General features: G+C 71.7%; 51 protein-coding genes and 5 tRNA genes (2 of these 56 cut by a window edge). 19 read left to right on the top strand and 37 right to left on the bottom strand.

Going from position 1 to position 56,237, the window contains the following annotated elements:
• The 3 genes from OG452_RS29700 to OG452_RS29690 form a co-directional block, all read right to left on the bottom strand.
• Positions 1-584, bottom strand: the 5' portion of a protein-coding gene (locus OG452_RS29700) for a GNAT family N-acetyltransferase (RefSeq protein ID WP_327298629.1). The gene continues 256 nt to the left of window position 1, outside the view; the window shows 584 of its 840 coding nt (coding positions 1-584); the start codon lies at positions 582-584; its stop codon lies beyond the left edge, outside the window.
• Positions 585-653: 69 nt separating this feature from the next.
• Positions 654-1,475 (bottom strand): aminotransferase class IV, encoded by an 822-nt coding sequence (locus tag OG452_RS29695; RefSeq protein WP_327298628.1) that lies wholly within the window; start codon positions 1,473-1,475, stop codon positions 654-656.
• On the bottom strand, positions 1,472-2,530 hold the full coding sequence (locus tag OG452_RS29690) for a chorismate-binding protein (protein WP_327298627.1): 1,059 nt from the start codon (positions 2,528-2,530) through the stop codon (positions 1,472-1,474). The genes OG452_RS29695 and OG452_RS29690 overlap by 4 nt, the downstream gene beginning before the upstream one ends.
• Before the next feature lie 146 nt (positions 2,531-2,676).
• Here OG452_RS29690 and OG452_RS29685 point away from each other — a divergent pair.
• The 5 genes from OG452_RS29685 (at position 2,677) to OG452_RS29665 (ending at position 3,171) form a co-directional block, all read left to right on the top strand.
• Positions 2,677-2,749 (top strand) — tRNA-Gly (locus OG452_RS29685).
• Between the two features lie 38 nt (positions 2,750-2,787).
• Positions 2,788-2,861, top strand: a tRNA-Cys gene (locus OG452_RS29680).
• Position 2,862: 1 nt separating this feature from the next.
• Positions 2,863-2,934, top strand: a tRNA-Val gene (locus tag OG452_RS29675).
• A gap of 32 nt (positions 2,935-2,966) precedes the next feature.
• A tRNA-Val gene (locus tag OG452_RS29670) sits at positions 2,967-3,038 on the top strand.
• Positions 3,039-3,099: 61 nt separating this feature from the next.
• Positions 3,100-3,171 (top strand) — tRNA-Val (locus OG452_RS29665).
• Between the two features lie 69 nt (positions 3,172-3,240).
• On the opposite strand, the gene OG452_RS29660 is transcribed toward OG452_RS29665, so the two are convergent.
• The 3 genes from OG452_RS29660 to OG452_RS29650 all read right to left on the bottom strand — a co-directional run bounded on the left by OG452_RS29660 (position 3,241) and on the right by OG452_RS29650 (position 4,965).
• Positions 3,241-3,534, bottom strand: a complete 294-nt coding sequence (locus OG452_RS29660; RefSeq protein WP_327298626.1) for a TFIIB-type zinc ribbon-containing protein — start codon at positions 3,532-3,534, stop codon at positions 3,241-3,243.
• 38 nt (positions 3,535-3,572) lie between these two features.
• A complete protein-coding gene (locus OG452_RS29655; RefSeq protein ID WP_327298625.1) occupies positions 3,573-4,547 on the bottom strand; it encodes a phosphotransferase family protein in 975 nt (324 codons plus the stop codon).
• A 211-nt stretch (positions 4,548-4,758) separates the two neighbouring features.
• Positions 4,759-4,965: a hypothetical protein gene (locus OG452_RS29650; RefSeq protein WP_327298624.1), complete on the bottom strand. Its 207-nt coding sequence runs from the start codon at positions 4,963-4,965 to the stop codon at positions 4,759-4,761.
• Positions 4,966-5,621: 656 nt separating this feature from the next.
• Between OG452_RS29650 and OG452_RS29645 the strand changes: the two genes are divergently transcribed.
• The gene (locus OG452_RS29645; protein WP_327299826.1) at positions 5,622-6,830 is read left to right on the top strand and encodes a serine/threonine-protein kinase; all 1,209 of its coding nucleotides are present in this window, start codon (positions 5,622-5,624) and stop codon (positions 6,828-6,830) included.
• A 52-nt stretch (positions 6,831-6,882) separates the two neighbouring features.
• Here the strand turns inward: OG452_RS29645 and OG452_RS29640 are convergent, their stop codons facing one another.
• The 8 genes from OG452_RS29640 to OG452_RS29605 all read right to left on the bottom strand — a co-directional run bounded on the left by OG452_RS29640 (position 6,883) and on the right by OG452_RS29605 (position 17,891).
• Positions 6,883-7,701 carry a TrmH family RNA methyltransferase gene (locus OG452_RS29640; protein WP_327298623.1) on the bottom strand — a complete coding sequence of 273 codons (819 nt, stop codon included), beginning with the start codon at positions 7,699-7,701 and terminating at the stop codon, positions 6,883-6,885.
• A 54-nt stretch (positions 7,702-7,755) separates the two neighbouring features.
• Positions 7,756-8,994 carry a uroporphyrinogen-III C-methyltransferase gene (gene cobA, locus OG452_RS29635; protein ID WP_327298622.1) on the bottom strand — a complete coding sequence of 413 codons (1,239 nt, stop codon included), beginning with the start codon at positions 8,992-8,994 and terminating at the stop codon, positions 7,756-7,758.
• Between the two features lie 168 nt (positions 8,995-9,162).
• On the bottom strand, positions 9,163-12,807 hold the full coding sequence (cobT, locus tag OG452_RS29630; protein ID WP_327298621.1) for a nicotinate-nucleotide--dimethylbenzimidazole phosphoribosyltransferase: 3,645 nt from the start codon (positions 12,805-12,807) through the stop codon (positions 9,163-9,165).
• A gap of 309 nt (positions 12,808-13,116) precedes the next feature.
• Entirely contained in the window at positions 13,117-14,292 is a 1,176-nt protein-coding gene (gene cbiE, locus OG452_RS29625; protein ID WP_327298620.1) for a precorrin-6y C5,15-methyltransferase (decarboxylating) subunit CbiE, read from the bottom strand.
• Positions 14,293-14,460: 168 nt separating this feature from the next.
• Complete coding sequence (locus OG452_RS29620) at positions 14,461-15,108, bottom strand: GNAT family N-acetyltransferase (RefSeq protein ID WP_327298619.1); 648 nt, start codon at positions 15,106-15,108, stop codon at positions 14,461-14,463.
• A 143-nt stretch (positions 15,109-15,251) separates the two neighbouring features.
• A complete protein-coding gene (locus OG452_RS29615) occupies positions 15,252-16,112 on the bottom strand; it encodes a MetQ/NlpA family ABC transporter substrate-binding protein (RefSeq protein WP_327298618.1) in 861 nt (286 codons plus the stop codon).
• 73 nt (positions 16,113-16,185) lie between these two features.
• Positions 16,186-16,857 carry a methionine ABC transporter permease gene (locus tag OG452_RS29610; protein WP_327298617.1) on the bottom strand — a complete coding sequence of 224 codons (672 nt, stop codon included), beginning with the start codon at positions 16,855-16,857 and terminating at the stop codon, positions 16,186-16,188.
• Positions 16,854-17,891 carry a methionine ABC transporter ATP-binding protein gene (locus OG452_RS29605; protein WP_327298616.1) on the bottom strand — a complete coding sequence of 346 codons (1,038 nt, stop codon included), beginning with the start codon at positions 17,889-17,891 and terminating at the stop codon, positions 16,854-16,856. The genes OG452_RS29610 and OG452_RS29605 overlap by 4 nt, the downstream gene beginning before the upstream one ends.
• A gap of 596 nt (positions 17,892-18,487) precedes the next feature.
• Here OG452_RS29605 and OG452_RS29600 point away from each other — a divergent pair.
• Positions 18,488-18,847 carry a hypothetical protein gene (locus OG452_RS29600; protein WP_327298615.1) on the top strand — a complete coding sequence of 120 codons (360 nt, stop codon included), beginning with the start codon at positions 18,488-18,490 and terminating at the stop codon, positions 18,845-18,847.
• A 2-nt stretch (positions 18,848-18,849) separates the two neighbouring features.
• The gene (locus OG452_RS29595; RefSeq protein WP_327298614.1) at positions 18,850-19,263 is read left to right on the top strand and encodes a hypothetical protein; all 414 of its coding nucleotides are present in this window, start codon (positions 18,850-18,852) and stop codon (positions 19,261-19,263) included.
• Between the two features lie 24 nt (positions 19,264-19,287).
• Here OG452_RS29595 and OG452_RS29590 read toward each other — a convergent pair whose 3' ends face one another.
• The 3 genes from OG452_RS29590 to OG452_RS29580 form a co-directional block, all read right to left on the bottom strand.
• The gene (locus tag OG452_RS29590) at positions 19,288-19,788 is read right to left on the bottom strand and encodes a GNAT family N-acetyltransferase (protein ID WP_327299825.1); all 501 of its coding nucleotides are present in this window, start codon (positions 19,786-19,788) and stop codon (positions 19,288-19,290) included.
• Positions 19,789-19,824: 36 nt separating this feature from the next.
• Positions 19,825-20,319 carry a sigma-70 family RNA polymerase sigma factor gene (locus OG452_RS29585; protein WP_327298613.1) on the bottom strand — a complete coding sequence of 165 codons (495 nt, stop codon included), beginning with the start codon at positions 20,317-20,319 and terminating at the stop codon, positions 19,825-19,827.
• 75 nt (positions 20,320-20,394) lie between these two features.
• Positions 20,395-21,543, bottom strand: a complete 1,149-nt coding sequence (locus OG452_RS29580; protein WP_327298612.1) for a glycerophosphodiester phosphodiesterase — start codon at positions 21,541-21,543, stop codon at positions 20,395-20,397.
• Positions 21,544-21,768: 225 nt separating this feature from the next.
• On the opposite strand from OG452_RS29580, the gene OG452_RS29575 reads away from it, so the two are divergent.
• The gene (locus OG452_RS29575) at positions 21,769-22,443 is read left to right on the top strand and encodes a lysophospholipid acyltransferase family protein (protein ID WP_327298611.1); all 675 of its coding nucleotides are present in this window, start codon (positions 21,769-21,771) and stop codon (positions 22,441-22,443) included.
• 132 nt (positions 22,444-22,575) lie between these two features.
• Here the strand turns inward: OG452_RS29575 and OG452_RS29570 are convergent, their stop codons facing one another.
• Positions 22,576-24,105: an MFS transporter gene (locus tag OG452_RS29570; protein WP_327298610.1), complete on the bottom strand. Its 1,530-nt coding sequence runs from the start codon at positions 24,103-24,105 to the stop codon at positions 22,576-22,578.
• Positions 24,102-24,653 (bottom strand): TetR/AcrR family transcriptional regulator, encoded by a 552-nt coding sequence (locus OG452_RS29565; protein ID WP_327298609.1) that lies wholly within the window; start codon positions 24,651-24,653, stop codon positions 24,102-24,104. Before OG452_RS29565 ends, OG452_RS29570 begins: the two co-directional genes overlap by 4 nt.
• A gap of 162 nt (positions 24,654-24,815) precedes the next feature.
• Here OG452_RS29565 and OG452_RS29560 point away from each other — a divergent pair, with 162 nt between their 5' ends.
• On the top strand, positions 24,816-25,760 hold the full coding sequence (locus tag OG452_RS29560; protein ID WP_327298608.1) for a ribose-phosphate diphosphokinase: 945 nt from the start codon (positions 24,816-24,818) through the stop codon (positions 25,758-25,760).
• 30 nt (positions 25,761-25,790) lie between these two features.
• Here OG452_RS29560 and OG452_RS29555 read toward each other — a convergent pair whose 3' ends face one another.
• The 3 genes from OG452_RS29555 to OG452_RS29545 all read right to left on the bottom strand — a co-directional run bounded on the left by OG452_RS29555 (position 25,791) and on the right by OG452_RS29545 (position 29,633).
• Complete coding sequence (locus tag OG452_RS29555; RefSeq protein WP_327298607.1) at positions 25,791-26,762, bottom strand: aldo/keto reductase; 972 nt, start codon at positions 26,760-26,762, stop codon at positions 25,791-25,793.
• Between the two features lie 126 nt (positions 26,763-26,888).
• Positions 26,889-28,316 carry an argininosuccinate lyase gene (gene argH / locus OG452_RS29550; protein ID WP_327298606.1) on the bottom strand — a complete coding sequence of 476 codons (1,428 nt, stop codon included), beginning with the start codon at positions 28,314-28,316 and terminating at the stop codon, positions 26,889-26,891.
• Positions 28,317-28,439: 123 nt separating this feature from the next.
• Positions 28,440-29,633, bottom strand: a complete 1,194-nt coding sequence (locus OG452_RS29545) for an argininosuccinate synthase (RefSeq protein WP_327298605.1) — start codon at positions 29,631-29,633, stop codon at positions 28,440-28,442.
• Positions 29,634-29,801: 168 nt separating this feature from the next.
• Between OG452_RS29545 and OG452_RS29540 the strand changes: the two genes are divergently transcribed.
• From OG452_RS29540 to OG452_RS29515, 6 genes are all read left to right on the top strand, one after another.
• The gene (locus OG452_RS29540) at positions 29,802-30,524 is read left to right on the top strand and encodes a GntR family transcriptional regulator (RefSeq protein WP_327298604.1); all 723 of its coding nucleotides are present in this window, start codon (positions 29,802-29,804) and stop codon (positions 30,522-30,524) included.
• Positions 30,521-31,519 carry an ADP-ribosylglycohydrolase family protein gene (locus OG452_RS29535; RefSeq protein WP_327298603.1) on the top strand — a complete coding sequence of 333 codons (999 nt, stop codon included), beginning with the start codon at positions 30,521-30,523 and terminating at the stop codon, positions 31,517-31,519. The genes OG452_RS29540 and OG452_RS29535 overlap by 4 nt, the downstream gene beginning before the upstream one ends.
• A gap of 79 nt (positions 31,520-31,598) precedes the next feature.
• The gene (locus OG452_RS29530; RefSeq protein WP_327298602.1) at positions 31,599-33,062 is read left to right on the top strand and encodes a purine-cytosine permease family protein; all 1,464 of its coding nucleotides are present in this window, start codon (positions 31,599-31,601) and stop codon (positions 33,060-33,062) included.
• A complete protein-coding gene (locus OG452_RS29525) occupies positions 33,059-34,033 on the top strand; it encodes a PfkB family carbohydrate kinase (RefSeq protein ID WP_327298601.1) in 975 nt (324 codons plus the stop codon). The genes OG452_RS29530 and OG452_RS29525 overlap by 4 nt, the downstream gene beginning before the upstream one ends.
• 244 nt (positions 34,034-34,277) lie before the next feature.
• Positions 34,278-35,165, top strand: coding sequence for a bile acid:sodium symporter family protein (locus tag OG452_RS29520; RefSeq protein ID WP_327299824.1), 888 nt, complete (start codon positions 34,278-34,280; stop codon positions 35,163-35,165).
• Between the two features lie 111 nt (positions 35,166-35,276).
• A complete protein-coding gene (locus OG452_RS29515; RefSeq protein WP_327298600.1) occupies positions 35,277-35,978 on the top strand; it encodes a L,D-transpeptidase family protein in 702 nt (233 codons plus the stop codon).
• 70 nt (positions 35,979-36,048) lie between these two features.
• Here the strand turns inward: OG452_RS29515 and OG452_RS29510 are convergent, their stop codons facing one another.
• The 8 genes from OG452_RS29510 to OG452_RS29475 form a co-directional block, all read right to left on the bottom strand.
• A complete protein-coding gene (locus OG452_RS29510; protein ID WP_327298599.1) occupies positions 36,049-36,606 on the bottom strand; it encodes an arginine repressor in 558 nt (185 codons plus the stop codon).
• A 19-nt stretch (positions 36,607-36,625) separates the two neighbouring features.
• On the bottom strand, positions 36,626-37,810 hold the full coding sequence (locus OG452_RS29505; RefSeq protein WP_327298598.1) for an acetylornithine transaminase: 1,185 nt from the start codon (positions 37,808-37,810) through the stop codon (positions 36,626-36,628).
• Positions 37,807-38,730 (bottom strand): acetylglutamate kinase, encoded by a 924-nt coding sequence (gene argB, locus OG452_RS29500; protein WP_327298597.1) that lies wholly within the window; start codon positions 38,728-38,730, stop codon positions 37,807-37,809. Before argB ends, OG452_RS29505 begins: the two co-directional genes overlap by 4 nt.
• Complete coding sequence (gene argJ / locus OG452_RS29495; protein ID WP_327298596.1) at positions 38,727-39,878, bottom strand: bifunctional glutamate N-acetyltransferase/amino-acid acetyltransferase ArgJ; 1,152 nt, start codon at positions 39,876-39,878, stop codon at positions 38,727-38,729. Before argJ ends, argB begins: the two co-directional genes overlap by 4 nt.
• Positions 39,875-40,009, bottom strand: a complete 135-nt coding sequence (locus OG452_RS29490) for a hypothetical protein (protein ID WP_327298595.1) — start codon at positions 40,007-40,009, stop codon at positions 39,875-39,877. The genes argJ and OG452_RS29490 overlap by 4 nt, the downstream gene beginning before the upstream one ends.
• Entirely contained in the window at positions 40,006-41,034 is a 1,029-nt protein-coding gene (gene argC / locus OG452_RS29485; protein ID WP_327298594.1) for an N-acetyl-gamma-glutamyl-phosphate reductase, read from the bottom strand. The genes OG452_RS29490 and argC overlap by 4 nt, the downstream gene beginning before the upstream one ends.
• A gap of 304 nt (positions 41,035-41,338) precedes the next feature.
• Positions 41,339-43,720 carry an excinuclease ABC subunit UvrA gene (locus OG452_RS29480; protein WP_327298593.1) on the bottom strand — a complete coding sequence of 794 codons (2,382 nt, stop codon included), beginning with the start codon at positions 43,718-43,720 and terminating at the stop codon, positions 41,339-41,341.
• Between the two features lie 137 nt (positions 43,721-43,857).
• Positions 43,858-44,214 (bottom strand): VOC family protein, encoded by a 357-nt coding sequence (locus OG452_RS29475; protein ID WP_327298592.1) that lies wholly within the window; start codon positions 44,212-44,214, stop codon positions 43,858-43,860.
• 279 nt (positions 44,215-44,493) lie between these two features.
• Here OG452_RS29475 and OG452_RS29470 point away from each other — a divergent pair, with 279 nt between their 5' ends.
• Positions 44,494-44,967 (top strand): SRPBCC family protein, encoded by a 474-nt coding sequence (locus tag OG452_RS29470; protein WP_327298591.1) that lies wholly within the window; start codon positions 44,494-44,496, stop codon positions 44,965-44,967.
• A gap of 206 nt (positions 44,968-45,173) precedes the next feature.
• Here the strand turns inward: OG452_RS29470 and OG452_RS29465 are convergent, their stop codons facing one another.
• A complete protein-coding gene (locus tag OG452_RS29465; RefSeq protein WP_327298590.1) occupies positions 45,174-45,749 on the bottom strand; it encodes a histidine phosphatase family protein in 576 nt (191 codons plus the stop codon).
• Between the two features lie 116 nt (positions 45,750-45,865).
• Positions 45,866-47,302, bottom strand: a complete 1,437-nt coding sequence (locus OG452_RS29460) for an aminotransferase-like domain-containing protein (protein WP_327298589.1) — start codon at positions 47,300-47,302, stop codon at positions 45,866-45,868.
• Here OG452_RS29460 and OG452_RS29455 point away from each other — a divergent pair.
• Together OG452_RS29455 and OG452_RS29450 are read left to right on the top strand one after the other, a co-directional pair.
• Positions 47,301-48,248 carry a DMT family transporter gene (locus tag OG452_RS29455; RefSeq protein WP_327298588.1) on the top strand — a complete coding sequence of 316 codons (948 nt, stop codon included), beginning with the start codon at positions 47,301-47,303 and terminating at the stop codon, positions 48,246-48,248. The genes OG452_RS29460 and OG452_RS29455 overlap by 2 nt on opposite strands.
• Positions 48,249-48,390: 142 nt before the next feature.
• A complete protein-coding gene (locus OG452_RS29450) occupies positions 48,391-49,251 on the top strand; it encodes a 3-hydroxybutyryl-CoA dehydrogenase (protein ID WP_327298587.1) in 861 nt (286 codons plus the stop codon).
• Positions 49,252-49,338: 87 nt separating this feature from the next.
• Here the strand turns inward: OG452_RS29450 and OG452_RS29445 are convergent, their stop codons facing one another.
• From OG452_RS29445 to pheS, 5 genes are all read right to left on the bottom strand, one after another.
• Complete coding sequence (locus OG452_RS29445) at positions 49,339-49,869, bottom strand: NUDIX domain-containing protein (RefSeq protein ID WP_327298586.1); 531 nt, start codon at positions 49,867-49,869, stop codon at positions 49,339-49,341.
• A gap of 51 nt (positions 49,870-49,920) precedes the next feature.
• Positions 49,921-51,261 carry a transcriptional regulator gene (locus tag OG452_RS29440; protein ID WP_327298585.1) on the bottom strand — a complete coding sequence of 447 codons (1,341 nt, stop codon included), beginning with the start codon at positions 51,259-51,261 and terminating at the stop codon, positions 49,921-49,923.
• 320 nt (positions 51,262-51,581) lie between these two features.
• Positions 51,582-52,637 (bottom strand): PP2C family protein-serine/threonine phosphatase, encoded by a 1,056-nt coding sequence (locus OG452_RS29435; RefSeq protein WP_327298584.1) that lies wholly within the window; start codon positions 52,635-52,637, stop codon positions 51,582-51,584.
• Between the two features lie 184 nt (positions 52,638-52,821).
• Complete coding sequence (gene pheT, locus OG452_RS29430; protein WP_327298583.1) at positions 52,822-55,347, bottom strand: phenylalanine--tRNA ligase subunit beta; 2,526 nt, start codon at positions 55,345-55,347, stop codon at positions 52,822-52,824.
• On the bottom strand, positions 55,347-56,237 hold the 3' portion of the coding sequence (pheS, locus tag OG452_RS29425) for a phenylalanine--tRNA ligase subunit alpha (RefSeq protein ID WP_164266676.1). Its footprint extends 237 nt past the window's final position; the window shows 891 of its 1,128 coding nt (coding positions 238-1,128); the start codon falls outside the window, past its right edge; the stop codon is at positions 55,347-55,349. Before pheS ends, pheT begins: the two co-directional genes overlap by 1 nt.

Below are 56,237 nucleotides of genomic sequence, written 5' to 3'. Positions count from 1 at the left end.
CCGACCACCCGGCCGCCCTCGACCAGCACATCGATGGCGACGCCGGCGGTCGCCAGGCCGTCTGGAAGGTTCTCCCGGTGTTCGGCCTCGGACTTGGCGCGTGCCCGGGCCTCCGGCATTCCCCGGTCGGTCCAGGACCGGGCGTAGCCGTCGACGGCCCTGGTCAGCCAAGCCGGGAACTCGTCCTCGCGCATCCGGCGGCCCTCCACCCCGGCGGGCAGTTCCGGCGGCTGCTGGGGCAGTTCCTTCAGCAGGTGGCTGTTGAGCAGGGTGTAGCCGAGCGCGTCGGCCAGCCGCAGCGCGGCCGTGGCGTCGGCAGGTACGCCGATCCGCACCCGGTCGCACCCCCAGCCGCGCAGCACCTCCTCGGCGGCGAGGGCGGCCACGGCGCCCCGGCCGCGCCCCCGGTCGGGCTCGTCGATCCGCAGCCCGTCGATCACGCCGCCTGCGGGCCCGAACGCGGGGTCCGTACGCAGGTCGACGGCGCCCACCGGGCGGCTGTTCACGCAGACCTCGTAGGAGCGTGCCCTGGCGCCTTCGGCGCCCTGCTGAAGCGGCCCGGTCGGCCGCAGAGTGGTGGTCATCAGGGGAGTTGTACCCGCCCTGCGGCCCCACGTCATCACAGTTCGCGGATGTACGGCCCGACGTACGGCTCAGGGATCCAGCCGCTCCGCCGTGCGCTCGTCCCAGATCCGCATGGCCTTCGAGGTCACCGGGCCCGGCGCGTCGGCCAGTTGGCGTCCGTCGATCCGGTGGACGGCCTGCACATCACGGAGCGTCGAGGTCAGGAAGATCTCGTCGGCCCGCTCCAGGACGTCCAGCGGCAGCTCGCTCTCCCGGGCTCCGGTCCACTCGACGGCCAGCGCACGCGTGATGCCTGCCAGACAGCCGGAGGTGAGCGGCGGCGTGTGCAGTTCGCCGTCGACCACGACGAAGACATTGGAGCCGGTCCCCTCGCACAGCGCGCCCGTGGTGTTGGCGAACAGCGCCTCGGTGGCGCCCTGTTCATGGGCCCGCGCGAGCGCGACGACGTTCTCCGCGTACGAGGTGGTCTTCAGCCCGGCCACCGCACTGCGTTCGTTGCGTGTCCAGGGGACGGTGACCGCGGCGGTGGTGTCGGGGCGGCGCTTGGTCCCGCCGAGTGCGACGACCAGGGTCGGGCCCGCGTCGCCGCGGTCGGAACCGAGCGGCGAGAGCCCTCCGGTGTACGTGATCCGCAGCCGGCCCAGGGGCATCGGGTTGGCGTCGAGCACGGCCGTACAGGCGCGGCGCACCTCGTCCTGATCGGGATCGGGCAGGCCGAGTCCGCGGGCGGAGCGGGTCAGCCGGTCCAGGTGCCGGGTGAGCGCGAACGTGCGGCCCCCGGTCGCCTTCACCGTTTCGAAGATGCCGTCGCCCACGGTCAGCCCGTGGTCGAGGACGGAGACCAGCGCGGTGTCCGCGTCCCGCAGCCCGCCGTTGACCCAGATCTTCATGGAGTGGTCCTTCCGATCGTCTCGTTCGTCCCGGACGCTATCGCGAGCAGCCGGCCGGCCTTGAGTTCTGTCTCGTCCCACTCGCCTTCCGGGTCCGAGCCCCAGGTGATTCCGGCGCCGGTGCCGAAGCGCAGCACGGGGGCGGGCCCGCCGCTGCGGTCGATCCAGAACGTCCGGATGCCGACCGCCAGCTCGGCCGTGCCGCGGTCGGCGTCGACCCAGCCGATGCCTCCGCAGTACGGTCCGCGCGGCGCGCTCTCCAGCGCCTCGATGATCCGCAGCGCACTCGACTTTGGCGCCCCGGTCACCGAGCCCGGCGGGAAGGTGCCCGCCAGCAGGCGGCTCCAGCCGGTCCCTTCGGCCAGTTCCCCGCGGACCGTGGAGACGAGATGGACGAGACCGGGATGCCGCTCGACCGCGCAGAGGCGCGGCACTCCGACCGAGCCGGTGGCGCAGACCTGGCCGAGATCGTTGCGTACCAGGTCCACGATCATCACGTTCTCCGCGTGGTCCTTCTCCAGGAGGTCGGCGGCGGTCCGCCCGGTCCCCTTGATCGGGCCCGACTCGACGGTCCGTCCCGAGCGGCGCAGATACAGCTCGGGGGACGCGGTCGCGATCTCCACCCCGTGCGCGGGCAGCCTGACCGTCCCGGCGTACGGCGCGGGATTGCCCCGGGCGAGCAGAGCGGTCAGGGCGTCGATGTCGGCGGTGTCCGGACGGGGCAGCGGCGCGGTGAGCACCCGGCAGAGATTGGCCTGGTACACCTCGCCCGCGGCGATCTGCGCACGGATGTGACGGACCCCCGCCGTGTACGCGTCGTGGTCGAGCGAGGACGTCCAGTCACCGATCGCGGGCCCCTGCCACCGCCCGGGCACGGCCGCGGGCACCGGCTCCGTACGTACGTCCCCGAAGCGGGCGCAGACCAGCCCGCCCTCGAAATCCGCGACCACCGCCCAGAAGCCGGTGGAGTCCAGGGCGGCGGGGTCGCTGGTGACATCGCGCAGGTCACAGGCGACGCGGCCGCCGAAGCGGGCAAGCGGAGGAAGGCGGTGCACACCGGCGAGTCTAGGACGGGCCGCCGGAAAGCCGCTCCGGCGCGAACGCACCGCAGCACGCTGCGGAAACGCGTTTTTGTGCTGGACCGGGAATCCGCTAGAGTTCAACATGTCGCCGGGGCGCGCAAGCGCCGCGGGAATGACAAGCGGACGTAGCTCAGTTGGTAGAGCGCAACCTTGCCAAGGTTGAGGTCGCCAGTTCGAACCTGGTCGTCCGCTCGCAGGACCGGGGGATCTTCCCGAACCCCCGTACTCCTGGTGGAGTGGCCGAGAGGCGAGGCAACGGCCTGCAAAGCCGTCTACACGGGTTCAAATCCCGTCTCCACCTCCAAGGACGATTAGCTCAGCGGGAGAGCGCTTCCCTGACACGGAAGAGGTCACTGGTTCAATCCCAGTATCGTCCACTGGATCCTTGCTTCGGCCGGGTTTCCGTCCCGCGCGATTAGCTCAGCGGGAGAGCGCTTCCCTGACACGGAAGAGGTCACTGGTTCAATCCCAGTATCGCGCACGCAGTAACGTCAGAACGTTCCCGTGATTGTTCGCGGTACGAGCACCATTCGGAATGTCCCGCGCGATTAGCTCAGCGGGAGAGCGCTTCCCTGACACGGAAGAGGTCACTGGTTCAATCCCAGTATCGCGCACCGGAACAGGAACCCCCGGCCGTCTCCACGGCCGGGGGTTCTTCTGTCGGGCCGCCTCCAGCCCCCCGGTCAGGAGGAGAAGAGCATGTGCCCGAAGCCCCTGTTGTGGTGGCCGTGACGGCCGTCGTGGCGGTCGCCGCCGTAGTGGCCGCCGTGCTGCTGCGGGGCGCCCCAGACCGGCGCCTGCGGCGGGGCCGGATAGGCCTGTGGCGGCGGCTGCTGCCCCCACTGGGATTCAAGACGGGTCAGCGATTCAAGCTCCCCGTAGTCGAGGAATATCCCACGGCACCCGCTGCACTGCTCGATCTGGACGCCATTGCGGTTGTACGTGTGCATCGGGGCATGGCACTTGGGACACTGCACCGGTTCAACTCCTCGCCGTTGGATCAGGACGGCTCAGCCTACGGTGCCGCTCCCGGCGCCAACTCCGCCGGGACACCGGCGATTCGGGCGCACGAATCGAGCATCATCCGCTCGGCCTCGTCCAGCGGTCTGTTCGCCGCCGTCGACTTGGCCAGAGCGAGAGCGGCGGTCTGAACGGTCAGCGCCCGTGCGGGTACGTCCAGTTCGGGCCAGGGGTCGCCCTCCCGGCACACGGCGGAGCCGCCCGCCGCCCGGTACGCGGCGAGAAACCGCGCCCACGCGCCGGGCGCCAGCAGCCCGGCCGCGTACCAGGCCGCGGGGCGTGCCAGGTCCCAGGCGGGGTCGCCCCGACCGAGGTCGTCCACGTCGATGAGCTGCCACGGGCCGCCGTCCGCGGGGTGCCGGACGAGCTGTCCGAGGTGCAGATCGCCGTGGCAGAGGAACGAGTCGCGGGGTGCGGGCGCCTCGTCACGGGCCCAGCCGGGCAGACCGTGCCAGGCACTCAGTACGGCCTCGGCCGCGGGCCCCGGGCCTGCCTCCCGCATCCGGGCCAGGGCGCGGGCCGCCTTGGCCGGGCCCCGCATCGGGGGCAGCGGACCGGGCAGGGCCGCGGGCGGCACCGAGTGCAGCCGGGCGAGCAGGGCGGCGGCCTCCTCCCAGGGCGCCGCGTCGGGGGCACCGGGGTCGACGGGGGTGCCGCGGGGCCACAAGGTGACGGCTCCGGCCGTGTCCGTCGCCGGGCCGGTGAGCGGCGGCAGCAGGATGCCGGCCAGAAGCGGGTGTGCGGCGACAGCCACCCGTACCGCGAGGGCGGCCGGATCCGTGTCCGGGGCGTGCGCCTTGGCCACGGCGGCGCCGTGCCGTACGACGGCGCCGTCGGGGCGGTCGGTGAGGACGGTGGCCTCGCGGCCGCAGTCGGGGCAGGGTGCGTGCGGCGGGTGTCCGTCGGCGCGGGGGTGGGCGGCGCGTTCGGCGGCGGCGCCGAGCGCGCGTATCCGGGCGGTTGGGGTCACGGTCTCCCCCGTCGGTGGTTCGGTGTGCGCCGGGAGCCTACGCGGCGCTCCGCGGCGTGACGGGACCGGTAAGACCCCGGACAGCGCGATGTCCGGCCAGCTCCCCAGCTGACCGGACAAACGCTGCCGTCCGCCGCACCCCCGTCCCCACGGGGTTGTTGGCCGGATGTCCCTGGCCCCGGACCGCTCTCCCGGACCCTCGGGGCGCCGCTCAGCGCCCCAGCATCACGCCCACGGACGACGCCTGTGTGACCACTGCCTGCCAGCCTCCGAAGACGAACATCAGCAGTGCGGCGAGGGGAAGGACCATGGCGGTCGCCACCAGCGGGTGGCGGGTACCGGAGCTGCGGACGCCGAGCACGGTGTGCGCCCTGCGTCCCTGCGTGCGGAGCACCGTCCGCGCTGCGGTGTCGGCCATGGTCCCCGTCCCTCTCCTGTCGGTTCGGCAAGCGGCGAGTACTGACCTCGGGGGACGAGTGCTGCACCCGCCGCTTGACCTCAAATCTAGGGGCGGAAAGGGTCCAGGTCGTCATGCCCGCGTACCGAATACCGGGCCTCCAGGAGGATGAGCCTCCGTACACCGGTCTACTCCCCTGGGTGGAGAACCCGGGAGTACGCCTGCGGGTCTTCCCCGAGGGGAGAGGCCGTCCGGACCCACCCGCGGAAGGCAGCCGCCTGGCCGCCCCGCCCGGCGAACCGGAGCGGGCGCGCCGCCAGCGGCTCCGGACTGCCCGCGGCCGGTGACTTCACTCACGTCCCGGGCCCCTCCGCGGTCCTCTGGCACCACCCTCGGGCCGCCCCCGGCGGGCGCCGCGGCATGGGTACGGGCGGTGTCCGCCGTACCCGTGCCCCGTACCGGCCGGCCAGCCGGAAGAGCCCAATCCCCGGTATGTGAGGGGCCTTTGAGATGTGGCCCGCGCCAAGGCGGCCGGATACGCCCCGAGCTGACCGGGCTTCATCACGGCCGGCCGGGCCGGGCAATCGGTACGAGCGAGAGGGCGCGGCCTATGAGCACACCGGCCCGCGGGTACGTAAGCTGTGCCTCGTCAGACGGACCGGGCAGCGGGGATGGACATGACGATGATGCGGCTCCGGCGCGAGGATCCGCGTGTCGTCGGCTCGTTCAGGCTCCACCGGCGGCTGGGTGCGGGCGGCATGGGGGTCGTCTACCTCGGCTCCGACCGGCGCGGGCAGCGGGTGGCGCTCAAGGTGATCCGGCCGGATCTGGCCGAGGACCAGGAGTTCCGGTCGCGGTTCGCCCGTGAGGTGTCGGCCGCACGGCGGATCAGGGGCGGGTGCACGGCCCGGCTGGTCGCCGCCGATCTGGAGGCGGACCGTCCGTGGTTCGCGACGCAGTACGTTCCCGGCCCCTCCCTGCACGACAAGGTGGCCGATGAGGGACCGCTGTCGGCGGCCGAGGTGGCCTCCATCGGGGCGGCGCTCTCCGAGGGTCTGGTGGCGGTCCACGAGGCGGGTGTCGTCCACCGCGACCTGAAGCCGTCGAACATCCTTCTCTCGCCGAAGGGCCCCCGGATCATCGACTTCGGTATCGCGTGGGCGACCGGGGCGAGCACCCTCACCCATGTCGGTACGGCGGTCGGGTCACCGGGCTTCCTCGCGCCCGAGCAGGTGCGTGGTGCCGCGGTCACCCCGGCGACGGATGTCTTCGCCCTGGGCGCCACGCTCGCGTACGCCGCGACGGCCGACTCACCTTTCGGACACGGCAGTTCCGAGGTGATGCTCTACCGGGTGGTGCACGAGGAGCCGCATCTGTACGACGTGCACGACGCCCTGGCGCCACTGGTGCGGGCCTGCCTCGCCAAGGACCCCGAGGACCGCCCCTCCACCCTCCAACTGTCCATGCGGCTCAAGGAGATCGCCGCCCGGGAGGCTCAGGGGCTCTCCGAGGGGCGTACCCCCGCGCAGCGCCGCGAGCAGGAGGCGGACCGGCCGACGGGGCGGCTCGCCGCACCCCAGACCGAGCAGCACGCCCCGCCGCGCCGCGCCGAGGGTGCACAGACACCCAGGCCGCAGGCGCCCAGGCCGCAGGCGTCACGCCCGTCGGCTCCGCACAGCGGCCCCCGGCCGGGGGCACCGCGCAACAGCACACGCTCGGGGGGCCGTACGAACGGCCGGCCCGGGGCCAGGCAGGGCAACGGACGTCCGACCACGGCCGGCCGCAGGACCGGACCGAGCCCGCGGATGATGCGGCAGCGTCTGATCGTCTTCGTCGTGGTGACGCTGATCGTCCTGCTCGGGATCGCGGCGGCGCAGCAGTTCTGAGCCGGGGCACGGTGGTCCGCCCAGGCCGTACGAGGCCGGGCTCCGGCTTACGTCAGCTCTGCGGACGGCCCGTCGCCACCGCGTAGAAGGCGACCGCGGCCGCCGCTCCCACGTTCAGCGAGTCCACGCCGTGCGCCATCGGGATCCGTACCCACTCGTCGGCGGCGACGAGCGCCTGCGTCGAGAGCCCCTCGCCCTCCGCGCCCAGCATCAACGCGACCCGGTCGACACGGTGCGGGGCGGCGTCGTTGATGTCCGACGCCTTCGCGTCGGGGGTGAGGGCGAGCAGCTCGAAACCCGCTTCCCGTACTGTCTCAAGGCCCTTGGGCCAGGATTCGAGTCGGGCATACGGCACGGCGAACACCGCGCCCATGGAGACCTTGACGGAGCGCCGGTAGAGCGGGTCGGCGCAGTCCGGCGAGAGCAGCACCGCGTCCATGCCGAGCGCCGCGGCGCTGCGGAAGATCGCGCCGATGTTGGTGTGGTCGTTGACCGACTCCATGACAACGATCTTGCGGGTCCTGCTGAGCAGTTCGTCGGAGCTCGGGAGCGGCTTGCGCTGCATGGAGGCGAGGGCGCCCCGGTGCACGTGGTAGCCGGTCACCTGTTCGGCGAGCTCGGGGCTGACGGCGTACACCGGGGCCGGGACCTCGTCGATGACGTCGCGCATGACGTCGACCCACTTGGCCGACAGGAGCATCGACCGCATCTCGTACCCGGCGAGCCTGGCCCGGCGGATGACCTTCTCACCCTCGGCGATGAAGAGGCCCTCGGCGGGTTCGCGCTTGCGCCGGAGCTCGACATCGGTCAGGCCCGTGTAGTCACGCAGACGCGGGTCGTCGGGGTCATCGACGGTGATGAGATCAGCCACAGGGTGATACTGCCTTCTCCTGGATGAGGTGCCAACGGCTGGGCACGGAAACGGTCAGGACCTGTCGTTCGCAGGTCCGACCCGGACGACGGGGCCGATGACGATGACAGCGGGCGGCCGTACACCCTCGGACCTGGCCTTCTCCCCCACCGTCGCTAGCGTGGCGTCAACCCGGCGCTGGGCGGCCGTGGTTCCTTCCTGGACGAGCGCCACGGGGGTGTCCGGGCTCTTTCCATGGGCGATCAGGGCCTCGGCGATGGCGCCGATCTTGTCGACCCCCATCAGCACGACGAGGGTGCCGCGCAGCGTGGCCAGGGCGGCCCAGTCGACCAGGGACCGCTCGTCGTCAGGGGCGACATGGCCGCTGACGACGGTGAACTCATGGGCGACACCGCGGTGGGTGACCGGGATCCCGGCCGCTCCCGGGACACTGATGGAGCTGGAGATGCCGGGCACCACCGTGCACGCGATGCCCGCGGCGGCGAGTGCCTCGGCCTCCTCCATGCCCCGGCCGAAGACGAACGGGTCACCGCCCTTGAGCCGTACGACGGCCTTACCCGCCCTGGCGTGCTCGATGAGCGCGTTGTTGATGGCTTCCTGCGCCATGAACCGGCCGTACGGGATCTTCGCGGCGTCGATGACCTCGACGTGCGGCGGCAGTTCGTCGAGCAGGTCGCGCGGGCCCAGCCGGTCGGCGATGACGACGTCGGCATCGGCGAGGAGTCGTCGTCCGCGCACCGTGATCAGGTCGGGGTCGCCGGGGCCGCCGCCGACCAGGGCGACGCCCGGGGCGCGGTCGCGGTCGCGGTTGCGCGGGGCGGCGAGTGTGCCGTCCCGCAGGCCCTCCACGATGGCGTCGCGGACTGCGGCCGACCGGCGCGGGTCGTGGCCGGTGAGGACGGCGACGGTCACGCCCTCGCTGCGGCCGGTGGCGGGCGTCCAGGCGGTGGCGGCCGCGGCGTCGTCGCTGCGTACGCACCAGATCCGGTGGCGCTCGGCCTCGGCGGACGCCACCTCGTTGGCGGCCGTGTCACCGGTCGCGATCAGTACGTACCAGGCCCCGGCCAGGTCACCGTCCGCGTAGGGGCGCCGCTCCCAGGTGATTTCGCCCGCCGACACCATCGCCTCGACGGAAGGGGTGGCGAACGGCGAGATGAGCAGGATGTCGCCGCCGGCCGCGATGAGCGAGGGGAGGCGGCGCTGTGCGACCTGCCCGCCGCCGATGACGACGACACGCCGGCCGGAGAGACGGAGGCCTACGGGGTAGGCGGGGTGATCGGCGTTCTCGGCCATGGCGTGGCTGGCTCCTCGCGCGGGGAGTGGGGCTGCGTACCGCTGCGACGGTGAAGCGGCTGGTGGGAGAGGGGTCGGCTCCCCGGGACACTGTACGGTCCTGGGTGGTCCTGACGGGGTTGAGGGGCCGGGATCAGCGATCCCGGCCCCTCAACCCGTTCACTGCGGCTACTTCTCGGTGACACCCGCGGAGTCGAAGGTGGCCACTTCGTGCATCGCCCTGGCCGCGCTCTGGACGACCGGCAGCGCCAGCAGCGCCCCGGTCCCCTCGCCGAGGCGGAGATCGAGATCGACCAGCGGGCGCAGGCCCAGCTTGTTGAGCGCGGCGACATGGCCGGGCTCCGCGCTGCGGTGGCCCGCGATGCAGGCGGCCAGTGCCTCGGGCGCGATGGCGCGGGCGACCAGTGCGGCGGCTCCGGCGCTCACGCCGTCCAGGATCACCGGCGTACGCAGCGAGGCGCCGCCGAGCAGGAATCCGGCCAGCGCGGCGTGTTCGAGGCCGCCTACCGCCGCGAGGACGCCGATCGGGTCGGCCGGGTCGGGCTGGTGGAGTTCAAGGCCGCGCCGGACGACATCGACCTTGCGGGCGTGCATCTCGTCGTTGATGCCGGTGCCGCGACCGGTGACCTCGCTGGGGTCCTGGCCGGTGTAGATGCAGATCAGTGCGGCGGAGACGGTGGTGTTGGCGATGCCCATCTCACCGGTGAGCAGCACCTTGTTGCCCGCTGCGACCAGATCGCGGGCCGTCTCGATGCCGACCTCGATGGCGGAGAGCACTTCCTCGCGGGTGAGCGCGGGGCCCGTGGTGAAGTCGGCGGTCCCGGCGCGGACCTTGCGCGGCAGCAGGCCCGGTGTGGCCGGGAGTTCGCCGGCCACCCCGACGTCCACGACGCAGACCTCGGCGCCGACCTGGTTGGCGAAGGCGTTGCAGACCGCGCCGCCGCCGAGGAAGTTGGCCACCATCTGGCAGGTCACTTCCTGCGGCCATGCGGTGACGCCCTGGGCGTACACCCCATGGTCCCCGGCGAAGATCGCGACCGCCGCGGGTTCGGGGATCGGCGGCGGGCACATCCGGGAGAGACCGCTGAGCTGTGCGGAGATGATCTCCAGCATCCCCAGGGCGCCGGCGGGCTTGGTCATCCGCTTCTGGCGGTCCCACGCCTCACCGAGCGCCTTGGCGTCCAGCGGCCGGATGTTGGTGATGGTGTCCTGGAGCAGGTCGTGCGGATCCTCACCGGGCAGCGCGCGGCGGCCGTACGTCTCCTCGTGGACGACCCAGGAGAGCGGGCGGCGCTTGGACCAGCCCGCCTGCATCAGCTCGGGCTCCTCGGGGAACTCGTCGACGTAGCCCACGCAGAGGTAGGCCACGACTTCGAGGTGTTCGGGCAGGCCGAGGGCGCGGACCATCTCGCGCTCGTCGAAGAAGCTGACCCAGCCGACGCCGAGGCCCTCGGCGCGGGCGGCGAGCCAGAGGTTCTCGACGGCGAGTGCGGAGGAGTACGGCGCCATCTGCGGCTGGGTGTGCCGACCGAGGGTGTGGCGGCCGCCCCGGGTCGGGTCGGCGGTGACGACGATGTTCACCGGAGTGTCGAGGATGGCCTCGATCTTCAGTTCCTTGAACTGCTTGGCGCGGCCCTTGGGGAGGGACTTGGCGTACGCCTCGCGCTGGCGCTGGGCCAGTTCGTGCATCGAACGGCGGGTCTCGGCCGAGCGGATGACGACGAAGTCCCAGGGCTGCGAGTGGCCGACGCTCGGCGCGGTGTGCGCGGCTTCGAGCACCCGTAGCAGAACCTCGTGCGGGATGGGGTCGCTGCGGAAGCCGTTGCGGATGTCGCGGCGCTCCCGCATGACCCGCAGGACGGCTTCGCGCTCGGCGTCGTCGTAACCGGGGGCGGCGGCCGTGACGGGCTGGGCCTCGGCCGGCTGCTGCTCGGCCTCGGCGGTGCCGGGGGCCTCGGCGTCCTCGGTGGGCTGCTGCTCGGCGTCGGGCTGTTCCGAGCCGGTGGCCGCGTCTGGGTGTGCGTCGACGGGTTGTCCGGCGGCGGGGTGCTCCTGGACGGGCGCCGCTGCGGCTACGGGCTGCGCCCCGGCGGGCCGTTCGGCGACGGGCGCCGCTTCGGGCTGCGCGTCGGCGGGGAACGGCTGGGCTTCGGGGGGCAGTACGGGCTCGGCGGCCGGAACCGGTGCGGTCGGCCCGGCGGCTTCGGGGGCTGCGTCGGGGGCGGTTGCGGCTTCGGCGGCGGCTTCCGTTCCGACTGCCGCCTGGGGCTCGACGGCGAGTGCCGCGGCCTCCGCGAGGGCTGCTGCCTCCGCGGGCTCTGCTGCGGCCGGAGCGACCGCGGTCGCGGAGTGGGCGAGCGGCTCGTCGGAGACGGCACCGGCCGGTGCAACGGCGGGGGTTTGCGCCTCGGCCAGTACGTCCGGTCCGGCCGGGGTCTGCGGTTCGGCCTGCCCCGCGGGGTCCGTCTGCGGCTCGGGTGCGGGCAACTGCTGCTCAGCGGCTGCGCTGTTGCGGGGGGCGGGCACCGGGGCCACGGCCGGGGTGCGGGGAAGCTGCTCCCCGGCCTCTATGGGTACGGCTTCGGCGGCTGGTACGGGCGCCACCGCGCTCCCCGGCTCCACGACGTCGGTACCGGCTGCTGCCGCCTCCGCCTCCGCAGCGGCGGCGACCGGCTCAGGCCAGGCCTGCGGTACGGGCTCCGGGGCGGGCACGGCCACGGCTTCCGGCGCCGACTCCGCCACCGGTACGGGCTCCGCCACCGGGCCGGGCGCCTGCCCAGCGGCCTGACCGGCCACCTGCTCCACCACCGGTTCGGCCGCTGCCGGGAATTCCGTCTCCGGAACCGGTACGGCCGACTCGGCCGGGGCCGCTTCCGGCTGGGGTCCGGCTGCCTCTCCGGCGTCCGGTGCCGCTTCGGCCACCGGCTGCTCCGGCCCGGCGGTCTCCGGTGCCGTCGGGACGGCGACCGGGGTCGGGGCCAGATGCGGCGCGGACGGCAGTGAACCCTCGACCGGGACGAAGCGGCCCATCGAGTCCTGCGCGGCGGCGGGCTCGGCCGGGGCCTCCGGCAGCACCGGCGCGGGAGCGGCCTGGGCCTGTGCGGCGAGCGGCTCGGGAGCGGCCGTTTCCGCTGTGTCGGCCGGGGCCGCGGGGAATTCATGGGACTGCGGCTCGGGCTGGGGTGTCTGCGCGGGCGGTCCGGGCTGCACGGCGACGGCCGGGTCCTGCGCCACCGGCTCGGGGCGCGGCGTCCACGGAGCGGCCTGCGGCGGGATCTCCCCCAACTGCGGTCCGGGCAGCACCTCGGCCTCGTCGCGCGGGAAGTCCAGATACTCGGGCCCGAGCGTCTGCGGACCGCCGTCGGAAACCGGAGCGGGCTGCGGCGGGGCCGTGGTCGGGCCGCGGTCGGCCAGCGAGCGCACCACACCACCGGTGGCGTCGGGCACGGGCGGACCCATGTGCAAAGGCCTGCGCGGCGGCGGGGTCGGCTGCGGCTCGGCCTGGGCGCGTACGGCGCCCACGTCCACGGAGCCCGAGTCGCGTCCACCCGTCTCGTGCGCACCCGGTTCGGGCAGCTGAGCTGCGGCGGCCTGCGGCTGGAACTGAGCCTGGAACTGCGGCTGCCCCTGCGGCTGGTGGGGCTCACTCCACGCGCCCTGCGCGCCGGGCATCAGCAGCAGATCGTCGTCCTCGGCGGGGCTCTCCGGGGAGTCGGGGAAGGCGTAGGCACCGGGGGTGGGGACGCCCTGCTGCTCCACCATGCCTGCGTTCCCCGGCTGTCCCTCGGCCGGGATCTGGCCGGTGTCGGTCATGCGTACCCCTTGCCCATCCATAGTGCTCCTTCAGCCCTTTACCGGGTCGCCCGTACTGAGAGAACGAGCGGGCACGCCGTGCGGTGCGAAAGGCCTGCGGACACTCAGTATTGTCACGGCCGTTCGACGCCGCGCAGGGATTCCCGCCACGGTCCGCTGTGGGCTGCGCCACGTTGCGCGTCCCCGGTGCCGCCGTACCACACCGGACCCAAAACGGTTCCTTTTTCCGGACATTGGCGAACGAAGCGCCGAACCTCCAGCTGCGGTACAACAGTCGGCCAGCCTACCCCGCGCCGTCCCGGAGCAGGGTCAGGGGCCACTGTCCGGACGGCGGCCCGACACCAGGAAGACGACCGAGCGCTCGCGCTCCGCCCAGGAGCGGGTGTCCAGGTCGACGGATTGCAGCAGGGCGCACTCCACCAGGTAGCCGCCCTCCGCCAGAGCCGCCCCGAGTGCCTCGGCCTCGTCGCGGGTGGACGCGTGGGTGACGATGCGTCCGGGTCTGCGGTCGGCGCATCCGGTGACAACTGCCACTCCCCCGCCGCCGATCCGGACCACGTCGGGCTGCGGCAGCCGCTCCAGTACCTGGGGTGCCTGCCCGTGGATGACCTGGAGCTGGACGCCGAAGCGGTGTGCGGCCGCGTCCGTACGGACACAGTTCTCGCGGTCGGCGTCGACCGCGATGACGGCGGCGCCGAACCGGGCCGCCTCGACGGCCAGCGCCCCGCTGCCCGAGCCGATGTCCCAGACCAGGTCGCCGGTGCGCGGGCCGAGCCTGGCCAGCTGGGCGGCGCGCAGTCCGGCGTGCTCACCCTCGCTGAGCCCTTCGCCGTACTCGGCGGCCGGCAGCGCCCAGCCGCGGACCGCAGGGGCGTCCGCGGGGCCGCCGCCGATGACGATGACGACGTTGGGGTCGCGCCAGGTGTGGTCGGCCGCCTTGTCGGAGGTGAGGACGGTGACCTGCTCGCGCGTGGTGCCCAGTTCCTCGCAGATGACGAAGGTGCGGTGGACCCCTTCGAGGAGCAGCGCGAGTTCTGCGGGCCCCGCGCCGGGCGAGGTGAGGACGGCGACCTTGGGGTGCGCCCGGCAGACGTTGACCGCGCGCCGCAGTGTACGCGGGTGTGCGACGACGACCTCGGCGTCGTCCCACGGCATCCCGGCGCGGGCGAAGGCCGAGGCGACGGACGAGACGGCGGGGACGACCTCGACCTCAAGGCCGTACTCCGGGGCGCGCAGGGTGCGGACGACTCCGTGGAAGCCGGGGTCGCCGTCGGCGAGCACCACGGCAGTGCCGCGGTGTCCGGCGATCCGGCGGGCGGCCAGGCTCACGCTGCCGAGCCTGATCCGCTCCGCGCCGGGCGGCACTTCGGGGAGTGCGAGGTGGTGGGCGGCTCCGGCCACCAGCGTGGCCGCGGAGAGAGCGGACCTGGCGGCTGCGGTCAGGGGCGAGCCGTCCCAGCCGATCACCGTGATCCGGTCGGCCATCGTCGTCAGTCTCCTGGTGTTGTCGCGCGGCGGGTTCAGACTTCTGCCGGTGCCCGGGCAGCAGTCCTGCCCGGAAATGTGCCGGTGGGGCAAGGGATGAACCGGGCTGCGGAGCGGAACAGCGAGCACCGCGAGGTTACCCGCTGCGGCCGGTGGCGGACGAGCGGGTCAGTTCCAGTCGTTGAAGGCGCCGTACCCGTTGGCGTCGGCCAGCTGGTCGGCGACCCCCTCCAGGTCCTCGGGGAGCAGGCTCCACACGATGAGGTCCGTGCGGATGTCGGTCCAGCCGCCGTCCGTGCCGTTCTCGGTGCGGGTGCGCGCTATCCAGGCGTTGCGCAGCACACCCTCGCTGATGCAGCCGATCTTCTGGGCGACCTGCTGCGCCGCGGTGTTGTCCGCCGGGGTGCGCAGCTCGATGCGCTCGAACCGCTGATCGCGGAAGAGCCACTGCGCGACGGCGAGCACCGACTCGGTGGCGTACCCCTCGCCGCGCGCCCAGGGGGCCGTGATGTAGCGGACCTCGGTGGCCCTCGTGCGCCAGTTGGTGGCGCGCAGATGGACGGTGCCGACCAGCCGGTGGGTGAGGAACTCCGTGACGGCGAGGACGATCCCGCGCCCGGCGGTGCGCTCAGCGGGGGCGATCCTGCGCACCCAGCGCTCACCGTCGATGTGCTGGTAGGGGTGGGGCGCCGTGGTCCAGGCCGTGACCGCCTCGTCGTTCATCATGTCGGCCAGCGGCGGGATGTCCGCCTCCTCGAAGGGGCGCAGCACCAGCCGGTCCGTGCTGATGGAGATGTCCGGGAAGGTGGTCGTCATGCGCTGCTCCATGGCCAGGGACCGACGTAAAGCCACAGCATGCAGCATGGGGACCGGGCGCCGCATGGCCGGGTGGCGGCGGGAGGCCCCGCATACCACGTGAGGGTACGCGGGGCCTCCCGCCGGCAGGAACCGTAGGAGCGTCAGGGCTTGACGGCCCCGAATGCCGGGATGACCGCGCCCTGGTACTTGTCGTCGATGAACTTCTTCACCTGCGGGGAGTTGAGGAGCTTCGCCAGCTTCTCGACGCGCGGGTCCTTCTCGCTCCCCTTCTTGACGACGAGGAGGTTGGCGTACGGGTTGCCGGCCGCCTTCTCCAGGACGAGCGCGTCCTTGGCGGGCTTGAGCTTGGCGTCGATCGCGTAGTTGCCGTTGATGACGGCGGCGTCGACGCTGTCCAGGGCGCGGGGCAGCGTGGCGGCCTCCAGCTCCTTGAACTTCAGGCCCTTGCTGTCCTTGATGTCGGCGAGGGTCGCCCCGCTGCCCACACCGCTCTTGAGGGTGATCAGCCCGTTGTCCGCGAGCAGCTTGAGCGCACGGCCCTCGTTGGTGGTGTCGTTGGGGACGGCCACGGTCTGCCCGGACTTGACGGACTTGAGGTCCTTGTCCTTCTTCGAGTACAGGCCCAGCGGCTCCAGGTGCACGCTGACGACGGGGACCAGGTCGGTGTGGTTCTTCTTGTTGAAGTCGTCGAGATACGGCTTGTGCTGGAAGAAGTTGGCATCGACCTGGCCGGTCTGGGTTGCCGTGTTGGGCAGGACGTAGTCCGTGAACTCCTTGACCTGGAGCTTGAGCCCGGCCTTGGCCGCCAGGTGGGTCTTGACGAAGTTGAGGATGTCGGCGTGCGGGACGGGCGAGGCGGCGACGACGAGCGGCTTGCTCGTGTCGGCCTTCGCTCCCTCGGGCTTGCTCGACGGGTCGGACGAGGTGCCGCAGGCGGTGAGGCCGATGGCCAGAGCGGCGACGGCGGCTGCGGACGCGGATATCTTGCGGGAGTTACGCACGAAAAGTGCCTCTTTCCAGTGGTGCGGGATGTCGCCCGGACAAGGAGTGCGGGCTGTGAGCGGAGGAGAAGGTCTATGCGGAGGTGCGCCCCCGGCGTGCCAGCAGGCGTACGGCTCCGTCGCCGATCAGCTGGATCACGGTGACGATCACCACCAGCACGATCACGGTCGCGATCATGAAGCTGTTCTCGAAGCGCTGGTATCCGTAGGTGATCGCCTTGGACCCGAGCCCCTCGCCGCCGACCGCGCCGGCCATCGCCGAGTACCCGATGAGCACGATGACGGTGGTGGTGACCGCCGAGACCAGGGACGGCAGCGCCTGCGGCAGCAACACCTTCCTGACGATGGTCGGGACACTGCCGCCCATCGACTGGACCGCCTCGACCAGGCCGTGGTCGACCTCGCGTACGGCCGTTTCGACGAGCCGGGCGAAGAAGGGGATGGCGCCGATCGCCAGCGGGACGATCATCGCGGTGGGGCCGATGAACGTGCCGACGACGAAGGTGGTGAAGGGGATCAGCGCGATCAGCAGGATGATGAAAGGAAGCGAGCGTCCGATGTTCACGATCACGCCGACGACCTTGTTCACCGGTCGGTTCTGGAGCAGCCCGCCCTTGTCGGTGAGGACGAGGAGCACCCCGAGCGGCAGTCCGACGAGGACCGTCACGAGGGTGGCCCACAGGACCATGTAGAGGGTGTCGCTGGTGCCCTGGGAGAGCAGCGGCTGCATCTCGGACCAGTTCACTTGGCGTCCTCCTTGACCAGTGCGGGGTGCTCGGCGCCTGCCACTTCGATCTGGAGGCCCTGTTCGCGGAGGAATCCGATCGGCACGACGTTCTCCTCGAAGGGGCCTGGCAGTTCGATCCGCATCCGGCCGATCTGGTTGCCGCCGACGGTGTCCATCGCTGCGCCCAGGATCGATATATCGATGTTGTACGTACGGGAGAGCTGGGAGATCACGGGGCGGCCCGCGCTCTCCCCGTGGAAGGTGACGTCGATGACCGTACGGTCGGTGCCCGGCAGCGGGCCGCCCACCGGAAACAGCTCGCGTGCGAGTTCGGAGCCGGGCGTCGCCAGGAGTTCGCTGACGGTTCCCGACTCGACGACCCGGCCGCTCTTCATCAGCGCGGCCGAGTCGCAGACGGTCTTGACGACGTCCATCTCGTGCGTGATGAGCAGCACGGTGAGACCGAGCTGCCGGTTGAGGTCGCGCAGCAGCTGCAGGATCGACCGGGTGGTCTCGGGGTCGAGTGCGGAGGTCGCCTCGTCGGAGAGCAGCACCTTGGGGTCGCCGGCCAGTGCGCGGGCGATGCCGACGCGCTGCTTCTGGCCGCCGGAGAGCTGCGCCGGGTAGGACTTCGCGCGGTCGGCGAGGCCGACGAGGTCGAGCAGTTCGAGCGCCTTGCGGGCGCGCTCGCGGCCGGTGACCCCGAGGATCTCCAGCGGCAGTTCGACGTTGGTCTGCACGGTTCGCGAGGACAGCAGGTTGAAGTGCTGGAAGACCATGCCGATCCGGCTGCGGGCCGCCCGCAGTTCCCGGCCGGCGCGGCTGCCGCGGCCGGCGAGCGCGGTGAGGTCGGTGCCGTCGACGGTCACGGTGCCGGATGTGGGGCGTTCGAGGAGGTTGACGCAGCGGATGAGCGAGGACTTTCCGGCGCCGCTCTGGCCGATGACGCCGAATACCTCGCCCTCGCGGACGTGCAGATCGACGCCGTCCAGGGCGGTGACCTCACGGCCGCGCGAGGCATAGACCTTCGTCAGGCCGGTAGTGGTGATCACAGATTTTCCGTCACTGTCGAGTGCGCGGCGCGGAGTCCGCCGGCACGGGGCATTCATCTGGAAGCGCGGCACGGCCGTAACGGTGGTGACCGGAAGGCTTTCGTGCGCGTGACCGGGCGGCTGCCGTGTCCGCGATGGTGCGGAGGCGGGCGGCCCGGCTCTCGGTCCCGCTTCGGGGCGCGGGCAGGGACCCTCAGAAGGCGCGCATTCGACACATACAACGAGCACCGGGCGTGCTGATCGCCTCGGTCGCAAGGGTGCGGCTGCTCGTCGTGGTCATGCGGGCAAGTAAAGCAGAAGTGAGGATGACCCGGGCACGCTTGTCCGTATAACGGACGGCCGTGGACGTACTGCGGGACAGCCGCCCGCCACCCGCGAAACGGTTCCGACCTGCGGCGACACCGTACGGAGCGGAGCGCGGGCGGTTGGCGCGCACGGACCGCGGGGGGTCTGCGCTGTGGCCAAGGCCACGAGCTTGATCGCGGCCGGGCGCCGGGGCCGCGCGGGGAGGGTCCCGCGACCACGGGGGCGAGCGGCCGAGTTCCGCCCCGGGGCCGCGCGCGGGGGGCGCTCCGCGCCGTAATACCCTCAGCTCCATGCTTTTCGCCCTGACGGTCGCGGTCATCGTGGCCGCGCTCGCCCTCGCCGCCTGGTGCGGTTACGCCGCCTACCGGGACCAGCCCACGAAGGACTGGCACTTCATCGGTATGGCCGTCGTCTCGGTCCTGGCCCTGGCGCAGCTGGTGATCGGCATCGTGCAGCTGGCCCGCGGCGAGCAGCCCGAGCAGGGCAAGGCGATCTTCATCGCGTACTTGATCGGCGCCTTCGCCGCTGTGCCCGCCGCCGGGTTCCTCTCGCTGACCGAGCGGACCCGCTGGGGATCGGTGACGGTCGTCGCGGGCGCGGTGGTCCTGGCCGTGCTGGAAGTCCGGCTCTACGACATCTGGGGAAACTGACGATGACCACAGCTGAGGAGAAGCCCCGGTACGAGCTGGGCACCGGTCCCGGCCGGGTACTCGTCTGGTTCTACGGGGTGTTCACGGTCGCGGCGGCCTCCCGCTCGGTCGTCCAGATGATCATGGACTTCGGGAAGGCGCCGCTGGCCTACTCGCTGTCGGCCGTGGCGGCCCTGGTGTACGGCTTCATCACCTACTCGCTGGTGCGCGGCGGTGAGAAGGCCCGCCGGGCGGCGCTGGTGTGCTGCGCCGCCGAGCTGGTCTTCGTCCTGGTCGTCGGCAGCTGGACGCTGGCCTCTCCCGGCTCGTTCCCGGACGCCACGGTCTGGTCGGACTACGGGATGGGCTACCTCTTCATCCCGGTGATCCTTCCGGTGCTGGGCATGCTGTGGCTGCGCAGGGCCGCCAGGCGCTGACGCCCCCACGCAACACGGCCCGGGTCAGGCGCTCTTCACATACGCGCCGGCCCCGGCCTCCTTCTCCAGCGTCACCACCGGAACCGCGCCGGTGCGCTCGGTCGAGACCGGTACGTATCCGTGGCTGCGGTACAACCGCAGATTGCCCTCGCTCCGGTGGCCGGTGAACAGCTGGAAGCGCCGGGCGGCCGGGTCAGCCGCGAACTTGCCCTCGATGGCGGTGAGCAGCCGGCCGCCGATGCCGTGCCGCTGCATCCTCGGATGGACGATCAGCTTGGCTATCCGGGCCGTGCCCGACGCGTCCACCCCGCCGCGTACCGAGGCCACCACCTCGTCACCCAGGCGCGCCACCAGCCCGTGGCCTCCGGCGAGTTCGGCCCGCAGCGCGTCGAGGGTCTGGGTGAGCGGCTCGATGGAGTAGTCGCCGTAGAGCTCGGCCTCGCTCTGGTAACACAGGTACTGGAGTTTCAGAATCTGCTCGGCGTCCTGCGCGGTCGCCGCTGAGATGGTCACGCTCATGCCCATGTGCGCATGCCTCCCGCTCACCTGTTCACCGGATGTCTAACGCTCCTTTCCCCATCGGTCCCCGCCCGCAACCTCCGCCGTCAGCATTCTCCGCAGACATCCAAGACATCGGGAACGAACCGGCCCAAGACTCCCCTGTGACATACCCAACTCCCCTGCGATCTCCCGGTAGGTGGGGTCTGCGGGCGAAAGCATCGCGGTGAGCAGCCGGGGGCAGCGCCCGGGCGTCCGGCTCACGGCCGCCCGCACCGCGCGGCGCCGCTCGGCGGCGAGCACGGCGCGCTCGGGCCGGGCCTCGGGGTCCGCGTACGGCTCGACGGCGTACGGCAGTTCCCGCCTGGCCCGCCGCCGCGCCCGGCGCGCCTCGGCCCGTACGGCGGAACGGACCCAGCGCCGGGGTTCGGCGGGGGTCTGTTCCAGCAGCCTTACCCAGACGGCCTGTTCGAGATCGGCGGGGTCCACTCCGGCCGCGGCGGCTTCGGCTGCCGCCTCGGCCGCGAGCAGCGGGCTCAGTTCGGTGACGAGATCCATGCCGGGCGGGACGCGGCCGCCGCCGGGCGCGGTTGCCCCGGCGGCGGTATCTCACCCGTACGGGAAGGAGAGGGATCAGCGGCCGCGGTGGTCGGCGGCCGCGAGCAGCGCCGTGTCCGCGTTGTCGGAGAAGACCCCGTCGATGCCCGTCGCGAAGTACGCCCGGAACGCGCCGAAGGCGTCGCCGTAGGCGTTCGGGTCCGTACCGCGCCGGAAGTCCGCGGGCAGGAAGGTGTTCTCGTTGCGCATCGTGTACGGGTGGAGGAGCAGGCCCTGCGCATGGGCGTCCCGTACCAGGGTGGTCGGCTCGGTGAGCCGGCCGTCCTGGTCCTTCGGGATGACCGAGTCGAGCGTGGGGCCGATGCCCTGGGCGTAGGAGGCGATCCACTCCAGGCCCGCCGGTGTCTGGAGGTCGGCGACCGTGCGCGGGTCCCCCGACCGCACGAAGTCCCAGGGCCGGCTCGCCGGATCGGAGAGCAGCACGATGCCCGGGGTGCCGGCGAGCCGGGCGAGGCGCTGGATGGAGCCCGGCTCGAAGGACTGGACGAACTGCGGGGAACCTCGCCGGTCCCGGCCGTACTTGCGCAACAGTGCGACCAGGCGCTCCTCAAGACCGAGGCCGAGCCCGCGGAAGTAGGTGGGGTGCTTGGTCTCGGTGTAGAGCCAGACCGGCCGGCCGCGCTCGCGGCCCTTCTGCTCCGCCCAGCGCAGCACCTCTTCGAAGGTGGGGACCGGCCAGCGGCCGTCGTAGAGCGTGTTGTGCTGGCGATTGGCCGGAATGCGCTCCTTGGCCCGCAGCGTCCGGAGTTCGGCGAGGGTGAAGTCCTCGGTGAACCATCCGGTGACCGCCGTCCCGTCGACCGACTTCGTGGTCCTGCGGTCCGCGAACCGCGGGTGCGCCGAGACGTCCGTGGTCGCGGAGATGTCGTTCTCATGACGGCAGACGAGGTGCCCGTCCCTGGTGGGCACCAGGTCCTGCTCGATGATGTCGGCGCCGAGGTCGAGAGCGTGCTGGTACGAACCGAGCGTGTGCTCGGGGCGGTAGCCCGCCGTCCCGCGGTGACCGATGACCGTGGGCACGGGCAGGTCCTTGTATGAGGCGCCGTGGCCGGGGCCCGGCGCTGCGGCGTTCGCCGTACCGGAGAGCCCAAGCGCGGCCGTGCCGAGCACCGCCGCGCCGAGCAGTGTGCGCCGTCCGGGTCCTGTCTGTCCGTCTTGTGACATGGGCACTCCTCGCTGTGATGTCCCGCACCTGCCGACGCTGAAGGGCCCGATGGTAGGGAGTTGCGCCTAACGTGGGGTGGAACAGCGCAGAACACGGCTCGAACTCGCGTCAACACGGCGCATCAATGGGGTGAACCCGATGTGCGCCTTGCCACAGCGCGCGAGTACCGTACCGACCTGCACATACTTCACCGTGGCCGCCCAGCCCCGACTCCGGAGGAACCGTTGTCCCGACTCGCACTCATCAAGGCAGTGCTCGGACCGATCATGCGTCTGATGTTCCGCCCGCGGGTGGAGGGCGCCGAGAACATCCCCGGGACGGGTCCGGTCATCCTCGCCGGCAATCACCTCACGTTCATCGACTCGATGATCATGCCGATCTGCCTCCAGCGGCAGGTCTTTTTCATCGGCAAGGACGAGTACGTCACGGGCAAGGGCCTGAAGGGCCGTCTGATGGCCTGGTTCTTCACCGGTGTCGGGATGATCCCGGTGGACCGCGACGGCGGACGCGGCGGTGTCGCCGCCCTGATGACCGGCCGTCAGGTGCTGGAGGACGGCAAGGCGTTCTCCATCTACCCGGAGGGCACCCGCTCCCCCGACGGCCGGCTGTACCGCGGCCGTACGGGCATCGCGCGACTCACGCTGATGACGGGCGCGCCCGTGGTGCCGTTCGCGATGATCGGTACGGACAAGCTCCAGCCGAACGGCTCGGGCCTGCCGCGACCCGGCAAGGTCACGGTCCGCTTCGGTGAGCCGATGGAGTTCTCGCGCTACGACGGCATGGACCGCGACCGCTATGTGCTGCGCGCGGTCACGGACTCGGTGATGGCCGAGGTCATGCGTCTCTCCGGTCAGGAGTACGTCGACATCTACGCCACGAAGGCGAAGGCCGCCGCCTGACCCGGCGCCCCTGGTACTTGCGGCGGAGGGCCACACCGGAACGCTCCGGTGTGGCCCTCCGCCGTAAGTACCAGGCCATATGCGCCAGGCCGTCTGGATCAGGCCGTATGTATCAAGGGGCGCCGGTCTCCGTCACATGCCGAGCTTCTGCCCCCTGAGCAGGAACCACGACGTCACCGCGGTGGCGAACAGGACGACGGAGCCCACCGCGGCAGCCGCCTGGAAGCCGTGCGTGAAGGCCTCCTGGGCGGAGGAGATCAGCGCGGTTGCCTGGTCGTGCGGCAGGGTCTTCGCCGTCTCGACGGCGCCGCCGAGCGACTCATGGGCCGCGACGGCGGCGTCGGCGGGGACCCCGTGCGGGATGGAGAAGCCCCGGTAGATCCCGGTGACCACGGAGCCGAGCAGGGCGATCCCCAGCGCCGTACCCAGTTCGTACGCGGTCTCGGACACGGCGGACGCCGCGCCCGCCTGGTCCTTGGGGACGCTGGAGAGCAGGACGTCGGAGGTCACGGTGAAGGCCAGGCCCGCTCCGAGCCCGCCGAAGAACAGGGCAAGGCCCAGCCCCACCACACCGGTCGAGGCACTGACCCACACACAGCCCGCGAGGGCCACCGCGACCGCCGTCAGACCGCCGGCCACCGCGCTGCGGACCGAAGCCCGGCGTGCCACGTAGCCGGCCATCAGCCCGGTGCCGACCGCTCCCACCGCGGCGGGGAGTTCGATCAGCCCGGCGGCCAGCGGGGAGCGCCCCTGCACCAGCTGGAGGAACTGCGAGAGGAAGAAAACCAGACCGGAGAGGCCGAGAATGGTCAGCAGATCGGCCAGGACCGCGCCGGAGAAGCCGCGGTGGTGGAAGAGCCGCATGTCGAGCAGCGGCGATTCCAGGGTCAGCTGGCGACGGGAGAACCAGAGCAGGGCCAGCACACCGACGAGCCCGGCCGCCAGGTTGTCCCAGTGGAAACCGTTGGCCGCCGCCTCCTTCACCGCGTACACCACGGCCATCACGCCGACCAGTGAGAGGCCCACACTGGGCAGGTCCCACGGGCCGGGGTGCGGGTCGCGCGACTCGGGCAGCACCTTGATGCCGACCAGGACGAGCACCAGCATCACCGGCAGGTTGATGAGGAAGACCGAGCCCCACCAGAAGTTCTCCAGCAGGAACCCGCCGACCACCGGGCCGACCGCGGTACCGGCCGAAGCGGCCGCGCCCCAGATCCCGACGGCGAGGCTGCGCTCCTTCGGGTCGTGGAAGATGTTGCGGATCAGCGCGAGGGTGGACGGCATCAGCGTGGCGCCCGCGACGCCGAGCAGCGCCCGGGCGGCGATCATCATCTCGGGGCTGTTCGCGTAGGCGTTCAGCACGGAGACCCCGCCGAAGGCGACAGCACCGCTGAGCAGCAGTTTCTTGCGGCCGATCCGGTCTCCGAGGCTGCCCATGGAGACCAGCAGCCCCGCGATGACGAACGAGTAGATGTCGCCGATCCACAGCAGTTGGGTGCCCGACGGCTTGAGGTCCTCGCTCAGGAAGGGTGTCGCCAGGCCGAGCACCGTCGCGTCGACCGCGACCAGCAGCACGGCGAGTACGAGCACACCGAGGGCGAGCCAGCGGCCGGGGCCGCTGGTGGCCCCGGAGTCGTTCGTCCGCCGGGTGGTACCGGTCATTGCTCCACGCTCCGTTGTGCGCCGCCGAGCAGCAACTCGGCGATCATGTAAGAGAAGTCATTTGCCGCCACCCGGCCGTCCTGTATCGCCCAGGCGCAGGTGCCGATGAGCCCGTAGAACGCCTCGGTCAGCCAGGCGGGGGTGAGGTCGATCCGGAGCTCCCCGGCCTCCTGGCCGCGCCGGAAGAGGGCGCAGACCCGGGCGTCGAGCCGGGCCCAGCCCTCGTTCACCCCTTCGCCCTCGAAGAGTTCGTTCTCGGTGACGAGGAAGGCGAGCAGCCCGGCGGCGGGCTGGACCTCGGCGATCAGGCGCCGCAGCGCCTCCACGGCCGGTCCCTCGTCGGTCCTGGCCGCGTCGAGCGCTGCCTCGAACTCCGCGATGCCGAACTCCTCCAGGGCCCTGACCAGCGCGTCCCGGCCGGCGAAGTGCCGGTGGAGGGTGGCCCTGCCGATGCCGGCGGCCCTGGCGACCTCGTCCATGGTGGCGGTCGCCTTACGGGTGAGCAGGGTGGCGGCGGTGCGCAGCACCTGGTCCCGGTCGACAGTCATGAGACAACCATAACCACAATGAGACAGCCATGTCTCACCGAGATCGGCCAGTAGCATGGGCGCGATACGCCGGTCCGACGGAAAAATTCGATGACACTCCGACGGACTCCGACGGAACTCCGACGGCGCTTCGTCGGAACTCGACCATTCAAGGAGCGGTTCGTGCGAGACATCGCTGTGTTCAGCGGTAGCGCCCACCCCGAATTGGCCGAGGAGGTCACCGCGCATCTGGGCGTACCCCTGAGCCCGGTGCGGGTCAACCGGTTCGCCAACGACTGCCTGGAGGTCCAGCTCCAGGCCAACTGCCGTGAACGCGACGTCTTCCTGATCCAGCCCCTGGTCACCCCGGTGCAGGAGAACCTTGTCGAGCTGCTGCTGATGTGCGACGCGGCCCGTGGCGCGTCGGCCGGCCGGATCACCGTGGTGATGCCGCACTACGCCTACGCCCGTTCGGACAAGAAGGACGCGCCGCGGATCTCCATCGGGGGCCGGCTGGTGGCCGACCTGCTGGTGAACTCCGGGGCGAGCCGGGTGCTGGCGCTGACCCTGCACTCGCCCCAGGTGCACGGGTTCTTCTCGGTGCCGGTGGACCATCTGCACGCCCTGCGCGAGCTGGCCGCGCACTTCCGCGGCTACGACGTCTCGCGCACCACGGTCGTCTCGCCGGACCTCGGCAACGCCAAGGAGGCGGCGGCCTTCGCGCGGATGCTGGGCGTACAGGTGGCGGCGGGCGCCAAACAGCGTTTCGCCGACGACCGGGTGGCCATCAGCTCCGTCATCGGCGAGGTCGCGGGGCGCGACGTCATCGTGCTGGATGACGAGATCGCCAAGGGCAGCACCGTACTGGAACTCCTCGACCGGCTCCGCGAGTTGGGAGCCAGGTCGATCCGGGTGGCCTGTACGCACGGGCTCTTCGCCGCCGGAGCGCTCAGGCGGCTCTCGGACCAGCCCGATGTGCTGGAGATCGTCTGCACGAACACCGTGCCGATACCGCCCGGTGAGCACACCGACAAGCTCACGGTCCTCTCCATCGCCCCGGCGCTGGCCGAGGCGATGCGGCGGATCCACAACGGCGAATCCGTGAGCGCGCTCTTCGACCCGTCCTGAGCGCGTGAGGCGAAGACCGGCTCCGGGCCGTCAGTGCCAGGGCAGTTTCGCCCGCTCCTCCCAGTACGCGGCGGGCTCCTCCCGCAGTCCGGCCAGCCGCTCCAGCTGCTCGTCGCCGACGTCGGCCACCGCCGCGTGCAGGTTGGCCGACAGCTGTACGGCGGTGGCCGCCCCGGAGAGCACCACCGTCGCCCAGGGCCGGCGCAGGATCGCGGCCAGCGCGACGGCGTCGGGGGTCGTACCGGTCTCCTCGGCGATGTCCCGCAGCGGGGCGGGCGCGGCGCGGCCGGCGAGACGGCCGTTGGCCACCGCCTCCTTGACGATCACGGAGAGCCCCGCCTCGTGGGCCTCCGCCAGTGCCTCTCCCACCGAGGGGTCCAGCAGGTTGTAGGTGCTCTGCACCGCGCGGAAGAGCGGTTCGCCGTCGACCGTGACGCCGAGCGCGGCCCGGACGGTGTCCGCCTGGGCGGGGCCGCTGGTGGAGAACCCGATGGTCACCCCGTCCGCCGCGAGTGCGGCAAGCCGGGCGTGCAGTCCGGTGTCGGTCAGGGCCGGACTGTCGGCGGTCAGGGAGTGGATCTGGTAGAGGTCGAGCCGTTCCCCGAGCAGCGTCCCGGTCTCGGTGCGCTGCCGGTCGAAGGTGGCGGCGCTGTGGTCCTTGACCTCGTGGACCTCGGCGTCGGTGCGCCAGTCGGCGGTGTAGGTGTACCCCCACTTGCTGCCGATCACGACGTCCTGGACGGCGGGCCTGGCGTGCAGCCACTCGGCGAGGAACTCCTCGGCACGGCCGTAGGAGCGCGCGACGTCGAAGTAGCGCACGCCCTGCGCGTAGGCGGCGTCCAGGAGTTCATGCGTACGGGCGAGCATGGTCTCCGGGGTGCGGTCGGCGGGCAGGTCCTGGTCGCGGCCGAGGTTGATGTAGCCCGGCCTGCCCACGGCTGCCAGACCGAGTCCGATGTGGGCCGTGGGGGTGGTCGCTGCCGTGAGGCGGGCGAAGGGCATCGGGGGCTCCCTGCGCGGTTCGGGGGATGCGGTCCCTGACACCCCTACCCACGATCACGCACGACAGCGCCCGGCACCCGGGTGGAGGTGCCGGGCGCTGTCGGCCCCGGTGGCGGAGCGGAAGAGCTACTTCTTCGCCGCTGCCCAGGCGTGCTGGATGACCAGATTCGCCTTGACCTCGATGAGCTGTGCCGCGACCGCCGAGGGTGCGGTGCCGCCGCGACCGCTGCGGGAGGCCAGCGCGCCGGGGACGTCGAGCACCGTACGGACCTCGGGGGTCAGATGCTCGGAGATCTTCGCGAACTGCTCGTCCGTGAGCTGGTCGAGCTCGACGCCGTGCCGCTCGCACTCCTTGACGCACTCACCGGCGACCTCGTGGGCGACCCGGAACGGCACACCCTGCCTGACCAGCCACTCGGCGATGTCGGTGGCGAGCGAGAAGCCCGCGGGCGCCAGCTCCTCCAGCCGCTCGCGGTGCACGGTCAGGGTCGCCATCATGCCGGTGAAAGCGGGAAGCAGGACCTCCAGCTGGTCGCAGGAGTCGAAGACCGGCTCCTTGTCCTCCTGGAGGTCGCGGTTGTACGCGAGCGGCAGCGCCTTGAGGGTGGCAAGCAGCCCCGTCAGATTGCCGATCAGCCGGCCGGACTTGCCGCGCGCCAGCTCCGCGATGTCCGGGTTCTTCTTCTGCGGCATGATCGACGAGCCGGTCGAGAAGGCGTCGTGGAGGGTGACGAAGGAGAACTCCTTCGTGTTCCAGATGATGATCTCCTCGGCGATCCGGGAGAGGTTGACGCCGATCATCGCCGTGATGAAGCCGAACTCGGCGGCGAAGTCCCGCGAGGCGGTGCCGTCGATCGAGTTTCCGGCCGAGCCGCGCTCGAAGCCGAGGTCCGCCGCGACCGCTTCGGGGTCGAGCCCCAGCGAGGACCCGGCGAGCGCCCCCGACCCGTACGGCGAGACCGCGGTGCGGTCGTCCCACTGGCGCAGCCGCTCGGCGTCCCGGGCCAGCGACTGGACGTGGGCCAGCACATGATGGGCGAAGAGGACGGGCTGGGCGTGCTGGAGGTGGGTGCGGCCGGGCATCGCCACGTCCGGGTGCGCCTCGGCGAGGCCGACCAGCGCGTCCTGGAGACCGGCGATCAGACCGCCGATGGTCCGGGCGTGGTCGCGGAGGTACATCCGGAAGAGGGTGGCGATCTGGTCGTTGCGGGACCGGCCCGCCCGCAGCTTGCCGCCGAGGTCTGGACCGACGCGCTCCAGGAGTCCGCGCTCCAGCGCGGTGTGGACGTCCTCGTCGGCGACGGTGCCGGTGAACGATCCGTCGGCGACGTCCGCAGCCAGCCGGTCGAGTCCGTCCTGCATCCGGTCCAGTTCGTCCACCGTGAGCAGCCCGGCCGTGTGCAGCGCGCGGGCGTGGGCGCGGGAGCCGGCGATGTCGTACGGGGCGAGCCGCCAGTCGAAGTGGACGGAGGCGGACAGCTGGGCCAGCGCCTCGGCGGGGCCGTCGGCGAATCGGCCGCCCCAGAGCCGGACGTCACCGGTGTTGCTGCTCACTGAGTTGCTCCTCAAGAGGGTCGGGATGCGCGGCAGCCCCCAAGGCCTCAAGGCCAGGGGGGACCCCCACCCCGCCGCGGAGGATCGGGGAGGCGGCCGCCGTACGAGTCGGGTCGGGTCGGGTCAGCCCAGGTCGCGCTTGGCCGCGATCTTCGCGGAGAGGCCGAAGATCTCGATGAAGCCCTGCGCCTTGGACTGGTCGAAAGTATCGCCCGAGTCGTAGGTCGCCAGGTTGAAGTCGTACAGGGACTCACTGGACTTACGGCCGGTGACGGTGGCGCGGCCGCCGTGCATCGTCATCCGGATGTCGCCTGTGACGTGCTGGTTGGCCTCGTTGATGAAGCCGTCCAGGGCGCGCTTGAGCGGGGAGAACCACAGGCCGTCGTAGACCAGCTCGCCCCAGCGCTGCTCGACCTGCCGCTTGTATCGGGCCAGTTCGCGCTCGACCGTGACGTTCTCCAGCTCCTGGTGGGCGGTGATCAGCGCGATGGCGCCGGGCGCCTCGTAGATCTCCCGGGACTTGATGCCGACGAGCCGGTCCTCGACCATGTCGATCCGGCCGATGCCCTGGGCGCCGGCCCGCTCGTTGAGCTGCTGGATCGCCTGCAGGACGGTGACCGGGCTGCCGCCGATGGCTACCGGGACGCCCGCCTTGAAGGAGATGACGACCTCGTCGGCCTCGCGCGGCTCCGCCGGGTTCGCCGTGTACTCGTACACGTCCTCGATCGGCGCGTTCCAGATGTCCTCGAGGAAGCCCGTCTCGACAGCGCGTCCGAAGACGTTCTGGTCGATGGAGTACGGGGACTTCTTGGACGTCGCGATCGGGAGGTCCTTCGCCTCGCAGAAGGCGATGGCCTTGTCGCGGGTCATCGCGTAGTCACGGACCGGCGCGATGCACTTGAGGTCGGGGCCGAGCGCGGTGATGCCGGCCTCGAAGCGGACCTGGTCATTGCCCTTGCCGGTGCAGCCGTGGGCGACCGTGGTGGCGCCGTGCTTCCTGGCGGCGGCGGCGAGGTGCTTGACGATGGTCGGCCGGGAGAGCGCCGAGACCAGCGGATAGCGGTCCATGTAGAGCGCGTTGGCCTTGATCGCCGGGAGGCAGTACTCCTCGGCGAACTCGTCCTTGGCGTCGGCGACCTCGGCTTCGACCGCACCGCAGGCGAGCGCGCGCTTGCGGATGACGTCCAGGTCCTCGCCGCCCTGGCCGACGTCCACCGCAACGGCGATGACCTCGGCGCCCGTCTCCTCGGCGATCCAGCCGATGGCGACAGAGGTGTCCAGGCCTCCCGAGTAGGCGAGTACGACGCGCTCGGTCACGGGCTTCTCCTTACGGGGCGATCACTGGTAGGCATAACTATGCAATGTTCCGTATGCCTTGTCAAAAGTGCTGGTGAGAGACGCCCCCGAGAAGCCATCAAATGAGCCCGGGAAAGTTTTTGCCGTGAACCATGGACTGGAGGGGTGCGCTCCGCTTAGTTTCTAGACATGCCTGGACAGGTTCATAAGCATCACCGCATCTCCCGCATCCTCGCCGAGGAGATCCGCGCCGGAGTGCACGCCGACGGCAGCAAGCTGCCGGGCGAGCACACCCTGCGGGAGCGCTTCGGGGTCAGCCGCACCACCGTGCGGCAGGCCCTGAACGAGCTCGGCGAGCAGGGACTGATCGCCACCCACGCCGGAATCGGCTCGTTCGTCACCTTCGACGGGACCCCCCTGGACAACCGGCTCGGCTGGACCCAGGCCCTCGCCGACCGGGGCACTGAGCTGACCACCGATGTGCTCCGGTTCGAGACGGTCACCGATCAGCCGCTCGCCGCCGAACTCGGTCTGGCGACGGCCGAGTTCATCGCGCTGGACCGGGTCAGGCGGCTGCCCGGCGGGCACGGCATCTCGCTGGAGCGCAGCCGGGTGCCCTCGGTCGGCGCGCTCGCCGGACTGCCCGAACGCGGCCTGGAGGACGGTTCGCTGCACAAGGCGCTCGTCGCCGCGGGCCGGATCGCCGACTCCGGCGAGGCCCGGATCTCGGTCTCCGGTATCAGCGGGGCCGACGCCGCGACGCTGCACCGCTCGCCCGGTGAGGCGTTCCTCCACCAGTCCCAGGTGTTCCGGGCCGCGGACGGCTCCGTGGTGGAGCAGGTCACCAGCCTGCTCGACCCGTCCAGGTTCCAGCTGCACGTACGCACCACCGGCCGAGGAGGCCACGCATGACCGACCCGCACCTGCTCGACCGCGCCCTCGGCGCCTTCTACGGCCTCGCGCTCGGGGACGCCCTGGGCATGCCCACCCAGGTGATGTCCCGCGAGGACGTCGTACGGGTCTACGGCAGCATCACCGGCTTCGAACCCGCACAGCACGACAACCCGGTCAGCGCCGGGATGCCAGCGGGCTCGGTCACCGACGACACCGACCAGGCGGTCATCGTGGGCGGGCTGCTCGTGGCGGGCGGCGGGCACATCGACCCGCTCCGGTTCGCCGCGGAGCTGCTCGCCTGGGAGAAGGAGATGAAGGCCAAGGGCTCCTTCGACCTGCTGGGGCCCTCCACCAAGGCGGCTCTCGACGCGGTGGCGGGCGGGGCCGACATCAAGGAGGCCGGCAAGTACGGCACCACCAACGGCTCCGCCATGCGCGTCACCCCCGTCGGCATCGCGACCGGCCTGGAGCCGCTGCCGCGCTTCCTCGACCGGGTGGTGGAGTCCTGCCAGGTCACGCACGATACGAACGTGGGTATCGCGGGCGCGGCGGCCGTCGCGGCAGCGGTGAGCACCGGTGTCGCGGGGGGTACGCTCGACGACGCCTTCGCGGCGGCGGTCACCGCGGCCCGCGAGGGCGCCACACGGGGCAACTGGATAGCCGGGGCGGACATCTCCGCCCGGATCTCCTGGGCCCGCGAGCTGGTGCGCGGACTGGACGAGGCCGAGGCCGTCGACCGTATCGTCGCACTCATCGGCACCAGCGTGGCCAGCCAGGAGTCCGTCCCCGCGGCCTTCGCCGTCCTGGCGCTGACCGGTGGCGACCCCTGGCGCAGCACCCTGCTCGCCGCCAATCTCGGCGGTGACAGCGACACGATCGGGGCCATCGCGGGCGCAGTCGCCGGGTCCGTGAGCGGGCTGGCGGGGCTGCCCCCCGACGCCGTACGCACGCTCCGGGCCGTCAACGGGCTCGCACTGGAGCCGCTGACCGAGCGGCTCCTCGCGCTCCGCTGAGCCCCCGCCCCTATTCCGCAACGCACCCGTTCCCGCTACGCACCCATTTCCGCTACGCACCGTGCAAGGAGGTTCCGTCATGACCGCTTCGACGAAGAACGTTCGCGTCGGCACCGTGGAGACCCGGGGGATCGAACCGGTCCCCGAGAGCGAACGCCATGGCCACGCCGGCCAGATGTTCTGGACCTGGTTCGCCGCCAATATCTCGCTGCTCGGGCTGCCCCTCGGTGCGACGCTTGTCGCCTTCCGCGGCCTGAACATCTGGCAGGCGGCGCTGGTCGCCGTCGTCGGTTCGTTCGGCTCGTTCGCGCTGGTCGGCGCGTTGAGCATCGCGGGCCAGAAGGGCGGAGCCCCCGCGCTCACGCTGTCCAGGGCGGTCTTCGGGCAGCGCGGCAACGCGGGTCCGACCCTGATCACCTGGCTGAGCCGGGTGGGCTGGGAGACGATCACGACGACCACCGCCGCGTACGCACTCCTGGCGCTGCTCGGGGTCGCGTTCGGGGTGCACAAGAACACCGTGCTGACCGTGGTCTGCCTGCTGGTCTTCATCGCCTGCACCCTGCTGATCAGCGGCCTCGGCCACGCCACCATCATGTGGATCAACAAGTGGGCCACGGTCCTCTTCGGTGTGCTGAACCTGATCGTGATGGGCTTCCTGGTCGCGACCGTCGACTGGTCCAAGGTGCTGCACGCTCCGACCGGTCCCACCAGCGGTGTCATCGCGGGGATCGGGTTCATCGCTGCGGGCACCGGCATCGGCTGGGCCAACGCGGGCGCGGACTACGCCCGTTACCTCCCACGCTCGGTGCCGGGCTCCCGGCTGATCAGCGCGTCCGCCTTCGGCGCCGGTATCCCGCTGGTCCTGCTGATCTCGCTGGGATCGCTGCTCACCGCGGGCGATCCGACGCTCGCCACGGCGTCGGACCCGGTCGCCGCCATCAACGCGATGCTGCCGTCCTGGATGGCGATCCCGTACCTGATCGCGGCGTTCGGCGGCCTCCTGATGTCCAACCACCTCTCCACCTACTCGGCCGGCCTCACAATGATCACGCTGGGACTGAAGGTGCCGCGGGCCGCGGCGGTGCTCGTCGACGTCGTCCTGATGTTCCTCGGCGGCATCTACTTCATGCTGATCGCCGGTGACTTCTACGGCCCCTTCTCCACCTTCCTGACCCTGCTGGCCGTGCCGATCTCGGCGTGGATCGGGGTGATCGCGGTGGACACGCTGCGCGGCCGTACGTACGACGACCAGGCCCTGATGGACACCACCCGTACCAGCCGCTACTGGTACACCGGCGGCTTCCGGCTGCCCGCGGTCCTCGCCTGGGTCGCCGCGATCGTGGGCGGGCTCCTCTTCACCGAGGCGTCCACCGGCAAGGACGACGTCTGGTTCTCCGGTCCGCTGGCCGGGAGCTGGTTCGGCACCAACGGACTGGGCTGGGCCGTCTCCATGGGCGTCGGCGCCGCCGTCTATCTGCTGGCCGGACGCCGCTCCCCGGTGACCGCCGCCCCCGAGCCCGCCCTTGAGGAGGCCGTCCGATGAACCCCCGTCTGGTCCTCGCCGGAAACGTCATCGTCGATCTGGTGATCGGGATCCCCGCGCTGCCCGAGCGGGGCGGCGACGTCATCGGCTCGCACGCGTCCCGGACGGCGGGCGGCGGATTCAACACCCTGGTCGCTGCCAGCAGACTGGGCACGGAGGCGGTGTACGCGGGGCTGCACGGTACGGGCCCGAACGGCGATCTCGTACGGGAGGCGCTGGCCGCGGAGGGCGTGCGTACCGTGCTGCCGGTCCGCGAGGACGGCGACACCGGCTTCTGCGTCGCTCTGGTGGACGCCGGTGGCGAGCGGACGTTCGTGACCAGCTTCGGGGTCGACGCGCGGCTGACCGCGGCGGAACTGGCCGTGGTGACCGGGCGGCTCAGGGACGGGGACACGGTCCAGCTTTCCGGGTACGGCCTGGTCATGCCGGTGAACGGCCCGCTGCTCGCCCGCTTCACCGCCGGGCTGCCCGCCGGGGTCACGGTCTGCTTCGACCCGGGGCCACTGGTCGCCGACATCCCCGGGGAGATCCTCGGCCCGGTCCTGGCCCGGACCGACTGGCTCAGCTGCAACGCCCGCGAGGGACGGCTGCTGACCGGGCACGAGGATCCGCACCTGGCCGCCGCCGCGCTGCGCGAGCGGCTCACCCCTGGAGCGGGAGTGCTGGTGCGCGCCGACAAGGACGGCTGCCTGCTGGCGGCGCCCGGTGCGCAGCCGGTCCACGTTCCGGGCTTCCCGGTGGACGCGGTCGACAGCAACGGGGCGGGCGACGCCCATGTCGGGGCCTTCCTCGCCCTGCTCGGCCGGGGGCTCGACCCGCTGTCGGCGGCGCGTGGCGCCAACGCGTCGGCGGCCTTCGCGGTGACCCGACGCGGCCCGGCGACCGCACCCGGTCTCGCGGAGCTGGTGGCTTTCCTCGGTGACGACCCGCTCGCCGGGCGGCTGGCCGCACTGCCCGCCCGGTCGATGTAAGTACCACATAACGAGACGGGATTGCGGCGGAGTGCGCGAGGAGCGTTGCATCACTCAGGTGCAGAACGAACAGCAGAACGAACAAGTGATCCAGGAATCCACCGGTCCGACCGGCCCTTCCGGTCCCGCCCGTACGTCCGAACCCGGTGCCACCGACTCCGGTACACCCCACTCCGGTACGGCCGACTCCGGCGCCACCGACCGCGCGGCCCGTCGCGCCGTCACGGTTTTCCCCGTACTCGTCCTGGTGGCGGGGGCGATAGGTCTCGCTTCACCGGGCACCTTCGCCGGGTGGAGCCTCTCCGTCCCGTATCTGCTGGGCGTGGTCATGTTCTGCATGGGGCTGACCATGACCAAGGTGGACTTCCAGGGGGTCGCGAAACGGCCGTGGGCTGTGGCGCTCGGGCTGGTCGCACACTATGTGATCATGCCGGGACTCGGCTGGCTGATCGCCCATGTCCTCGGCCTCTCCCCGCAGTTGGCAGCCGGCGTCATCCTGGTCGGCTGCGCGCCGAGCGGCACGGCGTCCAACGTGGTCACCTATCTGGCGCGCGGCGATGTCGCCCTCTCCGTCTCGGTGGCCACCGTCTCGACGGTCCTCGCTCCGCTGGTGACGCCGCCGCTGACGCTGCTGCTCGCGGGCGCCTACCTGCCGGTCGACGCGGGCTCGATGATGACCGACATCCTCAAGACGGTGCTGCTGCCGGTGCTCGCGGGGCTGGCGGTGCGGTTCCTGGCGGGCCGTTACGTGAACCGGGTCCTTGGCGCGCTGCCCTGGCTCTCCGCCGTCACCGTATCGGTCATCGTCGCGGTCGTGGTGGGCGGCAGCGCTACGGCGATCAAGTCGGCGGCGGCGATGGTGCTGCTCGCCGTGGTCCTCCACAACGGCCTCGGGCTGCTGCTCGGGTACGGAGCGGGCAAGGCAGCCGGTCTCGGGAAGCCGGGGAGCCGGGCCATGGCCTTCGAGGTGGGCATGCAGAACTCGGGCCTGGCCGCTTCCCTGGCCACCGCCCACTTCAGCCCGTTGGCGGCGCTGCCCGCGGCGATCTTCTCGGTCTGGCACAACGTGTCCGGGGCGCTGGTCGCGGCCTGGATGTCGTACCGGTCCCGGAAGGCCGGGAACGCCGCCTAGTACGCCTGGCCCGGTGAGAGGGCACCGCGGACCACTGCCCGCACACCGCCACTGGACCGTACGGAGCAGCAGAGAGGGCGGGATGCCGAGCCGCCGCATACGGTCCGGACCATGCGCAGATTCCTGGTGGCAGGTTCGGTTCTGCTGGCCGTCGCGGGTTCTCTCGCGGCCGTTCCCGCCGGTGACGGTCCGCTGCCCGAACAGCTCGCCGACACCGGCGGCGGCTCCCAGCTGATCACCGTGGAGGCCGCGGCCCCGCACTCCACCACCGGCAGGCTGACCTGGTGGGACCTGCGCGACGGCAGCTGGCACCAGGCAGGCTCCGCGGCGGCCCGCTTCGGCGCGAAGGGGCTGGCCGACGGCGCGAAGCGCAGACAGGGCACGGCCACCACACCCACCGGCGTCTTCGACCTGCCGTACGCCTTCGGGATCAAGGCGGCCCCGGCCGGGACCCGTTACCCCTACCGGGCGGTCAACTCGGATTCGTGGTGGTGCGAGGACAACTCGTCCCGTGCGTACAACCGCTGGGTGGACCCGCTACCCGCGGACTGCCGGGCCGGTGACGCGGAGCGGCTGGGCAACTATCCGACGCAGTACGCCCGGGCGTTCGTCATCGGGTACAACTACGCGCGGCCGGTGCACGGCCGGGGTGCCGGGATCTTCCTGCATGTCAACGGCAGTGGCGCGACCGACGGTTGTGTGTCCGTACCGGCGGCCGCGGTCGACCGGATCCTCAGCTGGGCCGTCCCCGGGCGCCGTCCGCACATCGCGATCGGCACCCGGTCGGGGCCGACCGCCCTGACCCGTTACTGACGCCCAGGGACGCCCAGCGGCGTCCCAGGGATTGGCCGACGCCCTGGGGCCCGCTGTTGCTCGGCGCGGCTCAGCGCGGGTTCTGCGCCAGCCGCAGGAGGTGGTCCGCGAGCGCCTGGCCGCCCGCCGGGTCCCGGCTGATCAGCATCAGCGTGTCGTCCCCGGCGATCGTGCCCAGGATGTCGTGCAGTTCGGCCTGGTCGATGGCCGACGCGAGGAACTGGGCCGCGCCGGGCGGAGTGCGCAGCACCACCAGATTCGCCGAGGCCTCCGCCGAGATCAGCAGCTCGGATGAGAGTCTGCGCATCCGCTCCTCCTTGGCGGACTCGCCGAGCGGCGCGTGTGGTGTGCGGTAGCCGCCCTCGCTGGGCACCGCGTAGATCAGCTCACCACCGGTGTTGCGGATCTTCACGGCGCCCAGTTCGTCGAGGTCGCGGGAGAGCGTCGCCTGGGTGACGCTCAGCCCGTCGTCGGCGAGGAGCCTGGCGAGCTGGCTCTGCGAGCGCACCGGCTGCCGGTTGAGGATGTCCACGATCCGGCGGTGGCGGGCGGTCCGGGTCTGCGGGACCGAGGGCCCGCCGTGCTCGGTGTCCTGCGCCTCGTGCTCGGTCTGCTGCGCGTCGGTCATCGTCGCCTCACTCTGCGGATCACTCTTCCCCGTCGGCCTGGTCGAGAACGCCGGGCAGCGCCTGAAGGAACGCGTCCACGTCGTGGTCACCGATGATCAGCGGCGGCATCAGCCGTACGACATCGGGGCTGGTCACGTTCACCAGGAAGCCTGCGTCCTGAGCCGCCTGCTGCACCCGGTGCGCGCGGGACTCGGTGAGCACGATACCCAGCAGCAGTCCGGCGCCGCGGACCTGCCCGACCAACGGGTGCCCCAGCGCCTCGATTCCGGTGCGCAGCTTCTCGCCCGTGCGCTTCACCCGGTCGAGGATTCCGTCCGCCGCGATCGTGTCGAGCACGGCGAGTCCGGCGGCGCACGCCACCGGGTTGCCGCCGAAGGTGGAGCCGTGCTGACCGGGCTGCAGCAGTTCGGCAGCCGCCCCGAACGCCACGGCCGCGCCGAGCGGGAGCCCGCCGCCGAGCCCCTTGGCGAGCGTGACGACATCGGGCTCGACCCCTTCGTGCGCCTGGTGCTCGAACCAGTGGCCCGTGCGCCCGATCCCCGTCTGCACCTCGTCGAGCACCAGCAGCGTGCCGGTGGCGCGGGTGATCTCCCGGGCGGCCCTGAGGTAGTCCGCGGGCGGGACGACGGCGCCGTTCTCGCCCTGGACCGGTTCGATGATGACGAATGCGGTGTTCTCCGTGACGACCGCGCGCAGGGCTTCCGCGTCGCCGTACGGGACATGGGTGACCACACCGGGCAGCGGCTCGAAGCCGTTCTGCTTGGCTGGCTGGCCGGTGAGCGAGAGCGCGCCCATGGTCCGGCCGTGGAAGGCGCCCTGGGTGGCGACCATGTGCGTACGCCCGGTGAGCCGGCCGATCTTGAAGACCGCCTCGTTGGCCTCGGCCCCCGAGTTGGCGAAGTACACGCGGCCCGCGCGGCCGAAGACCTGGAGCAGCCGTTCGGCGAGCGCGACGGGCGGTTCGGCGATGTAGAGGTTGGACACATGGCCGAGCGAGGCGATCTGCCGCGAGACGGCCTCGACGACCGCGGGGTGGGCGTGGCCGAGCGCGTTGACCGCGATGCCGCCGACGAAGTCGGTGTACGCGGTGCCGTCGGCGTCCCACACGGTGGCGCCCTCGCCGCGTACCAGGGAGAGCTTCGGCGTGCCGTAGTTGTCCATCAGAGCGCCCTGCCAGCGCTGTGCGAGTTCCTGGTTGCTCACGACTCCCCCTCGGTGGCGCCAGTGGTTTCCGTATCGGTGTCCGGCACGACCATCGTGCCGATGCCCTCATCGGTGAAGATCTCCAGCAGGATCGCGTGCTGGACCCGCCCGTCGATGACGCGGGCGGTGGTGACTCCGTTGCGCACGGCGAAGAGGCAGCCCTGCATCTTGGGGACCATGCCGCTGGCCAGCTCCGGAAGGAGCTTCTCCAGTTGCTTCGCCGTGAGCCTGCTGATGACGTCGTCGCTGTTGGGCCAGTCCTCGTAGAGGCCCTCGACATCGGTGAGGACCATCAGCGTCTCGGCGTTCAGCGCGGCGGCCAGTGCGGCGGCCGCCGTGTCGGCGTTGACGTTGAAGACGTGGTTGTCATCGGCGCTGCGGGCGATGGAGGAGACGACGGGGATACGGCCGTCGTCGAGCAGCGCCTCGATCGCGCCGATGTCGATTCCGGTGATCTCGCCGACCCGGCCGATGTCGACGGCCTCGCCGTCGATCTGCGGGAAGTGCTGGACGGCTGTGATCGTGTTCGCGTCCTCGCCGGTCATGCCGACCGCGAACGGGCCGTGCTGGTTGAGCAGTCCGACGAGTTCGCGCTGCACCTGGCCCGCGAGGACCATCCGTACGACGTCCATCGCCTCGGGCGTCGTCACCCGCAGCCCGGCCTTGAACTCACTGACCAGGCCGTGCCGGTCGAGCTGTGCGCTGATCTGCGGGCCGCCGCCGTGCACGACGACCGGCCTGAGTCCGGCGTGCCGCAGGAAGACGACATCCTGGGCGAAGGCGGCCTTCAGCTCATCGTCGATCATGGCGTTGCCGCCGAACTTGATGACGACGGTCTTGCCGTGGTGGCGCGTCAGCCAGGGCAGCGCCTCAATGAGGGTCTGCGCCTTGGGGAGCGCGGTGTGCTTGCGGGTGCTCATGAGCTGTACGCGCTGTTCTCGTGGACGTAGTCGGCCGTCAGGTCATTGGCCCAGATCACGGCCGACTCGCCGCCCGCCGCCAGGTCCGCGGTGATCGTGACCTCGCGGTACCGCATGTCGACGAGGTCGCGGTCCTCGCCGACGGAGCCCTTCTTGCAGACCCAGACGCCGTTGATGGCGACGTTGAGCTCGTCGGGCTCGAAGACGGCGGACGTGGTGCCGATCGCGGAGAGCACCCGGCCCCAGTTGGGGTCCTCGCCGTGGATGGCGCACTTCAGCAGGTTGTTACGGGCGATGGAGCGCCCCACCTCGACGGCGTCGTCCTCGGTCGCGGCGTTGACCACCTCGATCCGGATGTCCTTGCTGGCCCCCTCGGCGTCGCCGATCAGCTGGCGGGCCAGGTCGGCGCAGACCGTACGGACGGCCTCGGCGAACTCCGCTTCACCGGGCACCACTCCGGAGGCACCTGAGGCGAGCAGCAGCACGGTGTCGTTGGTGGACATGCAGCCGTCGGAGTCGACCCGGTCGAAGGTCGTGCGGGTGGCGGCGCGCAGCGCCCGGTCCAGAACCGGGCCGTCCACGTCGGCGTCGGTGGTGAGCACGACGAGCATGGTGGCGAGGCCGGGGGCGAGCATGCCCGCGCCCTTGGCCATCCCGCCGACGCTCCAGCCGTCCCCGCCCGCGACTGCGGTCTTGTGGACGGTGTCGGTGGTCTTGATGGCGATGGCGGCCTTCTCGCCGCCGTGCGGGGAGAGTTCGGCGGCGGCCCGCTCGATACCGGGCAGCAGCTTGTCCATGGGCAGCGGCAGGCCGATGAGGCCGGTCGACGCGACCGCGACCTCGCCCGCGTTGCCGCCGAGGACTTCGGCGGCCTTCTCCGCGGTGGCGTGGGTGTCCTGGAAGCCCTTGGGCCCGGTGCAGGCGTTGGCGCCACCGGAGTTGAGGACCACGGCCCCGACGGTCCCGCCCTTGAGTACCTGCTCGGACCAGAGGACCGGTGCGGCCTTGACGCGGTTGGAGGTGAAGACTCCCGCGGCGGCCAGCCGGGGGCCGGCGTTGACCACGAGGGCCAGGTCCGGTCCGCCGCTCTCCTTGATTCCGGCGGCGATGCCCGCCGCCGTGAATCCCTTCGCTGCCGTGACGCTCACTGCATCTCCTCGTTCGCCCCGCCGCTGTGGCGGCTCGTGTCACTGCCGGCCGCGCTGTGCTGCGGCGCGGCCCCGGTCTGCCGGCGCCGTACGGCGGTTGCCCGGCCGGAGGCCGTGCGTGCGCCGCTCACGGCGCCAGTCCGATGGTGGAAAGCCCTCGGTCCTCGGGGAGTCCGAGTGCGATGTTCATGCTCTGCAGGGCGCCGCCCGCGGTGCCCTTGGTGAGGTTGTCGATGGCGCTGATGACGACGATCCGGCCGGCGGCGACGTCGTACGCGACCTGGATCTGCACCGCGTTGGAGCCGTAAACGGCGCCGGTCGACGGCCACAGCCCCTCGGGCAGCAGCTCGGCGAACGGCTCGTCCGCGAGGGCCTTCCCGTACGCCGCACGGAGCGTCTCGGCGCTCACACCGGGCTTCGCCTTCGCGGTGCAGGTGGCGAGGATGCCGCGCGGCATGGGCGCGAGGGTCGGCGTGAACGAGACGGTGACCGGCTCGCCGGCCGCCGCGCTGAGGTTCTGGATCATCTCGGGGGTGTGCCGGTGTCCCCCGCCGACCCCGTACGGCGACATCGACCCCATCACCTCGGAGCCGAGGAGGTGAGGCTTGGCCGCCTTGCCGGCGCCGGACGTGCCGGAGGCGGCGACGATCACCGCTTCGGGCTCGGCGAGGCCGGCCGCGTACGCCGGGAAGAGTGCGAGGGACACCGCTGTCGGGTAGCAGCCGGGCACGGCGATCCGCTTCGCCCCGGCGAGACCGGTCCGTCCGCCGGGCAGCTCGGGCAGACCGTACGGCCAGGTCCCCGCGTGCGGGGAGCCGTAGAACCGCTCCCAGTCCCCGGCGTGCTTCAGCCGGAAGTCGGCGCCCATGTCGACGACGAGGACATCGCCTCCGAGCTGCTCGGCCACGGCGGCGGACTGCCCGTGCGGCAGCGCGAGAAAGACAACGTCGTGACCGGCGAGAACGTCCGCGGTGGTCGGCTGGAGCACGCGCCCGGCCAGCGGCCGCAGATGCGGCTGCAGGGCGCCGATCGTCTGGCCCGCGTTGGTGTTGCCGGTGAGCGCACCGATCTCGACATCCGGGTGGCCCAGCAGCAGACGGAGGAGCTCCCCGCCGGCGTATCCACTTGCCCCTGCCACCGCTGCACGTACCGCCACCGAAACCTCCTCGTCGATGGCATGACTATACGCAAGCCTGCACTTTTATGCAATTATGCAAAGGCTGCTCGGAGGCTCGGCAGGAGCGGGAGATTCCGTCCGGCGATCCATGGCGGCCGTACGGAACCTCAGGCAGGTAAGGGTCATCCCATCCGGAGACGGACGGAGCAGGACCCGCGCCACGATGGCAGCGTCCTTGCCCGAGCAGAGGAGCCCCTTCCATGTTGCACCGTGTTCGTTCTCTCCTGCTGACCGTCCCGCTGCTGTCAGCGGGCGTCCTGATGCCGGCCGCGCCGGCTTCCCGTCAGGCGTCCACGTACGCCGCGAGGTGTTCCCCGGTGAGGGTGGAGCGGGCGGCGACCAGATCGGCTGGGGTGCCCTCGAAGACGATCCGGCCGCCGTCGTGGCCCGCGCCGGGACCGAGGTCGATGATCCAGTCGGCGTGCGCCATCACCGCCTGGTGGTGCTCGACGACGATCACCGACTTACCCGAGTCCACCAGCCGGTCGAGCAGACCGAGCAGCTGCTCGACATCGGCGAGGTGGAGCCCGGCGGTCGGCTCGTCCAGTACGTAGACGCCGCCCTTCTCGGCCATGTGCGTGGCCAGCTTGAGCCGCTGCCGCTCGCCGCCGGACAGCGTGGTGAGCGGCTGTCCGAGGCTGAGGTAGCCGAGCCCGACATCGGCGAGCCTGGTGAGGACGGCGTGCGCGGACGGTGTGCGCGCATCGCCCGCGCCGAAGAACTCCTCGGCCTGAGCCACTGACATCGCGAGCACCTCACTGATGTCGCGTCCGCCGAGGTGGTGGTCGAGCACCGACGCCTGGTACCGCTTCCCCTCGCACTCCTCACAGGTGGTCGCGACGCCGGCCATCATCGCCAGATCGGTGTAGATGACGCCCGCACCGTTGCAGTTGGGGCAGGCACCCTCGGAGTTGGCGCTGAACAGCGCGGGCTTCACGCCGTTGGCCTTCGCGAACGCCTTGCGGATCGGTTCGAGCAGTCCGGTGTACGTCGCCGGGTTGCTCCGCCGTGAGCCGCGGATCGGTTCCTGGCCGATCGACACCACACCCTCGTCGGCGTGGATCGACCCGTGTACGAGCGAGCTCTTGCCCGAGCCCGCGACGCCGGTGACGACGGCCAGCACCCCGAGCGGGATGTCGACGTCGACGTCACGCAGATTGTGCGCCGTCGCGCCACGGATCTCCAGCCTGCCGGTGGGCGTGCGCACCTTCTCCTTGAGGGTGGACCGGTCGCCGAAATGGCGGCCGGTGAGGGTGCCACCGGCCCGCAGCCCCTCGACGGTGCCCTCGAAGCAGACGGTGCCGCCCTCCGTACCGGCACCGGGGCCGAGGTCGACCACATGGTCGGCGATCGCGATGGTCTCCGGCTTGTGCTCCACGACGAGCACCGTGTTGCCGTTGTCCCGCAGCCGCAGCAGCAGGTCGTTCATCCGCTGGATGTCGTGGGGGTGCAGACCGATGGTGGGCTCGTCGAAGACGTACGTGACGTCGGTGAGCGAGGAGCCGAGGTGGCGGATCAGCTTGACCCGCTGTGCCTCGCCGCCCGACAGCGAGCCCGAGGGCCGGTCGAGCGAGAGATAGCCGAGGCCGATCTCCACGAACGAGTCGAGGGTCTGCCGCAGTTTCACGAGAAGCGGCGCCACCGAGGGGTCATCGACGCCGCGGACCCACTCGGCCAGATCGCTGATCTGCATGGCGCACGCGTCGGCGATGCTGGTCTTCCCGATCCGCGACGACCGGGCCGCCTCGGCGAGCCGGGTGCCGTCGCACTCGGGACAGACGGTGAAGGTGACCGCCCGGTCCACGAACGCCCGGATGTGCGGCTGCATCGCCTCCCGGTCCTTGGAGAGCATCGACTTCTGGACCCGGGGGATCAGCCCCTCGTAGGTCATGTTGATGCCCTCGATCTTCATCCTGGTCGGCTCGCGGCGGAGGAAGTCGTGCAGCTCCTTCTTGGTGTACTTGCGGATCGGCTTGTCCGGGTCGTAGAAGCCGGACCCGCTGTAGAGCCGGTAGTTCCAGCCGCCCGCCTTGTAGCCGGGGACGGTGATGGCGCCCTCTGCGAGCGACTTGGAGTCGTCGAAGAGCTGAGTGATGTCGATGTCGGTGACCGAGCCCCGGCCCTCGCAGCGCGGGCACATACCGCCGGTGATGCTGAAGCTGCGCCGTTCCTTCACCGTCTCCCCGCCGCGCTCCATCGTGACCGCGCCCGCTCCGCTGACCGAGGCGACGTTGAAGGAGTAGGCCTGGGGCGAGCCGATGTGCGGCTTCCCGAGCCGGCTGAAGAGGATGCGCAGCATCGCGTTGACGTCGGTCGCGGTGCCGACCGTGGAGCGAGGATCGGCGCCGATCCGCTGCTGGTCGACGATGATCGCGGTCGTCAGCCCTTCGAGTACGTCGACCTCGGGCCGCCCCAGCGGCGGCATGAATCCCTGCACGAAGGCGCTGTAGGTCTCGTTGATCAGCCGCTGCGACTCCGCGGCGATCGTCCCGAAGACCAGGGAGCTCTTACCCGAGCCGGAGACGCCGGTGAACACCGTCAGCCGGCGCTTCGGGATCTCGACGCTGACGTCCTTGAGGTTGTTCACCCGCACGCCGTGCACGCGGATCATGCCGTGGCTGTCGGCAACGTGCGCAGGCGGCTGTGCGCCCGTCCTCCTGGCCATGCTGATCGGTTCTCCATCTGTCGGGCGGTCCGCACTCGCGGTATCCGCCGGTGTCACCCGGCCAGGCCGGACTCGCTCCGGCCGGGCGGTCCGGCTCTCCCGCCGCGCGGAAGTGGAAGTGGAAAGGGGGCCTGCGCTCACTTGTCCTGAAGCAGTCCCAGGACATTACCGTCGGGGTCGGTGACCGTGGCGACCAGGCGGCCCCCGCCGACGTCGTGCGGGGGCTCCTTCACCACGGCACCGGCGGCGGTCACCTCGGCCAGCTTCGCCTCGATGTCCGGCACCTGCCAGTAGGTCACCGGCCCGGTCATGCCCTGCTCCGCACCGCCCGGCACCAGCCCGATGTGCTGGCCGCCGGTCTCGAAACCGACGTAGTACGACTCGTCGGCCACCGGCGCTACGCCGAGGAGGGCGGTGTAGACCGACTTGGCCGCCGCCAGGTCGGATACGGGGTGCAGCACGGTCTTGATGCCCTGGGTTGCTGAGCCGCTCATGGTCACTCCTGAGGTCGTGGGTCGCATCCACCCGGTGCGTGGCTGCTGACGTCCATGGAAATCACGCTAATGCGGCTCGCCGACCCCTGCTTCTCGATTCCTGACCGGTTGCCGGCCGGCCCCGTGATCGGCCTGCCCGCCCCGGACCGCCGGCCCGGCGGGGACGGCCACTGGCGGGCCCCGCCCGCGCGGGGCACCGGGCGCGCGCATGTGATCCGATGGGGACGACCGCCCTGTTGTCCAGCCGTGGAAACCAGCCGTGGAAAGAGGCGTTCGGCCATGTCCAAGGAACCGTTCCGCAGTCCGGATCTGACATCCAGGCCCTTCCGGCTGACGACCGGACACCCTATGGGCGCCGCCCCCGGGGTCCTCTATCTGGCCTGGACCGAACGGTTCGACCAGTGGTTCGCGGCCCCCGGTTCGGTACGGATGACACCCGAGGAGGGCGCGCCGTTCTTCTTCGAGACGGAGTACGCGCCCGAGCCGGGCGGCCCGGTTGTCCGGCACCCGCACTACGGCCGGTTCCTGCGGCTGGAGCGGGACCGCCTCGTCGAGGTCACCTGGGTCACGGGTGCGGGCGGCACCGAGGGCGCCGAAACCGTGGTCACCGTCGAACTCGCACCGGAGGGGGACGGGACGCTGCTGACGCTCACCCATGCGGGCTTCGCCGACGAGGAGTCCTGCGAGCGCACCGCCGACGCCTGGCCCCTGGTCCTCGAACAGCTCGACCGGCAGACCGCGCCGGCCGGCTGAGGCGACGGCACACGGGAGCGGCCGGTTCACCCCCGGCCCGGTCCGGACGCGCAGCCCTGCCGCAGCGCCGCGGCGACCAGCCCCTGAATCTCCTCGCGCGGCACACGCCGACCGGACACCGCGGCCGCTGCCGTGACAGGAGAGGTCCTGACAGGAGAGGTGCTGACAGGAAAGGCCCCTGCCGGATCACCGGGACCGGCTTCGGGTCAGCGGGCAGCTGTCTCCAGACGCAGGCTCCAGCGCCCCGGCAGACCGGTGAGGGTCGCCGTGGAGAGCGGAGGCACGTCGACGTTCCAGTACGTCGACGGCGGCGCCCGGAGCGCGTAGACCAGGGCGGCCCGGACGACGGACGGTTCGGCGACCGCGACGATGGAGCCGTCGCACGGGGGCCGGGTCTCCAGCCAGTTCCCTATCCGCGAGATGAAGCCCATCAGTGACTCCCCGCCGTGCGGGGCCGAACGCGGGTCGGAGAGCCAGACGTCGACGGCTGCCGGTTCGCGTGCCGTCACCTCCGCCAGGGTAAGCCCGCGCCACCGCCCCATGTCGCAGTCGCTGAGGGCGGGTTGGAGCAGCGGCGCGAAGCCGAGGGCGTCGCCGGTGGCGCGGCTGCGGGCGGTGGGCGAGCAGTAGCGCAGCTCGGCGGCGGCCAGCGGGACGAGGAAGCTCGCCGAGAGCTGCACCTCGTGCCAGCCGGCGCGGTCGAGAGGCCGGTCGTCGTCGAAGCGCTCGGCGAGCCGGGAGGAACTGCGTGCGGCGGCGACCAGCGTGACGCGAACGCTCATGGCCGCGATCGTGCGACCGAAACCCCGACGGGTCAAGAGGCGGCGGCAAACCGGCACCCGGGAGCGGGGAGCGGCGTACCCCGCGCCCCCTCAGCCGGGCACCTCGACCGGGCACCTCAGCCGAGCACCTCGTCGCACGCCGTACGCAATCTCCGTACCCCTTCGGCGATCTCGCCCCGCCCCGCCACCCCGGCGAAACTCAGCCGTAGATGCGGAGCGGGCGGTTCGGCGGAGAAGTACGGGCGGCCCGGTGCGATGGCGACGCCCGCGCGGAGAGCCGCGGAGACCACCGCAGCCTCGTCCGTGCCGTCGGGCAGCCGCAGCCAGAGGTGGTAGCCACCGCTGGGGATGTACGGGAGGTCCAGTTCGGGAAGACTGCTGCGGAGCGCCGCGGTGAGTGTGTCTCTGCGGCCCTTCAACTGCCCCGAGACGGACCGCAGATGGCGGTTCCACGCAGGCGATCCGACCAGCTCGACGGTGGCCTCCTGGATCGGCCGCGGGACGAAGAAGCTGTCGACGACCTGGATCGAGCGCAGCCGTTCGAACACCGGGCCGCGTGCGGCCAGCACCCCCACCCGCAGACTGGGCGAGGTCGCCTTGGTGAGCGAGCAGACATGGACGACCACACCGTCGTGGTCGTCGGTGGCCAGCGGTCTCGGCAGGGGCCCCGCGTCCTCGTGGACGAGCCTGCGGACGAAGTCGTCCTCGATGACGAACGCCCCGGCCTCCCGGGCGATGCGCAGCACCTCCGGGCGGCGGGCGTCGCTGAGGACCGCACCGGTCGGGTTCTGGAAGAGCGGCTGGCAGACGAAGACCCGGGACCCGGTGGCGCGGAACGCGTCGGCGAGCAGTCCGGGGCGTACGCCGTCAGGATCCACCGGGACCGGCACCGGCCGCAGCCCGGCCGCGCGGGCGACAGCCAGCATCCCCGGATAGGTCGGGGATTCGACGAGTACGGAGGCGCCGGGCGGGGCGAGCGCGCGCAGGGCGGTGCTGATGGCGCTCTGGCCGCCCGCGGTGACCAGGATGTCGGCCGCGGTGACCGGTCCGCCGATCCCCCGTGCGAACCACTCGCGCAGCTCGGGAATCCCGTCGACGGGGGGCCGCCCCCACGCCCCGGGCCTGCGGCCCGCCCTGGCGAGGGCGGCGGCCATCGCCTGCTCAGGCTGGAGCGAGGCGTGCAGATAGCCGCCGTTGAACTCGATGACGCCCGGCGGTGGCGCGGCGAGCGTGACCAGCACCCCGGACGCGTCCACCGCGCGGGGAGCGGCGTCGGTGGCCCCGTCGGCGCTGAGCGCGATCTCCTGCCAGGAGGTGTCGCCGGGGGCGGGGGTGTCCTCACGGGGCCGCGCCCGGAACGCTCCGGCGCCCGGGCGGGTCACGACGAGGCCCTCGGCGGCGAGCTGGGCGAGCGCCCTGGAGACGGTCACCGGGCTGACCCGGTAGGCCTCGACCATGGCCCGGCTCGACGGCAGCTTTCCATCAACCGGATAGCGATCGAGCTCCGCTTTCAAGGATTTCACCAGCTCGGTCACACTGCTACGCTCATACATGACAGCACAGAATAGCGCTACCGACGATTCATCGATAGCAGTCACCGGCAGCAGAGGTGACAGCACCGTGGGCGGGACCGGCCACACGGCTCGCAACGGCACCCTGCTGGCCGGACTCGGGGTCGTCTCCTTCTCGCTGACGTTCCCCGCGACCGCCTGGGGCCTTGAGGGCTTCGGTCCCTGGTCGCTTGTCTCCGTACGCTGCGTGCTCGCCGCTCTGCTGGCGGGCGGCGCCCTGCTCACCCTGCGTATTCCCGTCCCCGACCGGCGCCACTGGGCCGGTCTCGCCGTGGTGGGCGCCGGGGTGGTCCTGGGCTTCCCGCTGCTGACCACGCTCGCCCTGCAGACCTCCACGACCTCGCACGCCGCCGTGGTGGTGGGGCTGCTGCCGCTCACCACGGCCGTCTTCTCGGCTCTGCGGACCGGTTCACGGCCGTCCCGCGCCTTCTGGGCCGCGACCCTGGCCGGGGCAGCCGTGGTGATCGTGTTCACCGTGCAGCAGTCCGGCGGGGCCCTGTCCACGGGTGACATGTATCTCTTCGCCGCTCTGCTGATCTGCGCCGCCGGATACACCGAGGGCGGACGGCTGGCCCGCGAGATGCCCGGCTGGCGGGTGATCGGCTGGGCGCTGATCCTCTGCCTGCCGCTCGCCGTGCCGGCCGCCGCCGTGGCGCTGACGCTCGAACCCGTACACGTCACCGGCCACAGCATCGCCGGGATGCTCTGGCTGGCGGCAGGTTCCCAGTTCCTGGGGCTGGTTGTCTGGTACCGCGGCATGGCCGAGATCGGCGTCGCCAGGGCCAGCCAGCTCCAGCTCGCACAGCCGCTGCTGACCCTGGTCTGGTCGGTCCTGCTGCTCGGCGAGCACCTTCCGGTGGCCGCTCCCGTCGCCGCCGTCGCGGTCCTCGTCTGTATCGCGGTCACTCAGCGCTCCAGGACGAGATAGGACGAAAAGTCCTGATTTGCAAAGTGAGCGGTGGTTAACCCGGCGCCCCGGCCACCCGCAGGTCGGGGGTAACGTCTGAGGGCCGGGCGGGCACCGGAACCGCACGCGGTACTCGCCCGCGACGATCTGCGAAAGGCTGGATGTGACCGACATCGAACGCGTCGGAGTGGTGGGCTGTGGCCAGATGGGCGCGGGGATCGCAGAGGTCTGCGCCCGCAGCGGCCTTGAGGTGATGGTTGCCGAGACCACTGGCGAGGCTCTGGAAATCGGCCGCACCCGGCTCCACAACTCCCTCTCGAAGGCCGCCGAGCGCGGCAAGATCACCGAGGAGGAGCGCGACGCGACGCTCGGCCGGCTGAGCTTCACCACCGACCTCGGGGAGTTCGCCGACCGCGACCTCGTCATCGAGGCCGTCGTGGAGAACGAGCAGGTGAAGACGGAGATCTTCCAGGTGCTCGACCAGGTGGTGACCCGGCCGGACGCGATCCTCGCCTCCAACACCTCGTCGATCCCGCTGGTGAAGCTGGCCGTCGCCACTTCCCGGCCCGACCAGGTCATGGGCATCCACTTCTTCAACCCCGCGCCCGTGCAGCAGCTCGTCGAACTGATCCCGGCGCTGACCACGTCCGAAGAGACGGTCAAGCGCTCCGAGGCGCTGGTGCAGGGCATACTCGGCAAGCACGCGATCCGTGCGCAGGACCGCTCGGGCTTCGTGGTCAACGCCCTGCTCATCCCGTATCTGCTCTCCGCGATCCGGATGTTCGAGTCCGGCATCGCGAGCCGCGAGGACATCGACAACGGCATGGAGATGGGCTGCGCCCACCCGATGGGCCCGCTGAAACTCGCCGACCTGATCGGTCTCGACACCGTCGCGTCTGTCGCGGACTCGATGTACGCAGAGTTCAAGGAGCCGCTGTACGCCGCTCCCCCGCTGCTGCAGCGCATGGTCGACGCGGGACGGCTGGGCCGTAAGACCGGCTCGGGCTTCTACCCGTACGACTGAGCCGTACGTAGGGACATACCGACGTAAGCAGGGGGTGTGCGGGACGGGACGCGCCGCCCCCGCACGCCCCCTCTTCGCCCGGCCCGGCTAGCCGAGCCGCAGATGGTGCAGCATCAGGAGCCCCGCCGCCGTGTTGGACGCCGGGACCTCGCCACGCGCGATCATGTCCGGCACCAGCTTCAGCGGCACCCACTCACGGCGCGAGGACTCGAACGCGTCCTGCGGGCCGCCCGTCCGGATCCCCTCCTCCGACCAGTACAGATGGTGCCTGGCGTCGGAGAGGCCGTTGGACGGTTCGACGCTGAGCAGATGGCGCAGCGGACCCGGCCGCCACCCCGTCTCCTCCTCCATCTCGCGGGCCGCCGCCGCCTCGGCCGTCTCGCCGTCCTCGACCACGCCCGCGGCCAGCTCCCAGCCCCAGCTGTCCGTGATGAACCGGTGGCGCCAGAGCAGCAGCACCTCGTTCGCCTCATTGACCACGGTCGCCGCCGCGACGGCCCGCTGCCTGATCACATAGTGGTCGAGCCGGGTGCCGTCCGGGAGTGCCACATCCGCCAGATTCACCTGGAACCAGGGGTTCTTGTACACATTTCGTTCGCTTATGTTCGTCCACTGCACAGTTCTGCCACCTTCCGACAGGTCGATGGCAATATGGCAGCAGGTGCACGCTCACAGGGGAACGCGCAACGCCCCTTCGATCAGAGCGGCGGCCTCATCGGCACCGCCGAACCGGGTCCCCCGCAGATCGTCGCGTACATCGCGCAGCCGGTCCCGGAGCCGGCGCGACTCCATCCCCCGTGCCTGCACCGCCATTTCGACCGCGGTGGCCACGCCGCGGTCGGCGTCCCCCTGCCGCAGTTCGATCCGGGCGAGCACCGCCAGCCGGTGGACCCGGCCCCGGTCGTGCGCGGGGGCCGCGGCGGCGGCGACCGCCTGGGCCCTGGCGGCCGGCAGATCACCCAGCCTGAGCAGCGCCTCGGCCACCTGCACATTGACGAGTCCGGGCTGGACATAGCCGGTCTCGTCCGGCTCGGCGCCCGGCCTGATCCGCCCGGCGGCCTCCTCCGCCCGCCCGATGCAGGCCAGCGCGCTGCCGGCGTCGCCGAGATAGGCGTACGCCTTCCCCTGCATCGCATGCAGATCGCTGCCCAGCGCCGGAGTGAGCTCGCGGCCGGCCGTCCGCAGCGCCGCCTCGGCGAAGGCAACGGCCTGCCGGTACTCCCGCATGAAGAGCGCCTGGTTGACGAGGAGCGCGACGACATACGCGCCGAGCGCCCGGTCGCCACTGGCCTTGGCGAGCCGCAGCGCCTGGTGGAAGTAGCGCTGGGCCAGGCCCTGTTCGTCGGAGTCGTAGGCACAGATCCCGGCGATGGCCACCAGTCCGCCGGTGGCTCGCAGCAGTTCCCGTCCGGTGGCGTCGCTGTAGGAGCCGCGAAGCAGCGGCGCCGTCCCGGAGTTGAGGAATCCGACGATCCGGGCGCGGGTCGCGACACCGCCCGCCTTCCGGTACATCTGCTCGTAGTGCGTCCGGGCCGCCCGGAGCGTACCGGTGTCGGCGCGGCCGACCCGGCAACTGCCGCCGCGTGAGACGTCGGTGTCCTCGGGCGGGTTCTCCCACTCCCAGACCGGCAGCACCGCCGGGGTCCCGGTCACCGGGGCCGTGCCCCGCAGATGCGGGCGCTGCTGTGCGTCGGAGCGCCACAGCGCGGCCGCCCGCTCCACGAACCCGCAGAGCGCGGTGGTGTGCACGGGCGCGGGTGCGCCGGGTACGCCGAGGCCGATGTCGTCCAGCGTGACCGTACGGCGCAGCCAGGTGCCCAGGACCTCGCAGAGCAGGTCCGGCACCTGACCGCGCGGCCGCTGACCCTTCAACCAGCGGGCCACGGCGGTGTGTTCGTACCGCAGGGACATTCCGCGGGCCCTGCCTGCCCTGTTGACCCGGACGGCGAGGCCCGCATGGGACATCCCCGCCTCGTCGAGCAGGGCGTCGAGCTGGATGTTCGGCAGCATGGGGCCCTCCGGTGGCCGGGTGCGGGACAGCGTAGTGGAGCGCGGTTCACACGGGGTGTGAACGGAACGCCCGGACCGGGGCGCCCGGGTCCCTTCCTCGGGGGGAGCCGTGGCGCTTGACTGAACTGCCTCCCAGGAGGCGGCCGGGCCGTCGGCTCCCCCTCGTACAGTGCGACGGCCCGCTCCCGGCGCCACCCGCCCTGCCGGAACTGCCCGGCGCTCCGCGACAGGACGGGTGGCGCACACCGCACCGCGCCCCGGCACCGCACCACTCGCACACCGCGCCGCCCCCACCCGGCACAGCCCGGCCCCCTCTCACCTCAGAGGGCTGACCGTGCGGTACGGACCGGGTCCGGCCTGCCGAACGCCCCGCGGCGGTCGTTGCGCAGGACGAGCAGCGCCACGTCGTCGGTGATGCGGCCGCCGGTGTGCCGCAACAGCGCCCCGTGCACCCGCTGGATCACCCTGGCAGGCGCGGAAACGCCGTCGGCGGCCGCGTCGCAGAGCGCTTCCTCCAGGCGGAAGAACCGGCCGGCCGAGTCCCGCGCGTCAGTCGCCCCGTCGGTGTGCAGGAACAGCGCGTCACCGGGCAGCAGACGGCCGCACCGGTCCGCCTCGACGGCGGCGGGCAACGGGAACGTCCCCAGCGGGGGCAACGGTTCGCGCCCGCAGAGCGGTCCGGCCGACTTCCCCAGCCGGTAGGGCCACGGATGCCCGCAGTTGACCGCGGTCATCGCGCCCTCCGAGTCGATCTGCAGGAGCAGTACGGTCACGAACTCCTCGGCCGACGGATGGCCCGGCGCGGCCCCGCCCGCCGCCGGGTGCTCCTGCCGGGACCGCTCCCGCAGATGCCGTTCCAGCGCTCGTTCCAGTCTCCTCGCCACACCGGGCAGCCCCGGTTCGTCGTGCGCGGCCTCCCGGAAGCTGCCCAGCACCGCGGCGACCGCGCCGATGGCCGCCAGCCCGTGGCCGCGCACGTCACCGATCACCAGCCGCACCCCGTGCACCGTGGCCAGCGCCTCGTAGAGATCCCCGCCGACCATCGCGCCCCCGGAGGCGGAGAGCTGGCTCGCGGCAACGGCGAGACCGTCGATCCGCGCGGGCAGCGGCCTGAGCAGCACCCGCTGGGTGGCGTACGCGACGGCGCGCACCTGCCTCAACTCCCGCACCGGGCCCAGCCGGACACCCGCGAGCACATAGCCCGCCAGCGAGAGCAGCGCGGCGCTGAAGGCCAGCCGGACGGTGATGCTGTCGTCGCCGGCCGGCGACCCGACCAGCTCCCAGCCGACCACGGCGGCCAGCCCGAGCGCCGGGAGGCCGAAGACGACCGCGCCCCGCCATCCCCTGGTACGGATCACGGCCCTGGTGCGGATCATGCCGCCGGCCCCCTCGACTTGAGACCGTCCGGCAATTGGGGGCGGCCGATGATCGGGCGGGTCGATTCTGTCGGCGGTGCGTACCCGTTGGCGTACATCCGCAGCGCTTCTCACCCGAACGAGTGAGGGACGCGCCCGGAGATCCGGACACGCCCCTCAGTGGTTCCCGTACGCGGAACGGCGGTTACGCGCCGCGCAGCGCCGCCCCGGTCCGCTCCGCCGCGAGCGCGACGGCGGCGTCCCGCGCGGCGGTCGCCTCGTCGACGGTCAGCGTGCGGTCGGCCGCGCGGAAGCGCAGCGCGTACGCCAGGGACTTCTTGCCCTCGCCGATCTGCTCACCGGTGAAGACGTCGAACAGCCGTAGCGATTCGAGGAGTTCACCGGCGCCCTCGTGCAGCGCCGCCTCGACGTCCACGGCCGGTACCCCGGCGGGAACGACGAGCGCGACGTCCTGGGTCGCCACCGGGAAGGAGGAGATCCGGGGCGCGACGAGCGTGATGGCGGCCCGCTCCACCACATCGAGCTCCAGCTCCATGGCGCAGCTGCGCTCGGGGAGGTGGAACGCCTTGATGACGCGCGGGTGCAGCTCACCCGCGTGCCCGGCGAGGACTTCCGCGCCGTCCACGACGACGTACAGCGCGGCGCAGCGGCCGGGGTGCCACGGCTCGTACCGGTCACCGCGGACGATCAGCTCCACACCGGCCTCGCGGGCGACGGTACGGGCCGCCTCGACGGCGTCCGCCCAGTCGGCCGGACGGCCCTTGCCCCACCAGCCGGCCTGCTCGCGCGCCCCGGCCAGGACGGCGGCGACCCGGCGCGGCTGGCGCGGCAGCGCGGCGGTGATCCCGGCGATCTCCTCGTCGGTGGGCCTGCGGTCGACGGGCAGCCGCGCGGGTACCCGCTCGTCGCCGGTCGGCCGGAAGACCAGACCGGTCTCGAAGAGCGCGAGGTCGTGCGAGCCGCGTCCGGTGTTGCGCCGCAACGCGCCGAGCAGCCCCGGCAGCAGCGTGGTGCGGAGCGCGGGCTCCTCGTCGGAGATCGGGTTGACCAGCTTGACCGTGGCGCGGCGCGGGTCGTCGGCCGCCAGCCCGAGCTGGTCGAAGGCGGCGTCGCCGGTGAACGGGTAGTTCAGGGCCTCGACGAAGCCCGCGCCGGCCAGCGCGCGGCCGACCCTGCGGTGCAGCCGCTGCCGCTCGGTGAGCCCGCGGCCCGCCGGGGGCCTCGGCAGCGTCGACGGGAGGTTCTCGTACCCCTCGAGACGGATGACCTCTTCGGCGAGGTCATTGGGGTACGCGAGGTCGGGGCGCCAGGACGGCACGGTGACGATGAGCTCGTCCTGACCGTAGACGTCGCAGCCGACCTGCTGGAGGCGGCGTACGACGGTCTCCCGGCCGTACGCGACACCCGCCACCTTGTCCGGGTGGTCGGCGGGCATCTGGAGGGTGCGCGGCGCCGACGGCGCGACGACCTCGGTGACCCCGGCCTCGGCGGTGCCGCCCGCGAGCAGCACCAGGAGGTCGACGGTCCGCTGGGCGGCCGCCGAAGCGGCCTCCGGGTCGACACCCCGCTCGAAGCGCTTGGACGCCTCGGATGCCAGCTTGTGGCGGCGTGCGGTGCGCGAGATGGAGAGCGCGTCGAAGTGCGCGGCCTCGATGACGACGTCGGTGGTGCCGCGGAGCTGTCCGGTCTCCGGGTCGGCGGTGACGTCGGCGATCTCGGTGTTGGCCCCGCCCATCACACCGGCGAGACCGATGGGGCCGCGGTCGTCGGTGATGACCAGGTCACCGGCGTCGAGTACCCGGGCGGCGCCGTCGAGCGTGGTGAACTTCTCGCCCGCCACGGCCCTGCGTACGCCGATCGGCCCTTCGATCCGGGTGCGGTCGTAGGCGTGCAGCGGCTGGCCGAGCTCCAGCATCACGTAGTTGGTGATGTCCACGGCGAGCGAGACCGGCCGCATACCGGCCTTCTGCAGACGGCGCTGGAGCCAGATCGGCGTCCGGGCCTCGACGTCGAGGCCGGTGACCGTACGGGCGGTGAAGCGGTCGCAGCCGCTCGGGTCGGCGATCTTCACCGGGTAGCCGAAGGCGTTGGGCGGCGCCACGTCGAGCAGCGCCGGGTCGCTCAGCGGCAGCCCGTAGGCGGTCGCGGTCTCTCGGGCGACACCGCGGATCGACAGGGCGTAGCCGCGGTCCGGGGTGACCGCGATGTCGAGCACCTCGTCGACCAGTTCGAGCAGCGCGATGGCGTCGGTGCCGGGCTCGTGGCCGGGCGGCAGCACGATGATGCCGTGCGTCCCGTCATCGCCCATCCCCAGTTCGTCGCCGGAGCAGATCATGCCGTGCGAGGTCTTGCCGTACGTCTTGCGGGCGGCGATGGCGAAGTCGCCGGGCAGCACGGCGCCGGGCAGGACCACGACCACCTTGTCGCCGACGGCGAAGTTCCGGGCGCCGCAGACGATCTCCTGCGGAGCGCCGGTACCGTTGGCGGTGCCGACGTCGACGGTGCAGAAGCGGATGGGCTTCTTGAAGCCCTCCAGCTCCTCGATGGTCAGTACTTCTCCGACGACCAGCGGGCCCTTGAGGCCGGCGCCGGTCTGTTCGACGGTCTCGACCTCCAGGCCGACGCCGATCAGCTTGGCCTGTACGTCACGACCGGTCTCGGTGGCGGGGAGATCGACGTACTCCCGCAGCCAGGAAAGCGGGACCCGCATCAGATCTCCATCCCGAACGGCCGGGTGAACCGGATGTCACCCTCGACCATGTCTCGCATGTCTTCGACGTTGTGGCGGAACATCAGCATCCGTTCGATGCCGAACCCGAAGGCGAATCCGCTGTACTTCTGGGGGTCGACACCGCAGGCGGTGAGCACCTTGGGGTTGACCATCCCGCAGCCGCCCAGCTCGATCCAGCCCTCGCTGGAGCAGGTACGGCAGGGGCGGTCGGGGTTGCCCACCGACGCGCCGCGGCAGACGTAGCACTGCATGTCCATCTCGGCCGACGGCTCGGTGAACGGGAAGTAGTTCGGGCGCAGCCGGGTAGTCATGTCCTGGCCGAAGAGTGCCTGCACCATGTGGTCCAGGGTGCCCTTGAGGTCGGCCATGGTGAGGCCCTCGTCCACGGCGAGCAGCTCGATCTGGTGGAAGACCGGGGTGTGCGTGGCGTCCAGCTCGTCGGTGCGGTAGACCCGCCCCGGGCAGACGACGTAGACGGGCGGCTCGCGGTCGAGCAGCGTGCGCGCCTGGACCGGCGAGGTGTGCGTCCGCAGGACGACACCGGACTCGTCGCCCTCCGTGCCCTCGGGACCCTGGACGAAGAAGGTGTCCTGCATCTGCCGGGCCGGGTGGTCGGGCGTGAAGTTCAGGGCGTCGAAGTTGAACCACTCCGCCTCGACCTCCGGGCCCTCGGCGACCTCGTAGCCCATGGCCACGAAGATGTCCGAGACCCGCTCCATGAAGGTGGTCAGCGGATGGCGGGCGCCGGCCGGAGTGCGGTCGTAGGGCAGTGTGACGTCCACGGCCTCCTCGACCAGCACGCGCTCGTCGCGCTCGGTCTCCAGCTCCGCCTGGCGGGCCGCGAGGGCCTTGTTCACGGCGCCGCGCGC

The sequence above is a fragment of the Streptomyces sp. NBC_01197 genome, from assembly GCF_036010505.1.
Classification (GTDB): Bacteria; Actinomycetota; Actinomycetes; order Streptomycetales; family Streptomycetaceae; genus Streptomyces.
Note: the sequence above shows the minus strand (reverse complement) of the source record. Positions and strands in the feature narration are given on the sequence as shown.

Bases quoted from the DNA above. Each gene is read 5' to 3' on its own strand.
- OG452_RS29455 (WP_327298588.1), top strand. From the start codon at position 47,301: ATGACAGCACAGAATAGCGCTACCGACGATTCATCGATAGCAGTCACC.
- OG452_RS29580 (WP_327298612.1), bottom strand. From the start codon at position 21,543: ATGTCACAAGACGGACAGACAGGACCCGGACGGCGCACACTGCTCGGC.
- argB (WP_327298597.1), bottom strand. From the start codon at position 38,730: ATGAGCACCCGCAAGCACACCGCGCTCCCCAAGGCGCAGACCCTCATT.
- cbiE (WP_327298620.1), bottom strand. From the start codon at position 14,292: ATGGCCGACCGGATCACGGTGATCGGCTGGGACGGCTCGCCCCTGACC.
- OG452_RS29585 (WP_327298613.1), bottom strand. From the start codon at position 20,319: ATGGATCTCGTCACCGAACTGAGCCCGCTGCTCGCGGCCGAGGCGGCA.
- OG452_RS29535 (WP_327298603.1), top strand. From the start codon at position 30,521: ATGACCGACCCGCACCTGCTCGACCGCGCCCTCGGCGCCTTCTACGGC.
- OG452_RS29510 (WP_327298599.1), bottom strand. From the start codon at position 36,606: ATGACCGACGCGCAGCAGACCGAGCACGAGGCGCAGGACACCGAGCAC.
- OG452_RS29650 (WP_327298624.1), bottom strand. From the start codon at position 4,965: ATGGCCGACACCGCAGCGCGGACGGTGCTCCGCACGCAGGGACGCAGG.
- OG452_RS29590 (WP_327299825.1), bottom strand. From the start codon at position 19,788: ATGGGCATGAGCGTGACCATCTCAGCGGCGACCGCGCAGGACGCCGAG.
- OG452_RS29515 (WP_327298600.1), top strand. From the start codon at position 35,277: ATGCGCAGATTCCTGGTGGCAGGTTCGGTTCTGCTGGCCGTCGCGGGT.
- OG452_RS29480 (WP_327298593.1), bottom strand. From the start codon at position 43,720: ATGGCCAGGAGGACGGGCGCACAGCCGCCTGCGCACGTTGCCGACAGC.
- OG452_RS29620 (WP_327298619.1), bottom strand. From the start codon at position 15,108: ATGACGACCACCTTCCCGGACATCTCCATCAGCACGGACCGGCTGGTG.
- OG452_RS29695 (WP_327298628.1), bottom strand. From the start codon at position 1,475: ATGAAGATCTGGGTCAACGGCGGGCTGCGGGACGCGGACACCGCGCTG.
- OG452_RS29565 (WP_327298609.1), bottom strand. From the start codon at position 24,653: ATGACTGTCGACCGGGACCAGGTGCTGCGCACCGCCGCCACCCTGCTC.
- pheT (WP_327298583.1), bottom strand. From the start codon at position 55,347: ATGCGGGTCCCGCTTTCCTGGCTGCGGGAGTACGTCGATCTCCCCGCC.
- OG452_RS29540 (WP_327298604.1), top strand. From the start codon at position 29,802: ATGCCTGGACAGGTTCATAAGCATCACCGCATCTCCCGCATCCTCGCC.
- OG452_RS29530 (WP_327298602.1), top strand. From the start codon at position 31,599: ATGACCGCTTCGACGAAGAACGTTCGCGTCGGCACCGTGGAGACCCGG.
- OG452_RS29600 (WP_327298615.1), top strand. From the start codon at position 18,488: ATGCTTTTCGCCCTGACGGTCGCGGTCATCGTGGCCGCGCTCGCCCTC.
- OG452_RS29465 (WP_327298590.1), bottom strand. From the start codon at position 45,749: ATGAGCGTTCGCGTCACGCTGGTCGCCGCCGCACGCAGTTCCTCCCGG.
- OG452_RS29645 (WP_327299826.1), top strand. From the start codon at position 5,622: ATGACGATGATGCGGCTCCGGCGCGAGGATCCGCGTGTCGTCGGCTCG.
- OG452_RS29435 (WP_327298584.1), bottom strand. From the start codon at position 52,637: ATGATCCGCACCAGGGCCGTGATCCGTACCAGGGGATGGCGGGGCGCG.
- OG452_RS29525 (WP_327298601.1), top strand. From the start codon at position 33,059: ATGAACCCCCGTCTGGTCCTCGCCGGAAACGTCATCGTCGATCTGGTG.
- OG452_RS29475 (WP_327298592.1), bottom strand. From the start codon at position 44,214: ATGAGCGGCTCAGCAACCCAGGGCATCAAGACCGTGCTGCACCCCGTA.
- cobT (WP_327298621.1), bottom strand. From the start codon at position 12,807: ATGACCGACACCGGCCAGATCCCGGCCGAGGGACAGCCGGGGAACGCA.
- OG452_RS29470 (WP_327298591.1), top strand. From the start codon at position 44,494: ATGTCCAAGGAACCGTTCCGCAGTCCGGATCTGACATCCAGGCCCTTC.
- OG452_RS29555 (WP_327298607.1), bottom strand. From the start codon at position 26,762: ATGCCCTTCGCCCGCCTCACGGCAGCGACCACCCCCACGGCCCACATC.
- OG452_RS29595 (WP_327298614.1), top strand. From the start codon at position 18,850: ATGACCACAGCTGAGGAGAAGCCCCGGTACGAGCTGGGCACCGGTCCC.
- OG452_RS29460 (WP_327298589.1), bottom strand. From the start codon at position 47,302: ATGTATGAGCGTAGCAGTGTGACCGAGCTGGTGAAATCCTTGAAAGCG.
- OG452_RS29440 (WP_327298585.1), bottom strand. From the start codon at position 51,261: ATGCTGCCGAACATCCAGCTCGACGCCCTGCTCGACGAGGCGGGGATG.
- OG452_RS29570 (WP_327298610.1), bottom strand. From the start codon at position 24,105: ATGACCGGTACCACCCGGCGGACGAACGACTCCGGGGCCACCAGCGGC.
- cobA (WP_327298622.1), bottom strand. From the start codon at position 8,994: ATGGCCGAGAACGCCGATCACCCCGCCTACCCCGTAGGCCTCCGTCTC.